Genomic DNA, 57,671 nt, shown 5'->3' on the forward strand with positions numbered 1-57,671 from the left:
AACTTACGGTATCGACATTGCAAGCTTTACAGAGTCTTCAACCGTATTTATTGATGAGCCTGATTCAGATGGTGTTCATCGTGGTCCTCATCCATTTACTGCGAACATTCAAGGTGTTGGTGGTGATGTATCAGGTTACGAAATCGGTGGTAAAGTTGCCCTTAGTGATTTCTTAGGTGAAGACAGTGTATTAGCTAACGTAGGTTTTGACTTAAACTATACGTATGCTGATAGCTCTCAAGAAGCTAAAGATGTACACGGTGATGACTTACCATTTGGCGGAATGTCAAAAGACACTTACAACGCGGTTGTTTGGTATGAAAACGATACTTTCTCAACGCGTTTAGCATGGAACTCTCGTAGCCCACGTTTACACACAGCGGGTAACGCAGGAACTGGTAATCAATCAATGTACCAAGATGATTACTCACAACTTGATTTCAATGCATCGTATAACTTCAGTGAAACAGTTAGCTTCTATGTTAACGGTTCAAACATCACTGAAGAATATCAACAAACTTACATTGGTTTTGAGAAGCAAAAAGCTTTCCAAAACATCTATGAAGCTCGTTGGACAGTGGGTGCTCGTGTAACTTTCTAATCACTTAGAAATTACATAAAGTACAATTCACAATATTAAAAACCGCCACATTATTTGTGGCGGTTTTTTATTAGTGGGAAATAAAATTTAAATTAGAGAGTTAACCTTATGTTGACTTGTTTTACATCATATAATTTACTGTGAAATTCGTTATCATTTCAGAGGATGGCGCGTAATAACTTTTTCGCAATATGATATGCTTGGATAAACATGAAAAAGGTATAACGACGCGATATAGTAAAATTTCTATCAAAAATAGTGTGTAAAAATTTATTGAATTTAAAGCGGGTTAATTTCATCGCGGTTATCGTGATGCAGAGTTAAGGTTAAATAATGAATAATAAGCATAAAAAAGTGAAATCAATTGTAATTGCCGGTGGTGGTACATCGGGATGGATGACTGCTGCAGCGCTCAGTAAACACTTTGATGATAAATCGGTGGATATTACCTTAGTTGAATCTTCACAAATTGGCACTATTGGCGTTGGTGAGGCGACTATCCCAACATTACGACGTTTTTACGGAAAATTAGGATTAACTGATCTCGATGTGATCAAAGCAACTGCGGCCACTTGCAAATTAGGGATAGAATTTAAAGATTGGTATAAAAAAGGAACGTCTTTTATACACCCTTTCGGTATTTACGGGCAAGGTACGCAAGAAGTACCGTTTCATCATTATTGGCTGAAAGATAAAGCGAGTGGCGGAACATCATCACTCGCAGATTACTCACTAGGTGTGAAACTTGCTCAGGAAAGTCGTTTTACGCTTCCGTCAGGAAAGCCTGAAAGCCAATTAGAGATTTTTGATTGGGCTTTGCACTTTGATGCTGCTTTATTTGCCGATTTAATGCGTGAATACTCACTTAATCATGGCGTTAGTATTATTGATAACAAGATCGCGAATGTTAAGTTATCTGATGACGGCAGTATTTCGTCTCTTATTTTTGAAGATGACACAGAGGTTGAAGCCGATTTATTTATTGATTGCACAGGTTTTAAAAGTTTATTAACTAAAAAGGCCTTAAAGGTAGCATTTGAAGATTGGAGTCAATGGCTCGTATGTGACAGAGCTGTTGCAGTGCAAAGTGAAACGGTTGGTGAGCCTTTAGCAAGAACCGTTTCTCAAGCCCATGAAGCCGGTTGGCAGTGGAAAATCCCCTTACAACATCGCATGGGAAATGGCATGGTTTATTCTAGTCAATATATTGATGATGAATCAGCAGAACAATGTTTGTTGACGAATCTTGAAGGCAAGCCTCTTCATGCTCCGCGAAAGTTTTCATTCACTCCAGGTAGAGTTAAGCAAGCATGGAATAAAAACTGTATTGCTGTTGGCCTGTCTTCAGGGTTTTTAGAGCCACTAGAAAGCACCAGTATAGCTTTGGTTGAAACGGCGATTGAAAAAATAATTATGTCGTTTAAGCAACCTGAATATAATCAGCAAACTATTGATAAGTTTAATGAAGTGACTGTTTTGGAATATGAAAGGGTGCGAGATTTTATCATTCTTCATTATAAAGCTAACCAACGTACAGATGCACCAATGTGGGAATTTTGCCGTAATATGGCATTACCCGAAAAATTAACTGAAAAGTTAGCAGCATATCAATCCCGTGGCGACATTTTGCAATATCCTTGGGAAATATTTGGTAAAGACAGTTGGTTGGCAATATTTGACGGTTTTAAAATCTATCCTGATAGTTACGACAAACGAGCTGATTCAATGGAATTAGCTTATTTACAAAAGAATTTAAACTACATGAAAGAACGTGTGAAAAGTTCAGTAGATGCAGCTCCAACTCATGGTGAGTTTTTAAGAAAGCATTGTCATTTTATTCCTAAAAGTTAATCGCGGTAGTTAATTTATGAACACAACTCAAGACCCTATTGAAAAAATAGTTATTGTTGGTGGCGGCACTTCCGGTTGGATCACGGCAGCAACAATAGGAAACACCTTTAAAAATACTAATTTACAAATCGAGCTTGTTGAATCAGAAGATATTGGCGTCATTGGGGTTGGTGAAGCGACCATCCCGTCTTTAATATCAATATTAAACAGCTTAGGAATTGATTTAGTTGATTTTATTAAAGAAACACAAGCAAGTTTTAAGCTAGGTATTCAATTTGAAGATTGGCACACCATAGGCGAAAAATATTTTCATCCTTTTGGTACCGTCGGTAAAAGTATTGATGGCTATGATTTTTTTCAGTGTTGGTTAAAAGCAAAAGCAGAAGGTGACAACACACCACTAATGGCACATTCGCCTCAATCAGTGCTTTCTGAAAGAGGAAAATTTTTCTTACCTTTTGCAGCTAAAGGCACCCCCTTAGAAAGAGCGTTTTATGCGTTACATATTGACTCGGCTCTTACGGGGAAATACTTACGAAATTATGCTGAAAAATTAGGCGTTGTTCGTACCGAGGGGAAAGTTGAGCAAGTAACACAATCATCAAATGGTGCAATAGAATCCGTTACCTTAGCGTCAGGCAAGACGATAGCCGGAGATTTCTTTATCGATTGTTCTGGTTTTAGAGGGCTACTTATCGAGCAAACGTTAAAAACTGGTTACGACAGCTGGGATAAATATTTACCTTGTAATAGAGCGGTTACTGTTCAAACGAAAAATGTCGGTGACACTAAACCATACACAGTTTCTAAAGCACAAGATGCGGGATGGATGTGGCGTATTCCATTACAGCATCGTACAGGCAATGGTTATGTTTTTTGTGATAAATATGTCACTGACGAACAAGCAACTCAAACCTTATTAGACAATATTGAAGGTGAAACAATTATCCAACCAAGAATTATTCCTTTTACTACCGGAATGAGGAAAAAGTCTTGGGATAAAAATTGTTTATCGCTTGGCTTGGCACAAGGTTTTATAGAACCATTAGAGTCAACGGCTATTCATTTAGTGTCTAAAACAATCGCTTACTTTATGCGCATGTTCCCAACTAAGAAAATTGATCAAACCTTGATTGATGAATATAACCGACGTGTTAGAGCCGATTATGAAGAAATAAGAGACTTTCTTGTGTTGCATTACTGTACTACAGAGCGAGAAGATACTGAGTTTTGGCGATGGTGTAAAGCTATGGAAATTCCGCCAACCTTACAGAAAAAAATTGATTTCTTTAAAGCTTCAGGGGGCATTATTCCAGGTGTTGAAGAGTTATTCCAACCAACCAGTTGGTATGCTGTTTTTGATGGTATGAAAATAGAGCCTGATAGCTATAATCCAACAACCGACTCTTGGGATTATCAAAAGTTAAAAGCGATATTAGATAAAGGCAAACAAGGCCTTATTGATATTGCTGAACAACAACCAAGTCATGATGAGTTTTTAAAACAATATTGTCCGGCACCGAAAATGTAGGACAAAATTGCTTGATAACGATAAAAAGGCGCTTTGGCGCCTTTTTAATATTCGTAAATTAATACTAAATTAATACTAAATTAAATTTTCTCTCATTACGCTCAATCTGAGGTTGCTTTACAGTGTGCATCAATAAAGGACTGATGAGAATTTACTTGTTGCGCTGCATTTTCAATAGATTGCTTCATTTGCGATAAATTTGTCTCCAAAATATTGAGTGGTACAGTATTCACGCGTTCATCAAAACGTAAGGGCTTAATACCAAACGCATTGTACATAGTTAACCAACTCGCTTTTTCAAATGACTCATTTTCACGAATAATGATATGACCACGACTTTCGAAAAGCGCCATTTTATGCGCTAATGAATCAGGTATTTCCATATTCTTACAGTGTTGCCAAAAGGGGCTATCTTCTCTTGATGTCGCTTTATAATGGAGGATGAGAAAATCTCTGATATGTTCTAATTCATCATTGTGCAATCGATTTACTTCATCAATGTCGTGTTGATTAAAGGACTTATCAGGGAAGAAAGTAAGGAGCTTGTCGATAGCGGACTGAATCAATGAAATACTCGTTGATTCAAGTGGTTCTAAAAATCCAGATGAAAGGCCAATGGCGACACAATTTTTATTCCATACCTGTTTACGACGACCTGGCTTAAATTTGAATTTTCGAACGTTATTGATCGCATTTCCTTCAATCGTTGAACGCAATTCTTTTTCTGCTTCTTCATCAGATTGGTATTGACTGGCAAAAATATAACCATTTCCCATTCTGTGTTGTAATGGAATACGCCATTGCCATCCGTATGGTTTGGCAATTGAACGTGTGTAAGGTGCAGGTTCGCCAACTAATTCAGTTTGTAAAGCTAACGCACTGTCACAAATTAACCACTGGCTCCAATCTTCGTAACCTGTTTTTAATGCTTCTTCAATTAATAACCCTTTAAATCCAGAGCAATCGATAAACAAATCACCTTCGATAATTTCTCCTGACGCTAAGGAAACGGAAGATATAAAACCGGTTTTGTCATCTAGGTTGACCTTATTGATCAATGCATCTATGTGTTTAACGCCTAAATTAACGGCGAACGATTTAAGAAAGTTAGCATATAAACCAGCATCAAAATGAAAAGCATATTGGTAGTCAGCCAAGGGAGTTGGCGGATTAGGATGAGGCTGAGCAAATTTACCGTATTTTGCAAGCACAGACGGAAAACAATAATCGTTAATATCTAAATTTAACCCTTCTTTATTGGCGCGATTAATATAATGATGAAAATCGATATTGTTGACTGGCATACCGTAATCAGAAAAAGGATGAAAAAAATTCTCACCGACTTTATGCCAATTTTCAAATTGAATGCCTAATTTGAAAGTGGCTTGTGTTGCTTTTATTAACTCAACTTCATCAAGTCCTAAATTTTTATTATAGCTAACGATGTTTGGAATGGTTGCCTCGCCAACTCCCACAGTCCCCATGGCTGTTGACTCGATAATGATAACTTCAGCGTTTTTTCCTGCTAAAAATTTTCCCAAACTTGAGGCGCTCATCCAGCCTGCGGTACCGCCACCAACAATAACTATTTTTTTAATCGCTTCTGACATGCTTTCTTCTCTTCTTGATAAAATTCAGATGTGTTTAGTAACAGCTGAAGAGGCTTAAATAGAAAATATTAATGTTATTGCTTCCTTTTAATACATCTATTTTACGTTTTTCATGGTGCGCCAATAGGGTTAAGCTAAAAATAAAAAAGAAAATTATTATCTCAATTTTTTTGCAAAACAGAGAAGTAAATTACTATATTTTTATAAACTATGTAAAGAAAGTTTTGACAGCGCTGTCAAAATAGGTGATGTTTACTATAACGCATTGTGAACCATTTAAATTTAAGAGTCGTTTTATATGAATAAAAAACTGTTATGTATTCTATTTTCCGCCGGTATATTTACTATTGGCTGTGAAAAAGCACCTCAGTCGCCTGTTACTTCAGCACAGTCGAAATCCGTCGAACAGGGGCTTCATAAGGTACGACAATCTGATATAGATGAATTAGCTCAAGAATTAGACATATCATTCACGCTAATTAGCAATGCAGTCACAGAAAAGTGCGATAAAAATAAAACCGATGGTTTATGTTTTGAGGCAAGTATTACCTTAACGCCACAAGAAACGATATTAGCGACTGACTGGCAAATTTATTTTAGTCAAATTGCGCCATTACATAATTTTGATAGCGAAGAATTTACTCTTACTCATATTAATGGTGATTTACATTCTTTAACCCCAACTGAAAAGTTTCAAGGCTTTATTAAAGGGGAAAGTAAAACTATTGTCTTTCGGGCTAGCTTTTGGTCACTTGCTGAGTCTGACATCATGCCAAATTATATTATTAATGGCGATAACTTAACTGCCAAAGTGATTGACAGCACACGCGCCAAAATTGATCCAGACACGCAAATGGAATATGTACCTTATGTAAATGACTATATCGATTACCAACATCACTTTAAACGCACCAAAGACGATAAAACGCCTTGGCTAGATAGTGTCGGGTTTTATCAAAGAAATAGTGAGTTGGGCGATACATTACTTGATGTCAGCCATGTCATTATCCCGACGCCAAAAGCAGTGAAATATCCAGAAAATAACGGGCAACTTGATTTATCACAGGGCGTAAATATTGATTTTGGCAATACCGATAAATCGTTAGTGATAGCAGCTATTGAACGATTAGCCATGTTTGGTATAAGCCAACATGACTCAGGCGCAGACCTTAAGCTTAGTGTAAAAGAAGATAAAACTAAGATGATCGGTAGTTATACTTTTGATATTGACTCAACCGGGATCACTATTGTTGGGGTTGATAATAATGGGATATTTAATGGCTTACAATCACTCGCTAGTTTAGTGTCATTAGCTAAAAAATCGGTGCCTTATATTCATGTGAATGATGAACCATTATACGAATTTCGAGGTATGTTGGTTGATACGGCACGAAACTTTCGCAGTAAAGCGTTTATTTTAAAACTGTTAGATCAAATGGCAGCATATAAGTTGAATAAATTGCATTTACATATGGGAGAAGATGAAGGGTGGCGTCTGGAAATACCAGGACTTCCTGAGTTAACCCAAGTGAGCAGTAAACGTTGTTTAGACTTCGAAGAGCAATCTTGCTTAATGCCGCAATTAGGTGCCGGTGTTGATAGTAATACAGAGGTGAATGGTTTTTATTCTGTTGCTGATTATACCGAAATTTTACAAGCTGCTACTGCCAGACATATTCAAGTATTACCTTCATTAGATATGCCGGGTCATTCAAGAGCAGCCATTAAAGCCATGGCCGCTCGTTACAATAAATACAGCAAACTAGAAGATAAAGAAAAAGCTGAACAATATTTATTGCACGATCCAAATGACACCACTAAATACTCATCGGTACAATTTTATAACGACAATACCATTAATGCTTGTCAAGAATCGTCTTATCGTTTTATCAAAAAAGTGATGACAGAAGTACAAAAAATTCATGCTGATGCAGGACAACCGTTAACTCGATATCATATCGGTGCTGATGAAACAGCCGGTGCTTGGTTAGAATCTGATATATGTAAAGCGTTTATTGCCAATAATGAGCATGGCGTTACTAAGATGTCTGAACTGGGTGCGTATTTTGTTGAACGCGTTTCAAATATGATTTCTGATATGGGGATTGAACCAGCGGCTTGGAGTGATGGCTTAGAGCATACTAAAAAAGAAAATATGCCTGCGGTTGTACAAGCGAATGCATGGGAACACTTACCTTGGGGTGGTCACACGAAAGTTAACAAACTTGCGAATAGAAATTGGCAAGTTGTCTTATCTATTCCAGATGTTACTTATTTCGACTTCCCTTACGAAGCCGATCCTAAAGAACATGGCTATTATTGGGCTTCACGTCGCACAAACACTGAAAAAGTGTTTCAATTTATGCCTCAAAATTTACCTGTTCATGCAGAATTTTGGTTAGATCGTCAAGATCAGCCATATTCTTCAGACGATACTGTACAAACCGATGAACAAGGGAAAGTTATTCATCAACCGCTTGATCAGGGTCGAGGGTTTTTAGGTATACAAGGGCAATTATGGGGCGAAAATGTTCGTACTGATAATATTGCAGAATACAAGATTTTCCCTCGTGTTATCGCATTAGCCGAGCGTGCATGGCATAAAGCATCTTGGGCTGTACCTTATAATTATATTGGTTATAAATATAGTCAAGATAGCCATGTGTTCACTCAAGCTATGCAAACTGAGCGAGACCAACAATGGCAGTTATTCGCTAATGCTTTGGGGCAAAAAGAGTTACCAAAGCTAGATGTTGCTGATGTGAAATATCGCTTGCCGACTGTTGGAGCTAAAATCGAAAATGACATATTAACGGCGAATTCTACATTTCCAGGTTTAGCTATCGAGTATCAAGAACAAGGTAAAAAATGGCAAAAATATAACAAGCCGGTAAAGGTTGAGTCAGCAGTTAAAATTAGAACGATGACAGTAGACCAAGTGAGAAAAGGTCGAACTGTCGTTGTTAATGCGAACTAATTAGATGATTAAGTACAGATTGGTTTTAAGTGATTTTCTTTAAAATCAATCTGTTAACTATATTTCGGTCTTGATTTAAAAAAAAACTGCAATTTTTATCAAAAAATAAATGACAACGCTGTCATTTGTGGTTAGTATGAAAGCAATTAAAATTTTGAAGCTTTGATTTTTATCAAATGACTTTGTAGATAAATGTAGTAGACATGAGGTCAACATGCCTAGTAGCAGTGACAACAAAGAATTCTTTTTAGGTATCGACGGTGGTGGCAGTAAATGTAAAGCCATACTGGTTGATGCTAACAATAATATTTTAGGTACCGGCATATCGGGTCCTGCCAATCCGCTTCATGGTTATGACCAAGCGGTACATTCAATTACTGAATCGGCAGAATTAGCGATAAAAGATGCAGGTATTGTTGGTCTAGAACTTAACAATATTGTTGCTGGCGTTGGTTTAGCGGGAGTTAATTTACCTGCTTTATTTGAACAAATGTCAAATTGGCAACATCCATTTAAGCAAATGTTTTTAGCTACTGACTTACTCATTGCTTGTTTAGGTGCACATAATGGCCAAGACGGGGCGGTAATGATTACTGGCACTGGTTCTTGTGGCTTTTCTTATGTGAATGGTCATCCATATACACTTGGCGGACATGGTTTTCCACATGGCGATAAAGGTAGTGGTGCTTGGTTTGGCTTTCAAGCAGCTAACCATGTATTGATGTCATTAGATGGCTTAAAAGCTAGTTCTATTATTAATCAAAAATTACTGTCGTTATTGAACGTTAACGATGGATTAGAAATGGTAGAAACCATTGCCGGTAAGCCTGCGGCCTTTTATGCAAAAATGGCTAATTTAGTCTTTGATGCTGCGGAAGAGGGTGATGAAGTCGCACTTGAGATTGTTAATGAAGGTGCCGGTTACATAAGTGGTATTGCGCGCCAACTGGCGAAACAAAATCCGCCGAGAATTTCACTGATAGGTGGATTAACTCCACGTATTTTGCCTTGGTTAGACCAAGATGTGAAAGATACATTAGCAGAGCCTTTATGTCCTCCTGAAGTTGGCTCAGTAATATATGCACAACAACAACTCGCTTTGTTGTAAATACGTAAGTTAATGGTTAATTCACTTAATCATTACATAGATTAAAAATTTAAGTAAGGTTTGAACATGACACAAACAATTATGGAAAAAGAGGCAAAACAAGCCCCATCAGTAGTTGAAGGCCAACTTTTAGCGAACAAAGCATTAGCTGAAAAAATTGGTGTTAAATTACGTGAAATTGCGCCGAAAATGGTAATGATTATCGGCCGTGGCTCTTCAGACCATGCCGGTGTTTTTGGTAAATATTTAATTGAAATTGAAGCAGGTATTCCAACGTTTGCAGCAGCACCTTCTGTTTCAAGTGTTTATGGTAAACAATTACAGTTAGAACAAGCATTAGTGATTGTTATTTCGCAATCGGGTCGTAGCCCAGACATTATTGCACAAGCAGAAATGGCGAAAAAAGCGGGTGCTTATTGTGTCGCGTTAGTAAATGATGAAACCTCGCCATTAAAAGATATTGTTGATGAAGTTTTACCACTGAAAGCCGGTGCTGAAATTTCAGTTGCTGCTACGAAAAGTTATTTAGCGACGTTATCTGCTTTATTGCAATTAACGGCTTACTGGACTGAAAATAATGAATTAATTTCAGCATTAGACACTTTACCTTCTGCAATGCAAACGATTATTGATTCAGCGCCTCAATTAACTTCACAATCTATCGACGGTGTTAAAAACATGGTCGTACTTGGTCGTGGTTTAGGTTATGCGATCACTAAAGAAATGGCATTAAAACTTAAAGAAGTGAGCTCTATTCACGCAGAAGCGTTTAGTAGTGCAGAATTTTTACACGGACCGGTAACGCTAGTTGAGCAAGGTTTAGCGATATTAAACTGTGAAGTGAACGATGAAAGCGCACAGTCACATCAAGAACAAATTAATGAAATGGCAGAGCGTGGTGCAGATCTAGTACATTTACGTCAAACAGATCCAAACGTTCATCCTCGATTAGCGCCATTAGTGGTTTTACAACGTTTCTATTTAGATGTTGCCGAAGTTTCAGTTTCTCGAGGCTTTAACCCTGATGAGCCAAAAGGCCTTAAAAAAGTAACGCGGACTTTATAATGACTCGTTTACGCATTCATGCCGATAAAATTTTTGATGGTCAAAAATATTATGATCATCAAGTATTAACTATTGAAGACGGAAAAGTGCTATCAATTGATGATGATACTACCTCTGTAGATGTGGTGGTTAAAGGCATGATTGCACCTGGCTATATAGATTTACAAGTCAATGGTGGTGGTGGTGTTCTCTTTAATGATTCTCCCTCATTAGACAGTTTGAGAACCATCATCACCGCTCATTCTCAGTTTGGTACTACAGGTATGCTACCAACACTGATCACCGATAAAGTTGAAGTAATGGCACAAGCGGCAGATGCCATGGCGTTGGCTATTGCCGAAGAAGTACCAGGAATTTTAGGTATTCATTTTGAAGGGCCGCATTTATCTGTGGCAAAAAAAGGTACGCATGTAGAAGAGTATATTCGTGCGATTTCAGACGATGAATGGCAAATTCTTTCGCGAAAAGATATCGGACAAATTTTAGTAACCTTAGCACCTGAAACGGTTTCACCAGAAGATATTCAACGTATGGTATCGTTAGGTATCAAGGTGTGTTTAGGTCATACCAATGCTGATTTTGATACGGCTCAAGCGGCAATGGATGTTGGGGCTGACGGCTATACTCATTTATTTAATGCTATGTCTCCCATTGTTAGCCGAGCACCGGGTGTTACCGGCTGTGCACTACTTAATGATCAAGCGAGTTGTGGCATTATTATTGATGGTCATCATGTTGATTATACTACCGCAAAACTTGCGCTTAAAACTAAGCCACAAGGTAAAGTATTTTTAGTGACCGATGCCATGTCAACGATTGGTACAGATCAAACAGAATTTTCATTTTTTGATCGAACAGTATATTTAGAAGATGGTCGATTAACATCTACTACTGGTGAACTTGCTGGCGCTGCATTAGATATGGCGACAGCGGTTAAAAATACCCATTTAGGCGTTGATGTTCCATTGGATGAAGCCATACGCATGGCAAGTCAATATCCAGCTGATTATATTAATCAGGGCAATATTCGCGGTAATCTAGCCGTAGGATCGCAAGCTGATTTTGTTATTTTAGATGAACAGCTTGATATCGAGTCAACATGGATAGGTGGACAAAAAGTTTATACAAAGTAAATAACTATAATAAAAAGGTTAAATTTGAGGAAACTATGGATATGACAATGTCACAAGAGAAACCGAGCATTTTGTTACCAATGACGCTCGCAGGCTCAATGTTTTTTATATTGGGTTGTATAACTTGGTTAAATGGTGCTATTACGCCATTTTTACAACAAATGCTTGAGCTGTCGCCCATTCAGGCTTCGTTTATCATTTCATCTTTTTATATTGCCGTGACCATAGCGGGTATACCATCAGCTATGTTGATCAAAAAAGTTGGTTATAAAAATGGTATGGCAATTGGTTGTGCGGTCATGGCTAGTTCTGCTTTATTGTATATCCCAGCAGCGAAACTCCAAATGATCGAAATATTTTTGTTTGCGCAATTACTGATTGGTGTTGGTCAAACAATCTTACAAACCGCAGTGAACCCTTATGTTGTTAAGATGGGTTCAGAAGAGTCGGCAGCGGTGCGTGTTTGTATTATGGGCTTGTTAAACAAATTTGCCGGCGTCATAGTGCCGATTATTTTTGCCATGGTTACCGTTGCTGCTGTAGCGGGTGAAGGTGCTTCATTAACTCAAGAGCAAAAAGATGCTATGGCTGACAGTCTTGTTCTTCCTTATATCGCTGTATCGTCACTTATCTTTATTTTTGCCGCTTTTGCAAAATTCTCACCTCTTCCAGATTTAGTTTTTGAAGATGAAAGTCCAAATGCTAAAGGTGAAGTCAGAGAAGCATTGAAACATCCACATTTAGTACTTGGTGTTATTGGTATTGCTTTATATGTAGCAGTAGAAGTAATCGCGGCTGATACTATTGGTTCGTACGCATTAGCGATTGGTGTTGCTGATTTCTCCATGATGACTTCGTATACCATGGCTTGTATGTTGATTGGTTATGCCATAGGTATCGCGCTTATTCCTAAATATATGTCACAACAAAATGCCTTAGTTATGTCGGGTGTTGCAGGTATTGTTACTGTTGCTGCAGTTGTGTTTGGTAGCAACGACTCTTTTGTTATCTCAAACCTTTTACTTGTACCTTTTGGTGGCCCTGAGCTGCCAGATCCATTGTTATGTATCGCTTTATTAGGTTTTGCCAATGCCATGGTGTGGCCTGCTATTTGGCCATTAGCTCTTAGTGGTTTAGGTCGTTTAACTGGGACGGCATCGGGATTACTTATTATGGGTATCGCCGGTGGTGCATTAGGTCCATTATTAATTGGATTAGGGAATGTTGCAGGCTTGGGTGCGCAAGGTGCTTATGCTCTTATGCTACCTAGTTATTTATTTATCATTTTCTATGCCTTAAAAGGTCATAAATTAAGAAAGAAAGACTAGAATCTTTGTTTCTATAAAAGCATTTACCCGCAAGGGTATCCGAGCTCACTAGTTGAGGGTGCGTTAAAAAAGATCGTATTTGATCGCCCTGAGTCTTGTACTCAGGGTTTTTTTTTACTTCTAATAATACCTCTCTATGACGATAAACTTATACCAAGGGCTTTAATCGTTTTCGTTAGCTCACGGATGATTGAAGATGTTTACGTGGCTAGTTTAATCATCTAATGATGAAGTCAGTTACCTACAATATTTCATAGATCGCATTATTATTAGCACAGACATAACAAGGCCCTTAATCACTCAATTAAGGGCCTTGTTATTGGACTCGTTGTTTTCAATTAAACGGGATTTATCCCTTTTCTTTTAATTGCTCTTTTGTATATTTTGGCGCTTCGTGACCTTCACCTAAAGAGTCGGCAATTTCTTTCGGAATATAGTTTTCATCATGTTTTGCCAATACTTCACTTGCTTCAAGTACGCGTGCTTGCGTTAACGTACCGTTAGCTATTATGCCTTGACCTTCTCTAAATAAGTCAGGCAAGATGCCGTCATATTTAATCGTGATCACTTCACCTTTATTGGTTAAATCAAATTGTACTTTTAAATTATCTGCGTCTCGTTTTACGCTTCCTACAACGACTAATCCACCTACTCTAATACGTTGGCCTACTTTAGGTTTTATTCCTGTATCATCTTTGCCGTGTACCACTTCGTGAGGAGTATAAAATAAGTCAATGTTTTGGCTTAATGCATATAACACTAAACCACTGATAATACCTATTCCAATTAATAAGGATAAAACGATAGTTAGGCGTTTTTTACGACGTGGATTCATGAGTTACCTCTTGGGAAAAATTATCTTTTTGGCGTTGTGCGGCTTGTTTAAATTTAGCTTCTCGTTGTTGACGACGTTGTATCTGGTGAATGATATCTTTATTCTTTTTGATGCTTAAAAAGACTAATAAGACTAATAATGTGATGCTTACACCGTAAGATAACCACACATAAAAACCATGGCCGCCCATAGCAATAAAGTCAGCGAAAGTTGAAAACTGCATTATTTAACCTCCGTATTATTGACAAGATCACGTACCCAAGCTCGCATGGCATTTCTGGCTAATATTTCATTACGAAAACGAAGGCAAATAATCCAAGTTACAAAGCAGATAAAGCCGATAAAGCATACCAAAAATGGCCAATACATACTTGAAGCCATCGAAGGCGCACCTAATTTAGAAACGGTTGAGCCTTGATGTAAGGTATTCCACCATTCAACCGAATATTTAATAATTGGTATATTTACTACGCCGACAAGGGCTAGAATTCCGGCAGCTTTACCTGACAATGTTTTATCTTCAAAGGCATTGTGCAAGGCAATAACGCCTAAATATAAAAATAATAAAATAAGTTCTGACGTTAAGCGAGCATCCCATATCCACCAGGTGCCCCAAGTAGGACGTCCCCAAGCAGCACCTGTAATAAGTGCTATCGCGGTAAAAACAGCGCCAACCGGTGCCATGGCTGCCGCGGAAGCATCGGCTAATTTGATTTGCCAAACAAGACTAGATAATGCCGCAATGGCCATAGCAACATAAATACTCATGGAAAGAATAGCTGCTGGTACATGCAAGTAAAAAATTCGAAAACTGTTACCTTGTTGATAATCTGCTGGGACAAATAAAAGCGCCCAAACAATACCAATAAAAAGCAAAATAAACGTTAATTTAGAAAACCACGGAATTAATCGTCCTGCGAAGTGATATGACACTTCTGGGTTAGCATAAGGATGAAGCCATTTCCACATTAGTTGGTACTCACTTTTAGTGCGGCACTAACCGCAAAAGGGGATAATGTAATTGAACCTATTAATAATGCGCCAATTATAGCAAGCTGCCCGCTATAGGGTAAGTTCATTGCCGCAGTATCAATGGCACTGGTCGCAAATATTAACACGGGAATATAAAGAGGAAGCACTAATAAACTCAGTAAAACTCCCCCTTTTTTAATGCCTACCGTAAGAGCAACACCAATGGCTCCTAGAAAGCTGAGAATAGGGGTTCCTATTAACAAGGTTAACATTAACGCTGAATAACTGTTTTCTTCTAAATGCAGTAATAAACCGAGTAATGGCGCAATAAAAATAATCGGCAAACCCGTTAAACACCAGTGGGCAATCACTTTGCCTAACACTATGATAAATAAAGGGTGAGGACTGAGTAACATTTGCTCTAAAGAGCCATCTAGATAATCAGATTTAAACAATCGGTCGAGGGATAATAAGGTGGACAATAATGCCGCCACCCAAATAATGCCCGGTGCAATCTTAGCTAAGGTATTTGATTCTGGCCCGATACCTAAAGGAAATAACGTAATGACGATAATAAAAAATAGTAACGGGTTTAAAATGTCGTCTTTATGTCGAAAAGCAATGGTTAAATCACGTTTAAAAATCAGCATAAAAGCTTCTTTATAAGAAAGGGAGGCTTTTATTTCGATGGCGATATCATTGCGTTTATTCATTGTTTTCTTCAATATTTTATTTAAAAGAAACGATATTCTAGCGTAACTTTTTTATATAAATTTTTGTCAATGGATAAGTCTTGATGAGTCGTTAAAATAACACATCCGCCATTTTTCGCATGATTGACCATTAACTGTTCTAGCTTTTTAACACCATTTTTATCAATTGCCGTAAATGGCTCATCTAATATCCAAACCGGTGCTTTACTTTGCCATAATTTTGCTAACGCAATACGTCGATGTTGGCCTGCGCTTAAGTGAGAAGCAAGTGCATCTTCAAAACCTAGTAAATCCACTTGGTTTAAAGTTTGTTCAGCAGTGAAGGCATCTAAACCGCTTAAACTCAAGGCAAATTCAAGGTTTTCTTGCGCGGTCATTTCGCCTTTAATACCGGCTAAATGTCCAATGTAAAGTAGATTTTGATTGTAAAATTCACGTTCATCATTAATCGCTATCTCATTAAAATGTACTTGACCTTCATAAGGCTGAGAAAGACCGGCGAGAATTCTAAGTAAGCTTGTTTTTCCTGCACCATTTGGTCCTTCAACTTGAATAATATCGCCGCAATTTATCGTTAAATTAAGGTGTTCAAATAGAATACGTTCTTCACGTATACACGTTAATTGATGGGCGCTAAGTAATGAAGGTGAGTGTGCTGGCATTTATTTAAATAATGATCTGATTTAATTACGTTATCTTAATTTTAATTTGAATCATTTTAGAGAAAAATAATTTAAATGGCTTGATCTAGATCCTACTATAGATAATGAATTTATCATACCATTACCGCAGTTTTACCACTTTGACCGTTTCAGGCAGTAATTTTGTAATAAGATGTCACTCTTTGATGAAGTTTACCCATAAACAGTGCTAACATTGCTGCAAATTTTTATCGACTTGAGAATAACTCCCTCGAGACGTAATTTACACTGACGATCATCTTTTAAATGATCAGTACCGATAACATTCGGAGATTTATATGATTCCTGAGTTAGGCCACTTTGCCTTAATCATAGGTTTGGCTTTTGCAATTTGTTTGAGTGTTTTTCCGCTTATTGGCGTTTATTCTGGACAAGAAAAATTAACCAGTTACGCTAAGCCTTTAACGTTTGGCATGTTTGCTTTTACAGCAATTAGTTTAATTATTTTAGCTTATTCCTTTGTTATCGACGACTTTTCGGTTAAATACATCGCTAGTCATTCTAATTCACATCTTCCCTTTTACTTCAAAATAAGTGCCGTGTGGGGCGGTCATGAAGGCTCACTTTTGTTATGGGTTTTCTCGCTAACCGCTTGGACCATGGCTGTAGCCCGATTTAGCAAAGGGATGGACGAAGCGTTTATCGCAAGAGTTTTAGCTGTGATGGGAATGATAGCCGTTGGCTTTATGCTCTTTACCTTATTAACCTCCAATCCTTTTGATCGTTTATGGCCGGTAGTGCCGGAGGAAGGGCGAGACTTAAATCCATTATTACAAGATATTGGTTTAATCATACACCCACCTATGTTGTATTTAGGTTATGTGGGCTTTGCTGTTAGCTTTGCCTTTGCGATTGCTGCTTTAATGGTGGGTAAGCTAGATGCCGCTTGGGCTCGATGGGCTCGTCCATGGGTAATAGCTGCTTGGATATTTTTAACATTAGGTATTGCGTTAGGAAGTTGGTGGGCGTATTACGAATTAGGCTGGGGCGGCTGGTGGTTTTGGGATCCGGTGGAAAATGCTTCGTTTATGCCTTGGTTAGTAGGTACCGCATTAATCCATTCATTAGCGGTAACCGAAAAACGAGGCACTTTTAGAAACTGGACGGTTTTATTAGCTATTTTTGCGTTTAGTTTAAGTTTATTAGGCACGTTTTTAGTACGATCGGGTGTGATCACTTCCGTGCATTCATTTGCTTCTGATCCGACACGAGGGGCATTTATCTTATTATTGCTCGCTATTGCGGTGGGTGGTTCTTTTACTTTATTTGCCTTTAGAGCATCGAATGTTGCTAGTTTTAGTCGTTTTTCATTGTATTCAAGAGAAACGGCATTGTTATTATGCAATATTATTTTAGTCGTTGCTTGTGTCACGGTTTTATTAGGTACTATTTACCCATTAATCGTGGATGCATTTGCGTTAGGGAAAATATCAGTAGGTCCTCCTTATTTTAACGCGGTATTTGTACCCATTATGAGTCTGTTGTTCATTATTATGGGGATTGGTCCGCTGATCCGTTGGAAAAAAGCCAAAAAAGGCGAACTGCGTAAACAAATCGCTAAACCATCAATAATTAGTATCGTTCTTGGTTTAATTTTCCCCTTTTTATATGGTGGCGAATTCAATTTATTAGCGAGCTTCGGTATTATTCTTGCGCTTTGGGTGTCGCTTGTTGTCATTAAAGATTTAAGAAATCAGGCAAAAACTAAGCAAGGTCAATACGCATTTAATAAAGTTACGTTAAGCCAATGGGGAATGACGATCGCCCATATGGGTATTGCCATAACAATTGTCGGTGTCACTATGGTTTCAAGCTACGAAAAAGAGCTTAGTGTTAAAATGTTTGCTAACGACACTATTAATGTCTCAGGTTATGACGTGACATTCAAAGGCGTTAAATCAGTAAAAGGACCAAATTACAGTGCGGTACAAGGGCAAATTGAAATCCATCAAGCAGATGATTTTGTTGCTTTATTAAAACCTGAACGTCGCACTTATTTAGTACAAACCATGGGCATGACAGAAGCAGGCATAGATCCTGGCTTATTTAGAGATGTTTATGTTGCGCTTGGTGATCCACTTGACGATGGCGCTTGGGCGATACGTGTTCATTATAAACCTTTTGTTAGGTGGATTTGGTTAGGCGCTATCTTTATGGGGTTAGGTGGTTTATTTGCTATGTTAGACAAGCGCTACCGTCGACGAAAAGAAGCTAAAACAGACACTGTGGTTGATAGCTCAGCCTCATCATCAAACACGGCAACTGAAGGTGCATGATAAATGAATAAAATAATCCGCTTTATACCGTTAATTTTATTTATATCGCTAGGGATCATTTTGTACCGTGGTTTAGCGTTAAATCCTCAAGCGTTACCTTCGGCATTAGTTGGCCAGAAAATGCCTGAGTTTGTTCTTACGCAATTGTTAAAACCAAAGGTTATGCTCACTGAAAAGGATTTAGTTGGTGACATTAAGCTATTGAATGTTTGGGGAACTTGGTGTGTTTACTGTAAATATGAACATCCGTATTTAGTTGATATCGCCCAAAGTGGTCGTGTCGCGTTATATGGTTTGAATTATAAAGATGATCGTGATGATGCAAGGCAATGGTTAAAAGATTATCAAGACCCTTATCTGTTTTCTATTTTTGATCCGCTTGGCAAATTAGGTATTGAGTTGGGCGTAACGGCAGCACCAGAAACCTTTGTTATTGACAGTAAAGGTATTATTAGAATGAAACATGTAGGACCAATTGACGGTAAAGTGTGGCAAGAAAAGTTTTTACCTTTAATTGAAAGTCTTGAAAAAGAATTAGTTGCAGGTACATCGTAATGAAATATCTTATTTTTACTTTACTGTTTTTCTTTGTGTTTTCAACTGAAGCTTGGGAAACTGATACCTACGTTTTTCCGGATGAAGTTACTGAAACAAGATATAAATCTCTTGTAAAAGAACTGCGATGTCCTAAGTGTCAAAATCAAAATTTAGCCGATTCTAATTCGCCCATTGCTGCTGACTTGCGCCGAGAAGTTTATAACCTGCTTGAACAAGGCAAATCTGACGGTGAGATTGTTGGCTTTATGGTACAACGATATGGTGAATTTGTTTTATATCGCCCTCAAGTATCAAGCCTAACTTATGTGCTTTGGTTTGGCCCTGCGTTTTTATTGTTGATTGGCGTAATGGTTGTTGTGCAAATATTACGTAAAAAGCCAGTGAAAAAAGAAACGATTGTCTTATCAGACGAACAAAAAGATAAATTAGCTCAAATTTTAAAAGATAAATAATTTATGTTAGAACTCCTTATTATTGTTGTTGCCTTTATACTCTTGTTGCTCATTATTGTTTGGGCTCATTACCTCAATCAAAATCGCCAGAAAGTGAAAATTGACAATAGCTTTCGCGACGAAACCAATGTGCGTTTATATCATGAACATAAAGCTGAAATTGAGAAAGACTTTCAACAAGGCAGTTTAGACGAAGAAAGCTATGAATATATAGTTGCCGAGCTTGAGCAGAGTTTATTACAAGATATTCAAGATAATGCTAGTGAAGCTAATCTTTCAGTAGACAAAAAATCTTCGCTTTCAATTATTTGGCCGGCGACTATTTCGTTATTTATTATTATTTTTAGTGTTGCATTATACAGCGAACGAGGCTCAATGGAGCTTATCGCTAATACACCAAAAGCTAATGGTGGTCATCAAGCACTTGATGAGCAACAACAGATGATCGTCGAGATTCAAAAATTAAAGAAAACCACAGAACAACAACCCAATAATTCAGATGCTTGGTATAGTTTAGGGCAAGCATTAGTCGGAATTGGTGAGTTTGATGATGCGTTAAACGCCTTTGATAAAGTAATTGAAATTGATGGTGAACAAGCCGATTTATTTGGTGCTAAAGCGCAAGCGAGTTATTACAAAAATGCCCAAAAAATAACGGAAGAAGTGCAATACTTTATTGATAAAGCATTGTCGTTAGACGCCAAAGATCCATCAACTAACATTTTGTTGGGCATGAATAACTTTATCAATAATAACTATCAACAGGCGATTAATTATTGGCAAACGGTTGTAGATGAAAATAGGCCAACCGTGAATAGTGATGCGTTAAAAAGTGCAATTGTCGAAGCAAAAAATCGATTAGCATTAACGGGGGGGAAAGTGGCTGACAACATCAGTAGTTCAGGTCCCCAATTATCTTTACATGTTCGCGTCAGTGAAGAAATATTAACGAAACTTAATCAAGGTGAAGATAAAGTTGTCTTTATTTATGCCATTCCCAGCGATGGTGGAAGAATGCCGTTAGCTGCTATAAAAGTACAAGCCAGTGATTTACCGATAGATGTGGTGTTAAATGATCAACGTGCCATGACACCGGCCGCAAAATTAAGTGACGCAGAAAATGTTAATGTTTATGCCATTATCTCTAAAAGTGGTGGCGTTGGAATCAAGCCTGGTGATTTTAAAGCTGAAATTACTGATGTCAGTGTCGATACCAAAGAAGTTATTGAATTAGTGATTGATAGCCTGGTTGAACAACTCGACAATTGATAGCTTAGCGTTCGTTTATTAGTGATAAATTAAGGAAGTTTATTGAAATCCCGTTACTTAGGTCGAGATAAGTCGATTCATGACAATCGCAAAAATGACCAAAAGAAAAAAACAGCGATACTGTTAACCAACTTAGGCACCCCAAGTGCTCCTACGGCTGCTTCTTTAAGAACATACCTTAGAGAGTTTTTGTCTGATCCGCGTGTCGTTGAAATTCCTCGAATAGTTTGGTTAATTATTTTACACGGCATCATTTTAAGATTGCGGCCCAAAAAGTCGGCAAAATTATATCAAAGTATTTGGACTGATGCCGGTTCACCTTTGATGGTGATCAGCGAGCAAATCACAGCAAAAGTGGCTAAAAGTCTACATGATAATAATGAAGACGTTGTTGTCGATTTAGCGATGCGTTACGGAGCTCCCTCTATTGGCGAGGCTTTAAATAACTTTCAACAGCAAGGCATTGATAATATCGTTGTCTTGCCACTTTATCCTCAGTATGCAGGACCAACTACTGGCTCAACATTTGATGCTGTGGTTAACGAGATAAAGCAATGGCGTTGGATCCCGTCATTACACTTTATTAGCGGTTATTATGATCATCCGTTATATATTAAGGCATTAGCTAATAGTATTAATGAGCATTTTCAAGCCGTAGGTAAGCCTGAAAAATTAGTGCTTTCTTATCATGGTATGCCAAAGTACTTTTTGGAGAAAGGCGATCCTTATTATTGTTTTTGTCATAAAACCACGCGTTTATTGGTTGATGAACTAGGACTTGCGAGTGATGAATATATCATGACCTTTCAATCAAGATTTGGCAAAGCAGAATGGCTGCAACCATATACTGATGCAACATTAGAGCATTTAGCAAAAGAGGGCTGTCAAAGTGTTGCTATCGTCAGCCCTGCATTTAGTGCTGATTGTCTCGAAACTCTCGAAGAGCTTGTCCACGAAAATAAAGCGGTGTTTATTGAAGCTGGCGGTAAAGAATATCATTATATTCCAGCACTGAACGATAGAGATGATCATTGCCAATTAATTACGGATATTGTTACCAAGCAACTTCAATAAAATATCAAACTCAGTAGATATATTTGAGTACATTTATTGGTTGTAGTTATGCAGATTCATAAACGAAGCGGCCAAATGAATGAGCGCTGCTGACTTTAAGTAAAACTAATAGCGCTAATGCCATAAGCAATAATTCTAACGCTGAGGGCTCTGACACAGTAACGTTATTCCTAGTTTTGATAATTTGCTGGCTATTAATGGCTCCTGAAGTATGTGTCATGGCTTGCCAGCTAAAATCTTGATAATGATATCCCGTCCCTGTCAGTTGCAATGAAAAATTGCTCGGTGTTGTACTGCTGCTTTCACTAATACCAATATCTGTGCTTGTTAAGCCTATTGCAGTACCAGATGTAGCGGTTATCGTGCCTTCATAAGACAAAAATTGTCTTACTACTCCTAAGTTATCTATCAGCGCCAAACCATCAGGCGCACCATTTTGAATATTGCTCGGTGAAAACGACGCAAAACCAAAACCATTATTGGTGTCTGAAATGATACCTGATAAATTAATCGCGTTGCCATAAGTTGCACCATTACTCCCATTGTACAGTTCTACTTGCCAACCAGTAAGATCAGTGCCAGCTTCCGCCATCAATTCGAAGAATTCATGTTGGTCGGTGCCAATATTATCGTAGTGAATTTCATTGATAAAAATGATACCTGCGAGCGAGTAAAGCGGGGTAGATAATGCGAAGAGTAAGACTAATTGTTTTAAAATTTTCATGACTAAATCCTTTTAGTTTTAATGTTAGTTTTTTACTTTAGATAATAAACATCACTTCATGTGAATGGTTAAATATTAGTCAATGAATGAGGTTTTGCGAATTTTTATTAATGATTTTGCCCGAAAGTAAAAGGAAAGCTAGCCTTAGCATTAGACTATATTCTAATAGGAGATAAAAATTATCGTGTTGAGTACGGGTTATTCTTGTGATTCAGTTAGTTAAGTCGTTAATTATCAGCATAAAAAAACGGAGCAATAAATTGCTCCGTTTTATAAATTTAAAACCGTTTAGCTTAAGATGCTACAACGTTTTCAGCTTCAGGACCTTTTTGGCCTTGTTTAACTGAGAAAGATACCGCTTGACCATCAGTCAAAGTACGGAAGCCGTCTCCAGAGATTGCGCTGAAGTGAACAAACACGTCAGGGCCATTTTCTTGCTCGATAAAACCGAAGCCTTTAGATTCATTAAAAAATTTTACTTTACCAGTTACTGTCTCAGACATACCAACATTTCTCGCAGGTTAGAAATTAAAAAAAGGCTAATTATTTAGCCAGATACGGAGTAAATGCCCTCTACCTAAAGTACAGACAGAGAAAGGTTTCCAATAACACAATTCTAAAGCGTCTAGGTAATTAATCTGTTCAAATATCACTATTTAAAAAAGATTAATATTTTCCTTCTCCCGAAACGCAAAAACTCAACGCGACAACATGCTAACACAATAGTTCCTCAAGATCTTGAAAAAATGTGAAATTTACTTGACTTTTTTATGACAGATAAAGCCAGTGTATACACTGGCTTTATCTTTATGGGTATCTGCGTTTACAGGGCAGCTATTTGAGCTTTCTGTTCACGCATTTTGGTTAATGTAGATTCAGCGTCAGCTAGTTTTGCTTGTTCTTTCTCTATAACCGCAGCTGGCGCTTTAGCAACAAAATTTTCATTACTTAATTTGCCACGAACTTTTTGACTATCTTTCTCTATTTTTTCAATCGCTTTGGTTAAACGGGCAAGCTCAGCTTCTTTGTCAATCAAGCCTGCCATTGGAATTAATAGAGATAAGTCACCAACAACAGCGGTTGCAGAAGCCGGACCTTCTTCGTTATCACTTAACACTTGAATAGATTCAAGTTTAGCAAGCGCAGACAAAAACTGTTCATTGTCTGTTAAACGGCGTTGATCGTTGTCATTCACATTTTTAAGTAATACTGGCAATGGTTTGCTTGGCGCTATATCCATCTCACCACGAATATTACGAATAGCAATAATAAACTGTTTTACCCACTCTAAATCTGCGCTTGCTTGATTATCAACAATCGTTTCGTCATATTGTGGGAAGCTTTGCAACATGATGCTGTCGCCACACTTTTCAAACTTAGTTAATGGCACGACGCGTTGCCAAATTGTTTCAGTGATAAACGGCATAATTGGGTGCATTAATCGTAAAAGCGTTTCTAGCGTTTCAACTAAGGTTTGGCGAGTTCCACGTTGTTGCGCTTCGCTGCCTTTAAATAAAACAGGCTTAGTTAACTCTAAATACCAGTCACAGAATTGGTTCCAAGTGAATTCATATAATGCTTGAGAAGCCAGATCAAATCTAAATGAATAAAAAGCTTCATGAACGGTTTTAATGGTTTGCTGTAATTGTGCTTTGATCCAACGATCAGCCAGCGAAAACTCAACGTCTTGATTGGCTAATCCGCAATCATGCTCTTCCGTATTCATTAATACGTAACGACTAGCGTTCCATAATTTATTACAGAAGTTTCGATAACCATCTAAACGTTTCATGTCCCAACTGATATCACGTCCAGTAGACGCGACAGAGGTTAAGGTGAAACGTAAAGCATCGGTGCCATGTGCTTCAATGCCGTCTGGATATTCTTTTTTCGTTAATTTGGTAATTTTCTTGGCAAGCTGAGGTTGCATCATGTTGCCAGTACGTTTCTCTAATAAGTCGTCTAAAGAAATCCCGTCAATCATGTCTAAAGGATCAACCACATTGCCTTTAGATTTACTCATTTTATCGCCATTTTCATCGCGAATAAGGCCTGTTACATACACTTTTTTAAATGGCACTTGCGGATTACCATTTTCATCTTTGATGAAATGCATGGTCATCATGATCATGCGAGCAACCCAGAAAAAGATAATATCAAAGCCTGTAACTAGTACATCGGTAGAGTGAAATTTCTTTAAGTCTTCAACATTATTTGGCCAGCCTAAGGTTGAGAAAGTCCATAAGGCCGATGAAAACCAAGTATCTAATACATCGTCATCTTGCTTAAGCACAACATCATCTGCTAAGTTATTGCTTTTGCGTACTGCTTCTTCGCTGCGACCAACGTATACTTTGCCACTTTCGTCATACCATGCCGGAATTCTATGTCCCCACCATAATTGACGAGAAATACACCAATCTTGAATATCACGCATCCAAGCGTTGTACATGTTTTCATATTGCTTTGGTACAAACTCAATGTCGCCATTTTCAACGGCGGCTACAGCAGGCTCAGCAAGTGGCGCTGCACGAACATACCATTGATCAGTTAACAATGGCTCGATAATAACGCCTGAACGATCGCCATACGGTGCAACTAAATCATGATCTTTTACGCTTTCTAAAAAGCCCAATTCATCGAATTTTTCAACAATCGCTTTTCGTGCCACAAAACGATCTAAACCAGCAAACTCAGCAGGTAGCTCAGGACTATAAGCATCACTTGGCTCGCCATTGTTTTGATACACTTCAGCAACCGCTAATATGGCGGCATTTTTATCTAATATATTAATGAGCGGTAAGTTATGACGTTTACCTACTTCATTATCGTTAAAATCGTGAGCAGGGGTTATTTTTACACACCCTGTACCTTTCTCCATATCGGCATGATCATCACCAACAATAGGGATAAGGCGATTGACTAAAGGCAATTGAATATGTTTACCAATTAAGTCTTTATAACGCTCATCTTTTGGATTTACCGCTACGCCCGTATCACCTAACATAGTTTCAGGACGAGTGGTCGCAACAATTAGGTAATCTTTACCTTCTGCGGTTTTTTCGCCATTGGCAAGAGGGTAGCGTAAGTGCCACATGTGGCCTTTTTTATCTTTGTTTTCTACTTCAAGATCTGAAATTGCGGTATGGAATTTTGGATCCCAATTCACTAAGCGTTTACCACGATAAATTAGATCATCTTCAAATAATCGAACAAATACTTCTTGAACGGCTTCTGACATGCCGTCATCCATGGTAAAACGTTCACGTGACCAATCAATTGAATTACCTAAGCGGCGCATTTGTTGACCGATTGTACCGCCAGACTCTTCTTTCCACTGCCACACTTTATCGATAAAGGCTTCGCGACCATAATCGTGACGTGTTTTTTCCTCTTCAGCAGCTATTTTGCGTTCAACAACCATTTGCGTAGCAATACCGGCATGATCACAGCCTGATTGCCACAACGTGCTTTTGCCTTGCATGCGTTGATAACGAATTAAGGTGTCCATAATGGTTTGTTGAAACGCATGCCCCATGTGCAAGCTACCCGTAACATTCGGTGGTGGAATAGCGATACAGTAACCATCACCTGTTCCGGTAGGGCTAAAATAACCTTGCTCTTCCCAGCTTTGGTAGAGTGATTGTTCGATGTCAGCGGGATTAAATGTTTTTTCCATCAGGGTAACTACTTTATTCTTAAATGTATCAAGACGTTGCTTGGCTTGAGCTTGCAGGCTGATTACCTACCTGAAAGCCTAATTGGCGATATGCTTTAAAACGTTCACGTGCGTTTTGTTTTAAATGTTCATCGCTTGGGACAAAGTCTACGATTTGTGAAAATTGATGAGCAAAGTTTGGCACTGTGCTCGTTAAATTAATTAAAACAGGGCGACGATTGGTTGGTACTTGCCAACTAATTTCAACTGCCGCGCCGTTTTTTTGTCCTTCATTCACTAAATTATGAGGGACAAAGCTGTCAGGTTCAAATGACCATAATAGCTCATCAACTTGATGGGCTTGTGCTTGGTCTTGACAATAAATGAAAACGCGTTGGTTTTGACGATAAAAATGTGCCGCTTGAAAACAGCTATGCAACAAAGATAAATAGTGTTTATCTGGGTTGTTATTTGCTTGTGCTGCATTTTCATCGTGTTCTAAAAGATAGAACATTACCTGAGTATTCATCATTTAATACTTGTTAACTCTTTTATTCGCCTTGCTCTGCGCCTGAACGGTTGAGTAAAAACTGAGTTAGCATACTTACTGGGCGACCTGTTGAACCTTTATCTTTTCCGCCACTTCGCCATGCAGTACCAGCAATATCAAGATGAGCCCAGTGATATTTTTTAGTAAAGCGACTTAGGAAACAAGCGGCGGTAATAGTTCCACCAGCGCGACCACCTAAGTTGGTAAAATCGGCGAATGGACTTTCCAATTGATCTTGATACTCTTCCCATAACGGTAAGCGCCAAGCTCTATCACCACTTTGTTCAGAAGCATTTAATAATTCATGCGCTAAAGGATTATGAGTACTTAATAAGCCGGTAGCATGTTTACCTAGTGCCACGACACAAGCGCCGGTTAAGGTTGCTACATCTACTACTAATTCTGGTTCAAAACGCTCTACATAAGTTAAAGCATCACATAGTACCAGTCGACCTTCTGCATCCGTGTTTAATACTTCAACGGTTTGGCCTGACATTGTGGTAAGTACATCACCAGGGCGGTAAGCATTGCTACTTGGCATGTTTTCACAGCCGGCTAATACACCAATAACATTGATGGGTAAATTAAGCTCAGCTAAGGCGTGCATGGCACCTAAAACTCCAGCGGCTCCACCCATGTCGTATTTCATTTCATCCATTGCTTCACTAGGTTTGATAGAAATACCACCACTATCAAAAGTTAAGCCTTTACCCACTAATACAATTGGGTTTGAATCATCTTTTGCACCGTTATATTTTATAACACTCATCATAGATTCATTTACCGAACCACGACCAACGGCTAGATATGAGCCCATACCTAATTCTGTCATTTGTTTTTCATCAACAATATCAGTAGAGACATTGTCGTAATCATTTTCAAGAATTTTAGCTTGTTCAGCCAAATAAGCCGGGTTACAGATGTTTGGTGGCATATTTGCGACATTTTTACAGGTGTTAATACCTTCTGAAATGGCAAGACCGTGGGCAATAGCACGTTCACCTAACGGTAATTCACGGCGAGTCGGCACATTAAAAACAATTTTACGTAATGGGCGACGAGGCTCTTCTTTACGAGTTTTTAAGCTATCAAAGCTATATAAACAATCTTGAGTTGCCTCTACTGCTTGACGAACTTTCCAATAATTATCACGGCCTTTTACATGTAATTCTGATAGGAAACAAACCGCTTCCATCGAACCGGTTTCATTTAAGGTGTTAATCGTTTTACTGATAATTTGACGATATTGACGTTCGTCTAATTCACGCTCTTTACCACAACCGACTAATAAAACACGTTCACTTAAAATATTAGGTACATGATGTAATAACAGCATTTGCCCTGATTTGCCTTCAAGATCTCCACGACGTAAAAGGTTACTAATGTAACCTTCACTGATCTCGTCCAGTTGCTCTGCGATTGTTGATAAACGTCTCGGCTCAAATACACCAACAACTATACAGGCACTGCGTTGTTTTTCTGGGCTGCCACTTTTTACACTAAATTCCATGGGCTCTCCTAATTTTTAGGTAAAACTGAATGATTTCTAAAAAAAATGCAGTTTAACTTGCTTAAATCTACACTTAATAGATAAGCTTACTGTAATACTTTTTCAAATAATTAATCAACTGACTTTCTATTTTATCAAGCTAAAGGCTATAATTATAGGCGGACTCAGCAATTTTACCTTAAGGCGATTAAATTATTTTACTTATGAAAACGACAAGTTTACTCAAAAATTGTCTATATGTCAGAAAAAAACTAAGTTTTTGTAGGATCTCTTTGTGATTATTTTTCGTTATTTATTAAAAGAAGTCGCTAAAACGCAATTCGCCGTATTTATAGTTTTAATGACCATCTTTATTAGTAATAAATTTGTTCGGGTATTAGACGATGCATCCGAAGGCGGCATTCCCGGTCAAATGGTGATGGTATTTATCGGTTTGAAAATTCCTGATTTAGCAGGGATGATTTTACCGTTAAGTTTTTTCTTAGGTATTTTGCTCGCTTATGGCCGAATCTATGCCGATAACGAAATGTCGATTCTTCATGCTTGTGGTGTGAGTGAATGGTACGTGGTGCGGGTGACTTTAATACTGGCTTTTTTAACGGCTATGTTCACTGGCCTTTTTACGCTTTATTTATCCCCAATGGCGGCCGAGTATGAATATCAAGTGAAAGAGCAGTTAGCGGCAGACTCTGGCTTAAGTTCATTGATTGCTGGGCGCTTTCAAACCACAGGTAATGAGAAAGCGGTGGTTTTCATTCATGATAAAAGTCGTGAAGATAATAGCTTACGAAAAGTATTTGTTGCACAACTACCCGATAATGACAAAAAACATAACAGTATTATCGATTCAAGTTTAGTGTATGCCGCTAAAGGTGAAGTGATAGAAGATGTTACTGGCTCGCAAAAGTTAATTCTTTCTAATGGTACTCGTTATCAAAATGACGTGAAAAATGACGAGTTTCGTCAAGTGTCTTTTGGTAAATATTACATCCAAATACAAGATCAAAAAGTCGAGCATAAAAGCCGTAAACTTAAAGCGATTCCTACGGCAGATTTATTCAAAGCAACTCATGCTGAATATAAAGCAGAAATTCATTGGCGTATTGCTTTTCCGTTGGCATGTATCATTTTAACTTTTGTCGCGGTTCCTTTAAGTGTGGTGAATCCTCGCCAAGGTAAATTTGCGAAAATGCTGCCAGCCTTATTACTCTTTTTAAGTTACTTTTTATTATTAACAGCGGTAAAACGAGGCTTAGAAAGCGAGTCGTTACCGAGCCATATTGGTTTATGGCCAGTGCATTTTATGGCGTTATTATTAGGTGCAAGCCTGTTAATGAAAGGGCGAAGTTTTGGTTTAAAATTAAAAGCAAAATTGCCGCAATTCCCTCGTAAAGGAGTTGCTTAACCGTGAAAATTTTAGATCTTTATATTGGCCGAATCATCGCTTCAACCACGTTTTTAACGCTAGCAGTATTCGTAAGTTTAAGCGGCATCATTAAATTTGTAGAAGAAATGAAAGCCGTTGGTCGAGGGAGTTATGATCTTTCTCATGCGGCGTTATATGTCCTTTATTTTATCCCCCGTGATGTTGAAATGTTTTTTCCAATGGCAGCCCTAATTGGTGGTTTAATTGGCATTGGAATGTTGGCGAGTAATTCAGAACTTGTCGTGATGCAAGCATCAGGATTATCGCGATTAGACATTATTAAATCTGTGATGAAATCGGCAGCGATATTAATTGTGATCAGTATGACGGTAGGTGAATGGATTGCGCCGGTTGGCGAGGCATCGGCAAGGCAAGTGAAAGCACAAGCTATATCTGGTGGTAGTTTAATTTCTGCCTCAGGCGGTACCTGGGCAAAAGATGGCGACCTTTTTGTGCATATTCATGAAGTGGAAGATACTGGCTCCTTAAAAGGGGTACAGATATATCGCTTTAATGATCAGCTAAAATTAACAAGTTGGCTTGCTGCTGATAGTGCCACTTACCATAATGATGCCTGGTTGTTGTCTACTGTGGTTGAAACTCAGATAAAGAATGGTGAAATTAACAGTCAAAATTTGCAAAGTACCACATGGCAGTCGTCTTTAACGCCTGATAAATTAGGGGTTGTGACCGTAAAACCTGAATCACTTTCTGTAAGAGATTTACTCGAATATTTAGATTACTTAAAAGAAAATGATCAAGATCCGAGTCGTTATCAGTTAGCATTTTGGCGAAAAGTAGTGCAACCAATCACAGTGGCTGTCATGATTTTAGTCGCGCTTTCGTTTATTTTTGGCCCATTGCGTTCGGTATCTATGGGCGCTCGTATCATGATGGGAGTTGCAACTGGGATCTTATTTTTTATTACCAACCAAGTGTTGGGCTCGTTAAGCTTGGTGTATCAACTACCCGCTATTTTTGGTGCTTTAATGCCGAGTGTCATTTTTACCGGTGTTGCGTTGTTTTTCATGAAAAGAAAAACAACCTAGTCTAGCTTTAAAAGTAAGTTAACGTTGAGAGGGTTATAAACGCCCTCTATTGGCTTCCAGTGTTAATAAAACAACCTCAGTATTCGTTAGTTTATCTTGTAAACTCAATTTATTTTTCCAATCAACTAACAGCCACAAATTCCCTAAGCCAAGCAGAGTTGGTAGTAAACGTCTGATCCCCGTAGCTTTGCTTATTAACGTGCCATCTTGATTTTGCACTCTTAAACGCCAAGCTTTCATCCCTAATGTTTGGCCACTCTTTGCCCAAAAGAAAATAAAAAAATAACTCACCCAACCAATATTCCATGAATAGATCAAAGTACTATAAAGTAATGAGGAACGTTGAGCATCAATCAAATGCTGATGACCATTCATATCTACTAAGCCAAAGTAAGCAAACACTGCAAAGATAAGAAAGCCCATAGCGCCGGCAACCATATACACGGCAATCGCGAGTAATAGATCATAAATCCAAGAAGCAAAGCGGCGAATCAAGCCCGCACGCGGGAAACTGGTAAAATCGAAAGTAGACATAAAAAACTCATCAAAAATTTTCGCTAGTGTAGCAGACTCGGCTAAAAGAAAAAGTGGTTTGATCTTCCGGTAAAGTGACTTCTTATTGAAACTGACACAGATAGTTTAAGTTCAATATATCATTTAACTTAAACTAAAACTTTTACAACAACAAAAACAAAGCAAGTTAATTAAATATGAAAAAAGCCAGATCATAATCGATCTGGCTTGGTCTTCCGTGGTAATTCAACACCACACTAAAATCGTTGTTTTAGCTAACTATCCGCTAATAAAACGATAGTTTTTCATAGAATAGGAACGTGTGTGCAAACCTATTTTATAAAAAGTGACTAATGTCCTTTTGCTATTAAAACTTAATGCTAGCGCCAAGGTAGTAGCGAGCGCCAAACTCGTCGATACTATGGATTACATTGCCAAAGTCAGGTTGGCGTAATACTAAGGCTTCATTGGTTAAGTTTACGGCTTCTAATGAAATATCGACATTTTCCATCGCGTGCCAGACAAGTGACGCATCTATTTGGCTATAGGCGTCGTTTACACTTGCACTGCCACTTCCATTGTATTCGCGCATCCAATCATCGCGATAGTTATATGCTACTCGAGCGCTGAAACTATCATCTTCATAATAAGCTGATACATTGAAAGAGTTTTTAGATACTTCATTTAGTGGCACAGTTTTTCCGGCTGAATTAGTTACTTCACTGTCGGTATAAGTATAGTTACCTTGTACACCAAACCCATTTCCGAAGTCATGTTGTGCTTGAAGTTCTATCCCAGTTACATCTGCAGTTCCTACGTTACGAGAACGCGTTACTAAGCAGGTTTCAGAACATCCAGCATATGACTCAACAGCCGAGGTTGTTTCAATATAGTCACTGATATTTTTAATAAATAAAGTAGCGCCAAAAATTGAAGCTTGATCAAAATACCATTCTAAGCCGATATCGTATTGGTCTGCCTTATATGGGTCTAAATCTGGGCTACCCACAGTAGCTGTCGCAAAACTAACAGAAATTGTTTCCGCCATTTGCATATCATCGTAATCAGGACGTGCCACCGTTGAACCTGCAGCGAAACGGAAGATAAGGTCGTCCGAGATATCAGCCGCAATGTTTACGCTTGGAAGAAAGTTTGTGTAATTCTTTTTACCTTGAGACGGTTGACCATCAACACTACCTTTTGAGATAACGTCTGTGTCTACGTAACGTAAACCAATGTTACCTCTAAAGCCTTCACCTTGAAAATTAGCTTTTACATAGGCGGCGGTCATATCTTCTTCAATAGAAAATTGACTTAAAGTTGTCGTTGTTGTCGCTTGGTTTTGCTCTGCGTAATCCCATATTCCACGACTAGCGACAGGGAATGCCGATAAACTACCTGAACGTCCTTCTTTACTATGCAAACCGGAAACAAATCCGCCGTTGTAATCAGCCAACGTTAAGCCGTCTGCGATAGCGACATTAACATCAACATCACGATAATCGCCACGAGAGGCAAATGTTTGGTTTTGGAATTTTAAACCTGTTTCAATGGTTGAAAAAATGCCTTTATCTAGCTGAAAAGTAAAATCAGATTGAAGGTAATCAATATCATTATCTCGTACATAATTGATATAAGTAAATTCTTGGAAAATCATGAAATTACTATGACTACTCATATAGTCTGCGTTTGTCGGAATAATTTCTAGTGCTCCGTCAACAGAGTAGGTATAACCAGCATTAGCGGTATTTTCTGTGTCACCCCACCACGTACTGCTTTGTTTTGTTCTACCTTCAGCACTTGAACTACCTGCGACGATATTTACCGACCAATCATCCGAATCGTATTCCACGGTAAAGTTTAAGGCATCAGTTTGCATTTCTGGTGTTCGTAAAACTGTATTATTAAATAATGGTGCTAAACCTGCACCACCTGCGCCGTTTGTCGTGGCGCGAGTAATTACACCAGCATTATTTTTGGTAATAGAGTTACTATCAAGTGAACCAAAACCCACGATTCCGAATAACGCCGAGTTATTGTGATCATTGTTTAATTCAAAGAGGTTGTAATTTAAGCTTAACAATAAATCGTCTGAAGGCGCATATTGCATTGTCACTTGGCTACTCGAACGCTCACGATCTTCATCAAATAAGATAGATGACATCGCACCATAGGTACTATGTGTATTACCCATATTATCAGTTAAACTAGCACCGCCTGGTGAACCAAAGTTTGATAATGTTTCGCGGTATACTTTTGATTCTTCATTAGAATATGCGACTAAAATACCAAATTTTTCATCATCTGTTTTCCAACTCCCTAAGGCAGAATAAGCTGGATCCCATTCTTCGACACTTGAATGATAAGCGCCCTCAACAGAGGCAAACACAGTACCTGCGTCTAACTCTAAAGGTTTGCGGGTTTTTAAATTAACCGTACCACCAATAGCGCCTTCGTTAACGTTCGCCTCGGCTGATTTGTATAAGTCCATACCTGAAATTTGTTCAGAGGCTAGCATTTCAAAATTGAAACTACGGTTAATACCGCCTAAGTCGAACCAACCAACACTCGCTACGTTTTGACCATTGAGCAGCACCATACTATGTTCTGGCGCGGTACCGCGAACGGTTACACCGTTAACTTCGCCATAAGTTCTGACAACAGTTACACCAGGAATGCGTTGCATAGCATCACCAATGTTTTTATCAGGAAATTTACCAATATCTTCGGCAGAAATTGAATCTAATACTGAGTTACTGAATCGTTTAGTGTTTAACGCTTTTGTTAAACTGCCACGAATACCTTTTACCTCAATAACTTCGATAGCTTTTTTTTCTGCTTCTTCAGCCATTACACTGCCAGAAGCGGTTAATAAAGCGGTTGAACTAAAAGACATACAACATAAAACTGCTGTGCGTATCTTAGAGAGTTTAAATCGTTTAGTAGACATGTTTTTCCCTTTTATTATTGTTAAATTGGCTGATCAATTATTTTGTCAATTGGTTTTACTAATTAATAATCAATCATTTTGACTAAATGTCAATCACTTTTTTATAATTTCATTGGGGTTTTCGCTAATTAATCTAGCAAGTTATTATTTTTGCTAGTGATTTTGCACTTACAGAACGGCTGGAAAAAGCGCATACATAGGTGTTTATATCGTTAAAATTAACGAGTTCGTAATCAGATCTGAGGGATAAAACAATGACGCGATCACCAAACAATTGCTGTGTATTGATCACACGGTTAACTTGTTCGTCACTGTAAAAATCTTCGCCAGGAAGAGGATAATCTTCTGTGACGATCACAATAGGTTGGTCATTTGATAAGTGTTTTTGACCAGCAAGTACCTCTGAAAATTGAAAATAGGGTATTGTGGTAAACGTCGCATCAATTTCGCGAAGTGACTCGGTGAACACTTCACTTGCCGGAATAGGATCGTTTGGACCTATGCCGCGGCTATTGATTAATTTTTCATACAAAGCCGGATTTGCAGCGAAGGTTAAGTAAAAAGGTTCGTTCATTAAAGGGAGTAAGTTTTTTGTATTTCGAATGACTTTTACCGCTTTGTCTGCCGCTGATTGAGCGATTAACTTACAAGTATTGGTATCTAAGGTTTCAGTGAGCCAGTGTGTTTCTAAATCCCGATACTTAAAGCATAAAACATGTTGCAGCGTTTCATCGAGTAATTGCTCGTCAAGGTCGCCAGTTTTAACAGCGTTAATAACTCCTTGAATGGTTTCTTGCTGTATTTGCTTATAGGGAGTTGCTTCATTTTCGTAGTGTTCTTCACTTAACATCACTAAATGAGCACCGGCTTTTATGGCCATTATCGCCGCTTGTGCAGGTGAGTAATGTTTACGCATTGCCCACATGTTCATACTATCGGTAATGATCAAACCATTGAAATTCATTTGGTTTTTAAGAATGTCCGTTAAAATTTTTCGTGATAAAGTCGCCGGATGTTCACTATCAATTTGTGGGTATCGAATATGCGCGGTCATCACCAAAGATACCCCAGCATCTATCGCTTTTTGAAAGGGCAGCAAGTCTTCGGTAATGAGTGAGGCTAAGCTTTTATCCACATGAGAGAGCGTTCTATGGCTATCGATGGCGGTATCGCCATGTCCAGGGAAATGTTTAGCGCAGGCGAGATTGCCCGTTTTTATAATGCCTTTTACGGCAGATTCAGTGTGACTGGCAACCAATTCAGCTGTTTCGCCAAATGAGCGTTGGCCGATGATAGGGTTTTTCGGGTTTGAATTAACATCAACGCAAGGAGATAACAGGGTGTTGTAACCAATTGACTGCATTTGTTGGGCAAATACTTGGTACATACTTTCGGTTAATGCCAAATCATTCGCTTTACCTAGCGCTAAGTTTCCGGGGCCTAAGTCCGTTTCATGAGTTAATATTCCCCACGCCCCTTCTTGATCTACCGCGAGCAATAATGGCGCATCGCAACTTCTTAATGCCGCTTGTTCTTGTAGTTTAGTCGATAACTTTTTAGCGTCAGTTAATGACCTTGCATTGTCGTCGGTGATGTAGAAGCCACCAACATGAAAATCTTTCACTAGCTGCAATGCATACTCAGTGTCTTCACCGGCAAAGGCTAGTACGAATAATTGCCCAACTTTTTCTTCAATTGTTAGCGTTGATATGAGTTGAGAAACCTTTTTTGCATGACTCATGTTATCTTCCTTTAGGGACTAAAATTCCTACCCCTATTTTTAAAATGAATAGGGGGTAATGAATGTGTTACAGTTTTTGGGACTTAGTATGTTACTTTTGTGACTAATGTTTACGTTTAACAATTGGCCACTTTCACCAGAGCATATTCCTGAATTAAATTATGCTGCGGCGGTTGTCGCCCCAGTAATTAAGGCAACTAAATCTTCTTTAGTGACATCAGCTACGGCAACATCTGCAACAGAATGTCCTTGATAAAGTACAACGGCTCGGTCACAGGTTTCTTTTACGTGTTGCATGTTATGGCTAATTAATAATACCGCTACGCCTTGCGAGCTGATCACTTTAATCAGCTCATTAACTTGGGCACTTTGTTCAACTCCAAGTGCCGCTGTAGGTTCATCCATAATCACAATGTCAGCTCCCCAATTTACGGCGCGAGCAATAGCAATAGCTTGGCGTTGCCCGCCTGATAAGTTGTGAATTTGTTCATCGTATGACGGAATTCGTGTGTTTAATCGATTTAACGATTTCTTTGCTCGCTTCATCATGGCTTTTGTGTCAAGCCAGCCTAGCCAACGTAAAATAGGGTTTTTATGTTTTATCTCACGATTTAAGAATAAGTTCTGAACGATATTAAATTCAGGGATCATCGCTAAATCTTGAAAGACAGTTTCTATGCCCACTGCTCGAGCCTCTTCAGGGGAAGTGATGGTTACTGCTTCTCCGTTAACTTTCACTTCACCCTCGTCTGGTGCATGTATGCCAGAAATACACTTTACTAAGGTCGATTTACCTGCGCCGTTATCACCAAGTAAGCCGACAACTTCACCTTTATTAATTTTAAAGGTGACATTTTTTAAGGCATGTACACCGCCAAAGCTTTTTTTAATCGACTGTAATTCTAATGCAGGTTGATCTAATGCTGTTCTAACCATTTCTAAGCTCCTTAACACCAATTGCCACGGCGATGATCAAAATTACTCCACGCGCGATCATTTGTTCGTTGGTTGAAAATCCTGACAAGATCAATCCATTATTAATCATGCCCATTAACCATGAACCTAATATAGCGCCAATAATGCAAGCTCTACCGCCGAATAAGCTGGTACCACCAATTGCTACTGCGGCAATTACGGTTAATAAGTCAGCTTCACCTAAGGTGTATCGAGCACCATGTAGTCGGCCAGCATATAATAGCCCTGCTAACGATGCGGCAACTGACGATGTTAATAGCGCATAAATTCTAATTTTCGTCACTTGTAACCCCATGGCTCTTGCCGCAGAAGGGTTGCCACCTACCGCAAGAATGTGACGACCTTTGGCTAATTTATTCAAAACAATATACGCGATGGCACCTATAGCTATGGTCCAAATGAGTAATACTGGGATACCTAGTAGGTTACCGGCACCAAAAATAAAGGTAAAATCTTGATTAATAATTGGCACTGATTCTAAGTTAGTCAGTTGTCTTGCGATTCCTGTAACTACTCCCATCGTACCTAAGGTGATCAAAAGAGATGAAACTTGTAAGCGTTCAATAAGCAAACCGTTAATTAAACCAATAATTAAGCCTATTGTTAATGCGCCAAGTACAGCTAATGGTATACCGGTATGTTGTAATAATAATGCGCCTACCAAAGCACTTAATGCCACTGTTGAACCAATAGATAAATCAATATGGCCTACCGCTAAAGCAAAAGTTAACCCAACCGCCATAATGGTTAATGGTGCAGTTTGTTTCACAATATTCATAAAATTTGACACCGTTAAAAAGGCGGTATCGTGTAACACAACTGCGAAAAACAACATCACAAAAAGAAAAATATAATAGATATAAGCTTCTCGTTTAAACGCGAGTTGTTTAACGTAATTGAATGACAGGCTTTGAGCATTCATTAGTGGTCCTTTTCATTTTGTTGCAAAACTTTAGTTAATAACGAAGGTAAACTGGTTTTATAGGCTTGCTGCCAAATGGCAGAAATATCTTTTTTGATGACTTTATCAAATGGCACAATAGTAACAGGAGCCGCTTTTTCACCTATTAAAGAAGCCGCGCCTAATTTAGCCATAGTTGCGCCAATATCATATGGGCGATCTGAAACCGTGCCGTATAAATTACCGTTTGTCGCCATGTCGAGTAAATTATTCACGCCTAAATCATGGGTAATGACTTTTATATCTCGTCTATCTAATGACCTTAGTGCCTCAATAACCCCTTCTGCGGCGGTATCCCACGACACATAAATAGCCTCAATATCTGGATTTTGAAGTACCATTGCCGCGGCAATATTGCTGGTTTCATGCTCTTTAATAAAGCCGCGCTCGGTGATAACGTTTATATTTGGATATTGCTTTAATGCTTTTTGAAAAGCTTGATCGCGGTTATTGGTGATGAAATACTTTGCGTCGTGGTAAATAACGCCAACTTTTCCTTGATTATTAAGTGAAGAAGCCACTAACTCTGCAGCAGCAATGCCCATACCAAACATATCATCAGTGACGATGCCGACATAATCTTCGCCATGTACAAAACCTGCAATGGGGTTACTTAGCAGCACTAATTTAGCGCCATTTTTAATCGCGTTTTTATAGCTAGCGCTAGTACTGATACTATCAACTGACAATGACAAAATAATGTCTGGAGATAGCGCGCTAATATTTTCTAGATCGGCTACTTGCTTTGCGGGATCAAATTGAGCGTCAGTCACGGCAACAATTTCTACACCCATAGCATTAAAGGTTTCTGTAGCACCTTTTGTTAGTGCGCTTACCCAAGAACTTGACCCATGCCATACTAATGCCGCGGTTAAGTGTTTTTGCTTAATCGCATTTATTTGACTGCTGTTTAAATTAATGTCGGTTGATTTAGCTGCCGTTTTAATACTATTTATATCGACAGCATATGAGTGCAAGCTGAAAAATATATGAAAAATAGCCGTGAGTAATACTGTTACTTTAGCTTTATTCATTATATCGTGGCGAAAGTGTGCCATGAAATGTCCCATTTATGTTCTTTGATGACACTATATTAGTGACAATAAATATTATGTCAATCATTTTGACTTAATATTTATTGTTTAAATTTCATCCGTAATAGTTTTATTATTAACACTACTTTTTCTTAAAATATCAGTACAATAACAACTGTAATTATTAAACAGAGGTATTTTTTCACTTGAAAGGCTCCAATTCAAAACAAAATAAAGCGTTAAATTTACGTTTAGTTTTATCTGAAATTGTTACGCAAGGACCAATATCCAGAGTAGAAATATCTCGACAAACTCATTTAACAAAACAAACGATTACTAATATGGTCGAAGAGTTATTAGCGATTGGATTAGTGGAAGAAATAGGTATAAAAAAAGAAGGCGCTGTTGGCAAACCTTCCAAAATGTTAAACCTAACAGACACAGGTGCGTATAGCGTCGCATTGCGAATTTTTCCTGAAAAAATTGAAGCTGGGCTTTTTTCATTAAAAGGTGAGGCGGTTTTACTAAATAATGTTGAATACCAAACCGCAGATTTAATACCTACTATTAATCAGTTACTCGAGACTTTAATTGAACAGGCTAATATTCAAAAAGCACAAATTCTTGGTGTAGGCGTAACTTTTGTAAATGAAACACATAATAGCTTAGCGACATATCAAGAAGGGTTAGCATTTAAGCAAGCGCTTGCAGATGCGTTATCATTACCAGTTGCAACTGAGTCAACGGCTTCAGCATGTGCCGCATATCAAATGCTTTACGGTGAAGCCAAACAATTACATAGCTTTATTTGTATCCACTTATCTGATGTTGTTGAAGCGGCTGTGGTATATGACAGAAAAATTTTGTTAGGAAAAAATGGCTTGACCGGTGCAATTGGCGAACTATTTGTTACCCCTGAAACCGATGAAAAAACTGTTGAGCTAGGTCGTTTGAATGATTTTGCATCGCTGAAATCGTTAAAAAAATTCTTAGGGGTTAACGCGATCAGTCATGAAGCATTGGCAGAGCTGTGTTTTGAGCAGAAAAAAACAATGGAAACGTGGTTTGAACAAGCGGCAGAGCCAATGCGTATTGCTATTCATTCATTAGAAACGCTGCTCAATTGCCAAACCATTATTATTGGCGGTGATGTGAGCTCTTGGTTTTTAGATAAATTTATTACCAAACTTCGACCTTATATACCGTCAATTGCACAATATGGTGAGCTTGATGTGGTGAGATTAATCAAAACTCCTCATGTTGAAGAAGTGGCTTTAAAAGGCTCGGCAACCTTGCCATTACATGCCGCATTATCGGTGGATAATATGCAAACACTTTGTTTACCGTCATCGGCAATTTTAGCGCCTGTTCATAGCTTAATTTATTTAGGCGATTAATACGTTTATTTAGGATAAATTTACATGGAACAACTATGCTCCTTAACTCACGCCTTGAATAAATGACTTTTATTTTGAACAATATATAACCTAGAAAGATCAACACGCCCTAATATTCCTCATAAAAAACGAATTAACCTAAATTCACTCGAATGAGCGCGAACTAACGTACTTTAGCCGCGCTTATATTCATTATTAATCTACTTCTTAATTTACTTTTTTACTTTATAAAACGACGCATATAAAACAGGTACAACCGCTAAGGTTAATATCGTGCCGATAGCTAAACCAAATGCGATGGCGTTTGCCATCCCGTAAAAAAGAGGGTCTTTATTAAGTATTAAAGGCAATAAACCCATCACAGTAGTAATTGTGGTCATTGCAATCGGGCGTAATCGGGTTAAACAGGCATCGACTAACGCTTGGTATTGAGTTTTACCGCTGTCAATTTCAATCTTGATGCGATCAATAAGCACAATGGCATTGTTAATGATAATTCCTGCCAAACTGTATAAACCTAGCGTCACCATAAAACCAAACGGCGCTTGCATGACTAATAGACCAATCACTGCACCAATAAAAGATAACGGCATAGTAAGCGTGATAATGGCGGCTTTTCTAAACGAATTAAATTGGGCAACTAGCAAGATTAAAATAAAACCTATGACCATTGGCATACTAGCACTTAATGCTTTTTGGGCGGCTTTAGACTCTTTAATCGCGCCACCATAAGTAATGTGATGATTAATAGGTAAATCAGCCGCTAAAGCTTGAATTTGATCATCAATGATCAATTGTAAATCTTCTGCGGCCATTTTGTTATTACGGGCTTCAATACTGATTGTTCTAAACATATCCTCATGATATATCACTGAAAATTGATTTACTGGCGCAAACGTGGCTACTTGAAATAGCGGTACCGCTTTGCCGGTTTTTTCAGAATAAACATTAAGCGTGCGTAATCGGTCTAAGTTGTGACGTTCGGCTTCTTGCGCCCTTAAAACGATAGGAATGATCTCATCTTCTTCCCTAAATTCTGTAATTTGCGCACCTGAAAAATAAGTTTGTAACGCATCAGCAATTTCAGTTGAAGTTAAGCCGGCTCTTTTCGCTCTGTGTTGATCAACTTGCACGTCAATTTTAACAATTAAATTTTCCCAATCATTGCGAATATTGATGGTGTCAGGAATTTGATGAAGCAAATCCATAATTTGTTGAGCTTTATGATAAATCACATTTTTATCAGGGCCTTTCACTTGTATTTTAATGGTTTTAGCATCGGAAGGACCTAAAAACATTTTCTTCACGCGTGCTGAAACATTTGGAAACGTTGCTTCAAGTTGGGTATCTAATTGCATTACTTTTTCGGCGACGTTTGTTCCCTCAACAACATTTAAAACAATAAACCCTTTATTTTTTGCTGGATCTTCTGGGTTAAGGGATAAGACAAAACGCGGTCCGTTAAAGCCAACATAACCTGAATAATTTTCGATAAAAGCAAACTGCTCTTTGTTATCTAACCATTTGAAAATCTCTTGCATTTGGCGATTGGTTTCACGCGAAGAAGTACCGTTAGGTAAATCGATATACATAAGAATTTGTGTACGATCAGACTCAGGAAAAAATTGCTTAGCCACGAATTTCATCGCCCCTATCGAGGCAATAAAGGTGACTAATATGATGCTGATAAATAAAATTTTGTGTCTCAAAACCCAATGTAAAAAAGCTTCATAGCCAGCATACATTTTAGCTAAAAAAGAAGTGTTTTCTTCAACGGTGTTTGTAGGTTTAATAAAGTAATAACAAAGAATAGGCGTCACACAAAGCGCCAAAATCCAACTCGTCATTAACGTAATAAGAATAACGAGTGAGATTGAACGCGTAAATTCTCCGGCAACGTGTTCAGCTAGCATCAGCGGTAAAAAGAATAAAATGGTGGTGATGGAAGAGCTTAATAACGGTATGGCAAGCTCTTTACAGCCTTGTAACATGGCATCGTATCGGCTAATGCCATCTTCAATTCTACGTTTGAAATCTTCTGCGATAACAATGCCATTATCCACTAATAAACCTAATGAAATGATTAACGTTGCTAAGCTCATTCGCTCTAGTTTCATATCAAAAAAGAGCATAATTGAAAGTGTGGCTAACATCACAAATGGCACGATGGCGCCAACAATTAAACCGGTGCGAACCCCTAAAAATAGAACAACGACCACTAAGACGATGGCTAATGTTTGCAAAACATTGATTGAAACCCCTTGCACGGTTTTTTCGACTTGCTCTGCTTGATAAGTCGCAATATCGAGTTGGTAGCCAATAGGCAAGGATTGAATAATTTCTTCAAATTTAGTTTTTACCTGAGGTGCATATTTTAAAATGTTGTATTGAGGCAACATCGAAATAGCAAAAAAGATAGCCGGTTTTCCATTGAAATATGCAATTTTATTAGGGGGATCAATATAGTCACGTTTGATGGTTACCACGTCTTTTAACGCGATAAAGTCTTCTGTGTTAGGGATATTAATATAAGTATTGGCAATATCAGACACACTGTTAAAGTTACCTGAAGGCTCAACAATAAAACTTTTCGCCCCGGTATCTATTTCTCCGCCAGAGCGAATGATATTTTGATTTTGCAATTCATTAATTAGCGCCCGTGGTGAAATGCCTAATTGCGATAAGGTAGCGTTAGATGCTTCAAGAAATATTCGTTCTTCTAAATGGCCTAAAATTTCAATTTTTTTAGTACCTTCTACGGCATAAAGCGTATCACGAATATGCTGAGCAATATCGTACATCGCACTCATATCAAAACCGTCGGCAGTTAACGCAAGAGTAACGACAGAAACATCGCCAAATTCAGTATTAACATAAGGGGCTTGAGTACCAGAGGGCATATTGGCGTGGGCTGCTTGTGCCTTATTTCTTACGTCTTGCCAAATATCATCAAGGTTAAAGTATCTGTCATGAATTTTTACATGGATCGTTGAGCTGCCGGTTGTTGATAATGACTTAATTTCTTTTACTTGAGGTATTTTTCGTACTTCTTCTTCTAGCTTTTTCGTAATTAATTGTTCAACGCGTTCAGGTGCCATACCAGGAAAAGATGTTGAAATTACCGCCTCGCGGATTGTGATCGTTGGATCTTCTTGGGCGGGTAATGTGAAATAAGCAAAAACTCCATTTACCAAGAGCAACGCGACAATTAAAAAGACTGTTTTTCGATATTGAAAGGCGATTTGAGTAATGTTCATTGGCCTTCCTTTAATTAAAACGCTGAATATTTTTATCGAACAAGGTTACTTTTTGACCGTCTCGCAAGAAGGCGACACCAGCGGTGGCAATGATTTCACCATCTTTTAATCCAGATGAAATAAATGCAATATTATTCAGAATGTTTTCAGTTTGTACTTGTCTTTGGTTGACCACTTGCTGCTCAGGATCATAAACAAAAACATAGCTTTTTTGATTCACCCCCGCTTTTAATGCCGAAAATGGCACACTAATGGTGATGCCCTGATAGCCTGTTTGGCCTATTCCTTCAAAGGTAAAATCAACTTCTGCGGTCATACCTGCTCTTAAAAGTGGGTTATCTTCCTGTAACACGACGGTTACGGGAAACGCATTGGCGGTTTCTGCTCGGGTACCTATTTCAGTGATACGACCTTGCATTGTAGTTTGCGTTAATACTGGAAATCTAACGGGTAAAATTGTATCTTGTCGTAATTCTCTTATTAGGGTTTCAGGCACCATGACATTCACTTCTAAACCATGTGTTCCTTCTATCTGAAACGCTGATTGTCCGGCTGAAATTTGTTGTGAAGGTTCAATTAATCGTTTAGTGATGATGCCTTTATATGGCGCTAGTAAAGTACTGTCTTGCAAGTTCTTTTCAACAATATCTAATTGTGCTTGCGCCACACCTACGGCACTTTTACTTGACTCGTAATTGGCTTTGGCATTATCGAAACCAGACTGTGACACTAAACCTTGTTTTATTAATTGACTAAACCGTGTAAAGCTATTTTCAGCTTCAATCATCGCTGAAGTTGCTTTGTCTAACTGAGCTTGTGCAGACTTTAGCGCCAACTCAAAACTACGATGATTAAGCTGAGCCAGTACTTGGCCTTTTTCGACGGGATCTCCCAAATTTACATCGACGGTTTCAACTTTTCCCATTACTTCAAAGCTTAAACTGGTTGCTTCAACAGGCGCAACAATCCCTGAAAGGGTACGTAATTGCTGTAGATTTGTTTCTGCAACTTTGATCCAAGCGATAGGTCTTATGGCTTTTTCAGTCGTAATTGCTTGATCACTACAACTTATCAGTAAAAGAGAAGTAAAGATTATTAGTAAAAAACGCATATTCATTCCAATGATAAAAACTCACCTTTAGTTAAGGTGCTTTATGATAAAAAGTAAATTGGTACTGCCTAGTACCGTATATTTTGGTACTATGCAGTACCGAAGTCAACTCATTATTCGAAAAGTGTGATAAAAATATGCTCAGTTGTGAAAAACTAGAAAAGCAACAACTTAGCCCTCGTGGCCAATTAATACTCGATGCAGCACAAAAATTATTTTTAAAACATGGCTTTGATAAAACTTCATTAGAAATGATCATTACAGAGTCTGGTGGCTCACGTCGTTCTATCTATAATGAATTTGGAAATAAGCAAGGTTTACTGATGTCGGTGCTTCATCAACAAATTTCATTACAAACACAAACCATCGCCTCGATCACTACCACCAAGCTAGGGTATCAAGAAGCGTTAAAAGAAATGTGCTTTCGTTTTGTAAAAGGGATGGTGTCAGACACTTTAGTGTCATTATTTCGTTTAGTTATCCAAGTTGTGCCTAAATTGCCTGAAGTTGGTAGCCTAATTTATGAGAAAGGCCCTTTAAAAGGGATGCAGCCATTAACTGAATATTTAATGCAGCTTAATGATAAGAAAATTCTAGCGATTGACGATCCTGCCTATGCAACTCAAATGTTAATTGAAATGGTGAAAGGGCGTTTACATTTAAAAGTGATTTTACTCCCTAACAATAAAATTACCGATGCAGAAATACATCAACATGTTGATACTGCGGTAGATTTATTCCTAAAAGCTTATCAAGTTGAAAATTAATTGCATAAAATATCAGCAAATAGTAAAGCTACCACGAAAAACTATTGCACAAGCAAAGATATCTCGTATAATGCCAACCACTTCAAACGCTAGGTTTGTAGTCACTGTGTCGCCGGAGTGGTGGAATTGGTAGACACGACGGATTCAAAATTGAAGATGCTTAGCTTGATTTTGGATTACGATACTTGATTTAATTGCCCTGCATTGAAAGTGAGTGTTTGCATTTCGCTTGCAAAGATTTGCAAAGTTTTTACGAGATTATAAAAATTACTGACCTAGTTTTTAGGTTGGATTAGTTTATAAAGAGTTCGATTTTTAGATACAAGAATTGATTTCTTTGCAAACTTAAAAGTTAGCTACAAGCCTTTGCCGGTGTGGTGAAATTGGTATACACGACGGATTCAAAATCCGTTGCAGCAATGCGTGGCGGTTCGAGTCCGCCCACCGGTACCATTATATGAAAGCCCTGTCCTTAATCGGATGGGGTTTTTTTATTTTCTATGAATGAAATATTATACGGCAGCTATGAGCGAAAACCAGTCATTGTAGTTCGAGCAATTTTACTTCGTATTGATATACTAATGTCATGATTAAAGTTGATTTTATGGTTGGACGATGAAAACAATAGGCAAGTTGGCTAAAGAACTTGATATAGGCGTAGAAACTATACGGTTTTATGAACGGGAAGGCTTGATAAAACAGCCTCAAAAACCTCAAAATGGTTATCGTGTCTATGACGACTCAATCACCAAACAATTACAATTCATCTGTAAGGCCAAAGCACTTGGCTTTACTCTAAAAGAAGTGGCTTCATTGATGTCAATGGATGGCGATTGTGCCAAAGTAGAATCCCTAGGCTTGCTGAAATTGAACGTAATTCAAAATAAGATAGCTGACCTTCAACGCTTAGAAGTCGTCATAAAAGAAATGACTAATTCATGCCGCAACAATAACGATCAATCCCACTGCCCAATAATCGATTCGCTAAAATAGTATTGACTCCGTACCTACCTACGGAGTTCATACTCAAATCATTCAAATAATGTTAGACGTTAAAAATGATTAATAAGATTTTAGATAAAGTTAGCTCAGGTGGTGTTTGGCTTGCGGCTCTTAGTTGTACGGGGTGCTTCCCCGCACTCGGCTCGTTAGCATCAGCATTAGGATTAGGCTTTCTCTCTCACTTTGAGGGAATTGCTGTAAATACCTTGTTACCTATATTTGCAACTCTGGCATTGTTGGTAAATTTGTATAACTGGTATAAAAACCAAAATCATGCGAGAGGTATTCTTGGGGTTATTGGCCCTATAGCGGTTTTGTTAACCCTCTATCCACTATGGCAATACGAATGGAGCACTTATTTGTTTTATGTAGGTATTTGTTTGATGATTGTAATGTCCGTATTAGACATTGTTAAACCTTTGAAGGAGCAAACATGCAAAGTATAGAGTTAAATTCTACCATTACTTGCCCTGAGTGTGGCTTCAGTAAAACTGAAGAAATGCCAACCAACGCTTGCCAGTGGTATTATGAATGTGAATCTTGCAAAGTTCTCCTAAAGCCTTTGAAAGGCGATTGTTGCGTATATTGCTCTTATGGAACAGTGAAATGCCCGCCAATTCAAGAAGGTCAAAGTTGTTGCGATAGCTAAATGACAGTCTATTAATGGCAATGAGAAGGCATAAAAAGAAATAGTGAAATGTCAGCAATCGTATCATTGCAGCCTTTATCACTAAGTCACTCAAGGGCTGCTTTTGGCACAAAACAGACCTCCTATTTGTTATAAATTCAAACTAATATAATGCCTTAGTCGAGTTTGAAAAGTACTATTTGATTCATGTGGCGCTAAGTAGGGCCACATGAATAATTTGATTTTAACCTAAGGTGAATGTTTTCTTGAACACCTTCGAAACCATTGCATAATAAACAAAGTTAGTCTCCCAAATTTGGAACATCTCTATAGCCTGTTCAATGGGGAATGTACCAAATAGGTTTTGAAACACGCCAGCATCGAAATCAAAATCCAAGTCTTTAGCTAGCTCAGCCATGTAGCCGCTGCCGATATAACAGAAGTCCGTAATATATGAGAAACGCCAGCCGTCACCTTCGTTCTCTAATCGAATTTCAACGGGGTGATAACCACCATCATCGGCACTATAGTTTGGGTCACGAAAATTAATAGTAACGGCTTTTTCGTTTTCATATGGCGCAAGTAAATCGGCAATATAGAGTGTGAACATTGGGCTCATTGGTACAGCGAGTCCTTCGTGTTTAATTCGAATCATGTTTAATCCTTGGATATTTAATAGTTGAAAATTTAATGAAGCCCCTAAGGCTAGGGGCATATGTAAATTGGAAGGTGGTATTACTTCTTCTTAGTTAAGTTAGTGGTTACGTTCTCAAGTAACGTATCGATTTCGCCTGCAACAACACAATCAATTACTGTTTTGATCGTTTTGGCAAGGTTATCTAATTCTCCCACTTCAATAGCATGATTTCCTTTGCTTAGCTCAAGGGCTTTGTTGGCATAACGTACCTCGAAGAAGTATTGGTTGTTACGCTTGTAAAACCATTTGGCAACATTCTTAGGTATTTGGACTTTTTCTTGCTGCCCAGTCTCTGGGTTCTTTTGCCACTTTTCACGATAAGCCGTATAGGTCTCACCATTGGAAAGTGCATTAGCCATTGCAAGTTGTATATCTAATTTGGATAACAGCTTTTCTCTTTTTTTAAGTAGCGGATTGTCAGAAGTTTTTTCAGGGCGAGCTGATAGCGTCAGAGATTTTAAAATACTCATAGTTTTTTCCTTTTAAAGGTTTAGGTTGTTGTTAAAGCAAAATGCTTTGGTTAAAAAATTTGGTTGGTTTAATTTACAAAACCGATGGTTTTACTTGGTATTTTGCGGTTGTTCTCTTGGGTTAGTATTTCTAAGTTCTTACTATCACTTAACGGATTTTTGCTCATGCAATTCCTCCTGACAGCAATAGCAAAATCACCTGAGCTTAAGTAGTAAAGCTTGGTTAGTTTCTCTTTAATACTTGTTGAAAAATGCCCAAAGCTTTCTTCGTATAATGTGAGTACTTGCTTCGTTGTTAAGTATTCAAAATTCAATTTAAAATCAAAACGGCGTAGGATCGCGTTATCGAGATTTTTAGAGTAGTTTGTTGCCGCGAATACTGTTTGCTCAGTTCGGTCTAATTCAATGAGGATTTGATTTACGATCTGCTTCTGATGCAACTCAGAAGTGATATCTCTAGAAGTTAAAACACTATCAACTTCATCTAAGAAAATAATCGCATCACATTCACTTGCTTGCTTAAAAAGTTGCGCAATGTTTTGCTCGGCTTCACCGACATACTTCGATAGTACATCACTCGGTTTGATGGTGATTAATTCCTTTTCTAAGGTTTCGGCAATATGATGGACTAAGGCGCTTTTACCTGTACCAGCAGCACCAAGTAATAAACACCTAGCGCCTGTGAAGTTAGTTACTGTATCAATCACATGTTCAATTTTGGTATGTGAGCCGCTTAAGTTAATAAAGCGTGAGTCAAAATCCATTTCTGGTTTGTAGCTAGTTACCGAAGTCTGTAAACCACAAGCCGATAAACACTGGTCAATATGATGTTCAATACATTCTTCAGCTTTTTTTCCTTTTAAGTTTAACGCTCTAGCAATGCTGCTGGCGTTAACCACATGCGCTGGTGTTAAATCAGGAATAGTGGCTAATTGGTTTTTAAAGAGAGTTGAGACTCTCAACCCTTTGAGTGACGTTGATAATATCTCCGCTTTTATGTGTTTAGGTGGCGTTGGAATTTCAAGAACATAGCTCATTCTGCGAATAACCGAATCAGGTAACATTTCTACATTATTAGTTATCCAGAAACTTACGCAGGTATTGCTACCTAATAAAGAATGTAGCTTTTCTTTTGAAACTTTTACACCATCTAAATATTCGGTAAAAACATCATCGACCTCATCTATTAAAAAGCAACAGTTACTATCTGACTCAAATAGGCCATTCATCAATCCGTAATGCTGAAGGCGCAAATGAGCTGTGTTTCTACCATCGGTGAGTTCGTCTGCTGGGCGAAACTTATTACCACCAGATGCCTTCACGGCAACTAAGTTAGCTTTGGCATATTTACTCAGTACTTTCGTTAACTCAGTTTTTCCAGTGCCGCTTTCCCCATAAAGTAATATATTGACTCCAACAGCATTGGCTCTTACTGCATGTTTTAAAAATTCACTCACATATTGAAGCTCAATATGTGGGTAGTCATTAAGACTGAGTTTTGTTGGTGTTGGCTTGTAATATAGGCCTTCTAAAAAGTCAGAATAAATTTTAGCTGGTTTCTCAATTAAGTTAACCGCAAGCGCATAGGGCATAACGAGTAAATAAAATAAGTTTGGCTCACTTTGCTTAAACAATGATGTGGTAGCTACTAATTGAATTGCATCGAGTAATTCATCTACTGAGATATTCAGCGATTCTGCAACCAAAACTTCAACATCACTTACCCAGTGTTGAATATGTTCGTCGAATAACTTGTAAAGCCCTTCATTTAACGTAGTTAATACGCATAGCTTGAGCAGTGGAATACAGTGTTTAGGCAAATCTAGAGAAGAAGCTAGAAGATTTAGGTTATCGTCTAATGGTAAATCTGATATTGGTTTATTTTGCTGTAAAGTTAGTGCGCATCTTAAGCTTCTTAGCTTCTTTTTAGGGCAGTTACCATAGAGTTTCTTAAATGGTTTGCCTGTTATTTTACTGATGATGTCTCGAGGTAGTTCTTGAATAAAGTCGTCGTCATATATTTCAACTTCAAGTAACTGTGATGCAATATCTGATGCTAATTGTCGTGCAGTAGATTGGGCTGTTTGCATGGTTTTCCTTCGTATCTGCTTTGGTACCAAGTTAACAGGCTAAATATCGGTTGAGAATGGTGCTTTCTGACAATGTTATTACGGTTGATTTACGCTTGTGATTTGTAATTTTTAATTAGAAAACATTCAGTTATTAGGAAGACGTTATGACCATTAAAAACACAATCACTACTAAAACTATTGATACCTCCAATCTTGGGTTTCAACTAGCACAACCGATAAAAAAAGTATTTGAAGACGAAACTGACGCTGAAAATGATTCGTTAATACAGATATTCATTCCACCTATCATTAAGCCTAAATCGTTCATGTCTTTTGTTACGGTAGAAAGGAAAGCAAAGGTATGGCAACTAGTTGCACTCGAAGTCTATGAAGTGTTGGGCGATAGAAAAACGGTAGGAGAACTAGGTTATTTAAGATTCGCGAACTCTGATTGGGATGAATTAAAATCAGGACTTTCTAAAAATAGGCTTATTCAAATGTGGCAAACCGACTTTGTTAATCAATTAGAAAGGCACGGAGGGGTAATGCCAAACTCAAATTTCACACGTGAACACATAGCGTTAATCAGTCAGGCAAATACTTTTTATGCGCAATTGGTAGAAGAGAAGCTGTCTGTTCTGATTTAAGAATGTATTAGTTTAGGTGAGGCTAGCTAGTTGAAAGTTCCAACTAGCTAGCTCTAGTTTAAGCTATTATGCAGTGTAGGTAGCTGATTTATAACTTTATTTTTTAAAGTAAGTAAAAATAAACTCATTTCTTAACAAATCGTATTTACGAGCTGTATATTTTGCACAAGGTCTCATGCGTTTTACTTTTTTTAAATATTTCTCCCATAATGGTTTAGCTAAACTAAAATCAATAGTAGGCTCTAAGTGCGGCTTTATTTGCTTTCTAATTTTTTCTCTACGGTATTTTGATATTTTTCTCAAATAAGGTACTAAGCCAGCGGATTGAAGAGCAATAATCTGATCTTCATCTAGGTCACTTTGAGTTACTATCTTTTCTAAGTTGTATACTCTACTTCTTTTAAATGCATTAGGTAAAAAGTCTAATGTATTGAAAAAGTCATCAAGTGCTATTTTTCTTCTTCCAAATCGTAGTTCAATTCTAGAAGGAGAAGTTATTTTTTTTAAAACGCCTCTATTCCGTACCTTGGCTTTCCGATTATAAATACAAACCTCAATGCTTTTGTTATGAGGCTGTATGTAAATTGTTTCGAGTTGACCAGATGGCGCAGTAAACCATCCAGCCTTTTGTCCCCAAACGAAATCAAATAAGTAGTTTTCAATAGATATGTCCACGCCTATTGCAATATCAAAACTAGTTATATATATATTGTTTTGATGCTTCTTTAGCAGTTTATAGCCTAAAATTCTTTCGAGCCATAACCTTACTAGATACCACTCCTTTGAACTATATGGGTGACCCTTACATTCAATTAACAAAAAGTTACGGCTACCGTGCATATATGAACACTTTATGACTAAGTGTGGAGTTTCCTCATTTCTTTTGGCATAGTTGAAATCGCTTAATAGTGGAACACGGCAATAAATTTCGTAGCCATTTCTACTGTGCAATATTTGGTTGTAATGTGTATCAATAGCTATCCCAAGCTCTTTAGCCATGTTGCGAATGTTTTCTTTAATTAATGATTGTTCTTTTGTTTTTTTTACAGGTATAGCAAAGCGAATATAGTCAAGTTCAACTGATTGTAGGTACATCATAAATACTCCTAAAGGAGAGGGGACTAGCCCCTCATAAACTAAAGCTCTTCTAAAACAGACTCGATATATTTAATAGCTTTGTCGACATTGCTGCCTTCAAACTCTTTTAAAACGTCCCGACATAGTCTTATTTGTTGTTTAGAAGTAAAGGTTTCATCAATCGCCAAACGTAAGCTTTTTACTACCGAATTTGATTTGTGATTGTTTAATGACAAGATCAGTTTATTTTGAGTTTTGGATTTTTTTGAGGAACCTGTATCGTGATTTTGGTTTGTTACCAAGCCTAATCTTTCAACTATAGATTTTACTTTCTTATTGGTTAACTTCATTTCCGATGGATCTTCGGTCTTAAATTCTTCGAGAGTTTTCTCACTAATCAAGTCGAGTTGTTCTTCTGTCAGTGGAAAAAGGGGTTTTAAAACAAATGGCGGAATCGTCCCTATATGTTCCTCACCAAATAAATAATGTGTGACTCGAGCTGTATGATGATAACTAAGCATAGAGTCATAGCTAATTCCAACTTCCTGTTCATTTTCTTTTGCCCATGACTTGAAGGTCTCAAAACCTAGAACTTTAAAGCTTTCAGATTGAATGAATTCATACATATGGGTTTGCATTGTGGTTGATGATTTCTTGATTTGGGTTATAAGCTTTTTAGCTCGTTTCTTTTGTTCTGATGTGTATTTGCTCATTTTAAATGCCTCTTAAGTTTAGTAATTAAAAGCCGTTGCAATAAACCTAAGTAACTGGTTGTATTGCGTTGACAGGGGTATTATTAGGTATTCGAGGTGATAAATGAGTGCTGCCCGAAACTTTGTACGACTTTTAGTAGTTCTCTTTAAGGCCTGTAAAATAAGGAGGTACAGCTAATGTATGATATGAGAGATATTCGAGAAGTTTTAATTCATAGTGCTAACTTTAAATTTTCTTTTATGAAAGTTAAAAGCTTATTGGCCTATAAAATATTTTTATACGTCATACTTACTGCGAATAGGAAAAAGCTATGTAATTCGAATGAACTGTTACTTGAATTCGAATCTTTTGCTGATTTGGCTTCTAAATTGAAATTATTTTATGGAGCAAGTAAAGAGCACGGTAGAACGTCTATAAATGCAGCTCTTAAGTACTTAGAAGAGGCAAGTATAATAATGTCGATATCGACAAAGCCAACTAATGAAGAAATTAAAATACTAGAGTTGAAGAAGAAGCCATACTTATTTCTATACTTCGATATTGCAGAGTTGAGAGATGGTTATGAACTAGAGTTTTTTGACAATAATTATCGCTATAAAATATTTGAACGTTATTTTCTGCCTCAAATAACAGCGTTGAATGAAATCATCCACCGACACAATATTTCCTTGATTGCTTATCAATTGGCACTTTATTTAATTTTTCAATTAGAGCCTAGTCATTTTGAAGATACATTCGAAACTGAGGATGGAGAGTTGATGGGTTATCATGAGTTTGTTGTTACGACTTATTCAGAGTTCTCAGAATATTTTTCAACATTTGTAGGCTTTCATGAGCTTTATAAGCCTGAATCTATGGAAGGTGACGAAGACCTTCAAGAAATTAGTTATAAGTTAGTACCTGAGAGTACTGTTTCTGATAGCTTAGATTTGCTAAAAAACATAGGCTTTATACATCTAGAGTTTGATAATCCTAACAATCATTTAGAGTTTGAAGGCGTGGGCTACCCTGACAGGGATCATTTATTTATTACTTTGCCTTTAGTTTTGCCACAATGACAGTTGAAACTTCCAACTCGTATATAATATTCAAGCTATTATGCAGTGTAGGTAGCTTTTTTTAAATGTTTGCTAAAGCCTTATATACAGTAGCTCTTACACACCCTAGTTGTTTAGCTATTTGAGTTTTATTAACACCTTGAGCATACAGTTCACGAATTTGGTTATGGAGTTGTTGGTTAATCCTCTTTCCACGATATTTTCCTTTGGCTTTAGCAATCTCAATTCCTTCTCGCTGGCGCTCTAAAATCATTGCTCTTTCGAATTGATAGATCCCAGATAGAATGGTCATCATCAACTGTTGGAGAGGATTGTTAGAGCCATCAAAGGTTAAGTTTTCTTTGTGAAATTTTAAGGTGATATTTTTAGCGGTAAACTCTTTGATTAAGCGAAGCAAGTCTTCGGTTGAACGAGCCATTCGGCTGATGTCATGACAATGAATAACGTCGCCTTCACGAGAGAATTCGATTAGCTGAGTTAGTGCTGGTCGATTTGTATCTTTGCCGCTGCATTTGTCCGTAAAAACTTTATCTAATTTTAAATTTAACAATTGGCGTGCTGTATTCTGCTCTACTGTACTTACTCTGATATATCCAATTTGTGCGCTCATAATCTCACCGTTTATTTTAGATCTAGAGCTCCAAACTAATTGGATATTTTAAAAGCCACAATACTTAAAACTGACAAAGTAATTACGGAAAATGAACGTTCATTTTTAGTACACTCAAAATAGCCGTTTATTGAATTTTTCCTAATATTTTCGGCTATTTAAAATCACCTAAAACCAATTGGTAAGTGTATGGTTTAAGCCTACTTCAAGTGGACACTGACCATAACCCTATGTGGTTTCTAGTTAAAATCAAACCAAGGCACTGACCTGTTCCAGACCTAATTACTGTTAAGGATGACCAGTAAAAGGACACTCTAAATAGTCGTTTAACAGATTGAAAACTGTTTAAAGTACTGGCAAGCTGAAGTTCAAATATAGTTTGGGACATTATTTTATATGGACGAATATCACTACAATGAAAAGCAGGCCAAACGCGAAAAAATGGCTGAGATTAGGAAATATAAAAAGCCAACAGAGTCCTTGGTTAATAAGAAAAAACGTTGCTCTGAAAATACAGCATTGGTGGAAGAAACCGAGAGGGAAATAAGCAATATCAATGAAGCAGTTGATACTATTCTACATTCAATAGGTAAGCTTAATAAAGAGGAGGCATGGTCAATTGGATGTGATAACACAAAGCAGCTATTTACCGAGCGCCTTCATTTACTCCCAAGTATTGCTAATAAATTAAAGGAACTGAGCAAGCTAAAAACTACATTTGAACCACAGGGGGTTATTAATGATTTAGTCGTGTTAGATTTTTTCAAACAATTAAATTGTGAAGATCTAGCAAAAACCACTTTAAAGATTATTAAACAAAAGAACAGATCTATTGATTTGGATACAGTTATTAAAACAATAAAGAGGATTCATGTTGAACATCTCAAAAATTTTTATATTCCTGAAGATGTGCTGGTTCGCTTCTGTAAAAACCGTTATGTAAAGCCAACTAGACCCGAAGAAGACAGCTCTTACCAAACAAGTAATATCCATTTCGAATTTGAAGTAAAGGTTAATCCAACTTTTTCTAGCATTAATAAATCTAAAAGTAGAAGTAGTATAAAACAAAAAATGGGGGTTAATCTCAAGTTGTAATTTTAAACTCATTAATGTTTTTAATCGATAGTGTGAGCGTTATGACTGTACTCAAAATTGATATTTACTTTGAGATGATGATTGTTGTTCTAGAAATGCGGAGTGCAGAATTTGACAAGAGTTTAGTAAATGTTCAACAAATAACGCTGCATCAAAGCTATGGCGAGTAAACTCCTTTGGATTTACATACTTTCCGTTATATTGATATTTTGCACCTTTTTTATTTAGGTTTACTTTAATTTCACTTGCTTGTCTTTCTATAGTAGGCATCCATTTTTGAGGAAAAGTAACTGCATCCATTACCCCTAAAACACACCCTGTTGCTTCGTGACTAAAGCAGGCAGTAACAGACATTGAATTGTAAACAGATCGCCCTTTAGGTGTTAGTGAAACCCAGAGAACTGAAGGTAGATTAGATTTACCCGTAGAAATGTGTACTGAATAATTTTCCTTTATATCACTAGGAAGTGATATGAACATTAACTTTGCCAATACCTTTAGCTTTTTTATGATATTTAACCCTGCAGGCTGGCTAGATCGTACAGGGCCTTCTCGGTCTTTTTGTATCCATTTGCAAATACCTTCATGGGCAATTTCTATTTTGGACATTTGGCTATCAATTCACTTTTCAAATATTATTAGGGCACTGTATTTACAACCAGTGTTTTTCGTGTATTATTCTAACACTATAGCGTTTTGAAAATACACAAAGATGATCGATTACTCAAAATTACTTTATGAATTTCGTATTCAACAACAAATGTCACAGGAAGACTTTGCTAAAGAACTTGGTATGTCATTTACCACTATTAACCGTTGGGAAAAAGGACATGCTACCCCTCGTAATTCGATCCTACAAAAAATTAGAGAAAGATATCAGATGTTTAGTGAATTAGAAAAGAAATTCAATAAAGATAAGTTCAATGTATATGCACTATTTGCTGGTGCTGGTGGATTCCATTTGGGTATTGAGCAATCTGACTTTGAGGTTTTAGTGGCTTCAGATATTGAGCCTGTAGCTGCTAAAACCCATGAAGTAAATTGGCCAAACACTCCATTCATTAATAAAGATATCAGGGAGTTATCATCTTATGAATTACTTGAAGCAGCAAATGGTGTGAAACCCGACTTAATAATAGGTGGTCCCCCTTGCCAAGGTTTTTCTACATTAGGTGCAAAAATATCAGCAGATCCTAGGAATGAATTATTTGATCATTATGCGCGGATTGTATCTGATTTACAGCCAAAAGCTTTTCTTTTTGAAAATGTTAAATCAATGGGAACTCTATACAAGGGAGCATTTAAGGATAAAGTTATTCAACGTTTTTCTGCATTAGGGTATCGCATTTACGAAAAGGTCATTAATGTAGCTGAGTATGGTGTACCTCAATTTAGAGAAAGGTTATTTCTTTTCGGCACAAAAGAGGAATCGAACTTTGCATTTCCTAAGAAAACTCATGGAGACTCATTAGGTCTACTTCCGTATACGACTACGGGGTCTGCAATTAATGATTTGGTTAATAAAGATGAAAGTTATATGCAAGGTCATATAGCTTTAAATCATTCTGATACAGTAATTGAACGATATAAGTACATACCAGAAGGTGGAAGGCTACCTCCTCCTGAAGAACTACCTGAAGCTATCAGAAGAAAAAATTTTGGTAATACTTACAAGAGACTTCATAGAGACAAGCCTGCTTTGACAATGGTACCTGGCAATAATGCATTTCCCGTTCATCCTACTCTTCATAGAAGTCTAACACCTAGAGAAGCGGCAAGAATTCAAACTTTTCCGGATAGTCATATTTTTTCAGGAGATAGAAGAAGACAATGTATTCTTGTAGGGAATGCTGTTCCACCGCTAATGGCTAAAAATCTAGCGAACTCTATATCTGAGCACTTTAAAGGGAAAACGGAAAAGGAT

At 37.8% G+C, this 57,671-nt stretch carries 50 protein-coding genes and 1 tRNA gene (1 of these 51 running past the window's edge); 25 read left to right on the forward strand and 26 right to left on the reverse strand.

Going from position 1 to position 57,671, the window contains the following annotated elements; all coding sequences use genetic code 11:
- The 3 genes from Q4493_RS15160 to Q4493_RS15170 all read left to right on the forward strand — a co-directional run.
- Nucleotides 1-601, forward strand: a 601-nt coding sequence (locus tag Q4493_RS15160) for a TonB-dependent receptor (RefSeq protein WP_303454383.1), incomplete at its 5' end; no start/stop codon positions are given.
- Nucleotides 602-934: 333 nt separating this feature from the next.
- Complete coding sequence (locus Q4493_RS15165) at nucleotides 935-2,452, forward strand: tryptophan halogenase family protein (RefSeq protein ID WP_303454385.1); 1,518 nt, start codon at nucleotides 935-937, stop codon at nucleotides 2,450-2,452.
- A gap of 16 nt (nucleotides 2,453-2,468) precedes the next feature.
- Nucleotides 2,469-3,983 (forward strand): tryptophan halogenase family protein, encoded by a 1,515-nt coding sequence (locus Q4493_RS15170; protein WP_303454387.1) that lies wholly within the window; start codon nucleotides 2,469-2,471, stop codon nucleotides 3,981-3,983.
- Nucleotides 3,984-4,084: 101 nt separating this feature from the next.
- Here Q4493_RS15170 and Q4493_RS15175 read toward each other — a convergent pair whose 3' ends face one another.
- On the reverse strand, nucleotides 4,085-5,593 hold the full coding sequence (locus Q4493_RS15175; RefSeq protein ID WP_303454389.1) for a tryptophan halogenase family protein: 1,509 nt from the start codon (nucleotides 5,591-5,593) through the stop codon (nucleotides 4,085-4,087).
- Between the two features lie 298 nt (nucleotides 5,594-5,891).
- On the opposite strand from Q4493_RS15175, the gene Q4493_RS15180 reads away from it, so the two are divergent.
- From Q4493_RS15180 to nagP, 5 genes are all read left to right on the forward strand, one after another.
- On the forward strand, nucleotides 5,892-8,570 hold the full coding sequence (locus Q4493_RS15180) for a family 20 glycosylhydrolase (RefSeq protein ID WP_303454392.1): 2,679 nt from the start codon (nucleotides 5,892-5,894) through the stop codon (nucleotides 8,568-8,570).
- Between the two features lie 214 nt (nucleotides 8,571-8,784).
- Nucleotides 8,785-9,678, forward strand: a complete 894-nt coding sequence (gene nagK, locus Q4493_RS15185) for an N-acetylglucosamine kinase (RefSeq protein ID WP_303454394.1) — start codon at nucleotides 8,785-8,787, stop codon at nucleotides 9,676-9,678.
- A gap of 66 nt (nucleotides 9,679-9,744) precedes the next feature.
- The gene (gene nagB-II, locus Q4493_RS15190) at nucleotides 9,745-10,743 is read left to right on the forward strand and encodes a glucosamine-6-phosphate deaminase NagB-II (RefSeq protein WP_303454398.1); all 999 of its coding nucleotides are present in this window, start codon (nucleotides 9,745-9,747) and stop codon (nucleotides 10,741-10,743) included.
- On the forward strand, nucleotides 10,743-11,876 hold the full coding sequence (gene nagA, locus Q4493_RS15195; protein ID WP_303454400.1) for an N-acetylglucosamine-6-phosphate deacetylase: 1,134 nt from the start codon (nucleotides 10,743-10,745) through the stop codon (nucleotides 11,874-11,876). Before nagB-II ends, nagA begins: the two co-directional genes overlap by 1 nt.
- Nucleotides 11,877-11,911: 35 nt before the next feature.
- A complete protein-coding gene (nagP, locus tag Q4493_RS15200; RefSeq protein ID WP_303454401.1) occupies nucleotides 11,912-13,204 on the forward strand; it encodes an N-acetylglucosamine MFS transporter NagP in 1,293 nt (430 codons plus the stop codon).
- Nucleotides 13,205-13,553: 349 nt separating this feature from the next.
- On the opposite strand, the gene ccmE is transcribed toward nagP, so the two are convergent.
- Genes ccmE through ccmA form a run of 5 tightly spaced genes read right to left on the reverse strand, consistent with a single transcriptional unit; the run spans nucleotide 13,554 to nucleotide 16,386 of the window.
- Nucleotides 13,554-14,039, reverse strand: coding sequence for a cytochrome c maturation protein CcmE (gene ccmE, locus Q4493_RS15205; RefSeq protein WP_303454404.1), 486 nt, complete (start codon nucleotides 14,037-14,039; stop codon nucleotides 13,554-13,556).
- Nucleotides 14,023-14,262, reverse strand: a complete 240-nt coding sequence (gene ccmD / locus Q4493_RS15210; protein WP_303454407.1) for a heme exporter protein CcmD — start codon at nucleotides 14,260-14,262, stop codon at nucleotides 14,023-14,025. Before ccmD ends, ccmE begins: the two co-directional genes overlap by 17 nt.
- Nucleotides 14,262-15,008 carry a heme ABC transporter permease gene (locus Q4493_RS15215; RefSeq protein ID WP_303454409.1) on the reverse strand — a complete coding sequence of 249 codons (747 nt, stop codon included), beginning with the start codon at nucleotides 15,006-15,008 and terminating at the stop codon, nucleotides 14,262-14,264. Before Q4493_RS15215 ends, ccmD begins: the two co-directional genes overlap by 1 nt.
- The gene (ccmB, locus tag Q4493_RS15220; RefSeq protein WP_303454604.1) at nucleotides 15,008-15,694 is read right to left on the reverse strand and encodes a heme exporter protein CcmB; all 687 of its coding nucleotides are present in this window, start codon (nucleotides 15,692-15,694) and stop codon (nucleotides 15,008-15,010) included. The genes Q4493_RS15215 and ccmB overlap by 1 nt, the downstream gene beginning before the upstream one ends.
- Before the next feature lie 50 nt (nucleotides 15,695-15,744).
- On the reverse strand, nucleotides 15,745-16,386 hold the full coding sequence (ccmA, locus tag Q4493_RS15225; protein WP_303454412.1) for a cytochrome c biogenesis heme-transporting ATPase CcmA: 642 nt from the start codon (nucleotides 16,384-16,386) through the stop codon (nucleotides 15,745-15,747).
- A gap of 317 nt (nucleotides 16,387-16,703) precedes the next feature.
- Here ccmA and Q4493_RS15230 point away from each other — a divergent pair, with 317 nt between their 5' ends.
- The 5 genes from Q4493_RS15230 to hemH all read left to right on the forward strand — a co-directional run bounded on the left by Q4493_RS15230 (nucleotide 16,704) and on the right by hemH (nucleotide 22,054).
- Entirely contained in the window at nucleotides 16,704-18,701 is a 1,998-nt protein-coding gene (locus Q4493_RS15230; RefSeq protein ID WP_303454414.1) for a heme lyase CcmF/NrfE family subunit, read from the forward strand.
- Nucleotides 18,702-18,704: 3 nt separating this feature from the next.
- The gene (locus Q4493_RS15235) at nucleotides 18,705-19,256 is read left to right on the forward strand and encodes a DsbE family thiol:disulfide interchange protein (protein WP_303454416.1); all 552 of its coding nucleotides are present in this window, start codon (nucleotides 18,705-18,707) and stop codon (nucleotides 19,254-19,256) included.
- A complete protein-coding gene (locus Q4493_RS15240) occupies nucleotides 19,256-19,711 on the forward strand; it encodes a cytochrome c-type biogenesis protein (protein WP_303454418.1) in 456 nt (151 codons plus the stop codon). Before Q4493_RS15235 ends, Q4493_RS15240 begins: the two co-directional genes overlap by 1 nt.
- A 3-nt stretch (nucleotides 19,712-19,714) precedes the next feature.
- Complete coding sequence (ccmI, locus tag Q4493_RS15245; protein ID WP_303454421.1) at nucleotides 19,715-20,980, forward strand: c-type cytochrome biogenesis protein CcmI; 1,266 nt, start codon at nucleotides 19,715-19,717, stop codon at nucleotides 20,978-20,980.
- Between the two features lie 75 nt (nucleotides 20,981-21,055).
- Nucleotides 21,056-22,054 carry a ferrochelatase gene (hemH, locus tag Q4493_RS15250; RefSeq protein ID WP_303454606.1) on the forward strand — a complete coding sequence of 333 codons (999 nt, stop codon included), beginning with the start codon at nucleotides 21,056-21,058 and terminating at the stop codon, nucleotides 22,052-22,054.
- A 46-nt stretch (nucleotides 22,055-22,100) separates the two neighbouring features.
- On the opposite strand, the gene Q4493_RS15255 is transcribed toward hemH, so the two are convergent.
- The 5 genes from Q4493_RS15255 to pepA all read right to left on the reverse strand — a co-directional run bounded on the left by Q4493_RS15255 (nucleotide 22,101) and on the right by pepA (nucleotide 28,496).
- Nucleotides 22,101-22,778, reverse strand: coding sequence for a hypothetical protein (locus Q4493_RS15255; protein WP_303454424.1), 678 nt, complete (start codon nucleotides 22,776-22,778; stop codon nucleotides 22,101-22,103).
- 293 nt (nucleotides 22,779-23,071) lie between these two features.
- Nucleotides 23,072-23,281: a cold-shock protein gene (locus Q4493_RS15260; protein WP_303454427.1), complete on the reverse strand. Its 210-nt coding sequence runs from the start codon at nucleotides 23,279-23,281 to the stop codon at nucleotides 23,072-23,074.
- Nucleotides 23,282-23,601: 320 nt separating this feature from the next.
- Complete coding sequence (locus tag Q4493_RS15265) at nucleotides 23,602-26,457, reverse strand: valine--tRNA ligase (protein ID WP_303454429.1); 2,856 nt, start codon at nucleotides 26,455-26,457, stop codon at nucleotides 23,602-23,604.
- Nucleotides 26,458-26,485: 28 nt separating this feature from the next.
- Nucleotides 26,486-26,968 carry a DNA polymerase III subunit chi gene (locus Q4493_RS15270; protein WP_303454432.1) on the reverse strand — a complete coding sequence of 161 codons (483 nt, stop codon included), beginning with the start codon at nucleotides 26,966-26,968 and terminating at the stop codon, nucleotides 26,486-26,488.
- A gap of 19 nt (nucleotides 26,969-26,987) precedes the next feature.
- Nucleotides 26,988-28,496 carry a leucyl aminopeptidase gene (gene pepA / locus Q4493_RS15275; RefSeq protein WP_303454435.1) on the reverse strand — a complete coding sequence of 503 codons (1,509 nt, stop codon included), beginning with the start codon at nucleotides 28,494-28,496 and terminating at the stop codon, nucleotides 26,988-26,990.
- Nucleotides 28,497-28,770: 274 nt separating this feature from the next.
- On the opposite strand from pepA, the gene lptF reads away from it, so the two are divergent.
- Nucleotides 28,771-29,901 (forward strand): LPS export ABC transporter permease LptF, encoded by a 1,131-nt coding sequence (gene lptF / locus Q4493_RS15280; protein ID WP_303454439.1) that lies wholly within the window; start codon nucleotides 28,771-28,773, stop codon nucleotides 29,899-29,901.
- Between the two features lie 2 nt (nucleotides 29,902-29,903).
- A complete protein-coding gene (gene lptG, locus Q4493_RS15285) occupies nucleotides 29,904-30,971 on the forward strand; it encodes an LPS export ABC transporter permease LptG (RefSeq protein ID WP_303454441.1) in 1,068 nt (355 codons plus the stop codon).
- 33 nt (nucleotides 30,972-31,004) lie between these two features.
- Here the strand turns inward: lptG and Q4493_RS15290 are convergent, their stop codons facing one another.
- The 6 genes from Q4493_RS15290 to Q4493_RS15315 form a co-directional block, all read right to left on the reverse strand.
- Entirely contained in the window at nucleotides 31,005-31,505 is a 501-nt protein-coding gene (locus Q4493_RS15290; RefSeq protein ID WP_303454444.1) for an RDD family protein, read from the reverse strand.
- A gap of 346 nt (nucleotides 31,506-31,851) precedes the next feature.
- The gene (locus Q4493_RS15295) at nucleotides 31,852-34,434 is read right to left on the reverse strand and encodes a TonB-dependent receptor (RefSeq protein WP_303454446.1); all 2,583 of its coding nucleotides are present in this window, start codon (nucleotides 34,432-34,434) and stop codon (nucleotides 31,852-31,854) included.
- 133 nt (nucleotides 34,435-34,567) lie between these two features.
- Nucleotides 34,568-36,175, reverse strand: a complete 1,608-nt coding sequence (locus tag Q4493_RS15300; RefSeq protein ID WP_303454449.1) for a glycoside hydrolase family 3 protein — start codon at nucleotides 36,173-36,175, stop codon at nucleotides 34,568-34,570.
- 159 nt (nucleotides 36,176-36,334) lie between these two features.
- Nucleotides 36,335-37,111, reverse strand: a complete 777-nt coding sequence (locus Q4493_RS15305) for an ATP-binding cassette domain-containing protein (RefSeq protein ID WP_303454450.1) — start codon at nucleotides 37,109-37,111, stop codon at nucleotides 36,335-36,337.
- On the reverse strand, nucleotides 37,104-38,072 hold the full coding sequence (locus Q4493_RS15310) for an ABC transporter permease (protein ID WP_303454452.1): 969 nt from the start codon (nucleotides 38,070-38,072) through the stop codon (nucleotides 37,104-37,106). The genes Q4493_RS15305 and Q4493_RS15310 overlap by 8 nt, the downstream gene beginning before the upstream one ends.
- Nucleotides 38,072-39,169, reverse strand: a complete 1,098-nt coding sequence (locus Q4493_RS15315; protein ID WP_303454454.1) for a substrate-binding domain-containing protein — start codon at nucleotides 39,167-39,169, stop codon at nucleotides 38,072-38,074. The genes Q4493_RS15310 and Q4493_RS15315 overlap by 1 nt, the downstream gene beginning before the upstream one ends.
- A gap of 182 nt (nucleotides 39,170-39,351) precedes the next feature.
- Here Q4493_RS15315 and Q4493_RS15320 point away from each other — a divergent pair, with 182 nt between their 5' ends.
- Nucleotides 39,352-40,542: an ROK family transcriptional regulator gene (locus Q4493_RS15320; RefSeq protein WP_303454457.1), complete on the forward strand. Its 1,191-nt coding sequence runs from the start codon at nucleotides 39,352-39,354 to the stop codon at nucleotides 40,540-40,542.
- 212 nt (nucleotides 40,543-40,754) lie between these two features.
- Here Q4493_RS15320 and Q4493_RS15325 read toward each other — a convergent pair whose 3' ends face one another.
- Nucleotides 40,755-43,799 (reverse strand): efflux RND transporter permease subunit, encoded by a 3,045-nt coding sequence (locus tag Q4493_RS15325; protein WP_303454459.1) that lies wholly within the window; start codon nucleotides 43,797-43,799, stop codon nucleotides 40,755-40,757.
- A 10-nt stretch (nucleotides 43,800-43,809) separates the two neighbouring features.
- Nucleotides 43,810-44,910: an efflux RND transporter periplasmic adaptor subunit gene (locus Q4493_RS15330; RefSeq protein WP_303454461.1), complete on the reverse strand. Its 1,101-nt coding sequence runs from the start codon at nucleotides 44,908-44,910 to the stop codon at nucleotides 43,810-43,812.
- A gap of 137 nt (nucleotides 44,911-45,047) precedes the next feature.
- Between Q4493_RS15330 and Q4493_RS15335 the strand changes: the two genes are divergently transcribed.
- From Q4493_RS15335 to Q4493_RS15355, 5 genes are all read left to right on the forward strand, one after another.
- Nucleotides 45,048-45,677 carry a TetR/AcrR family transcriptional regulator gene (locus Q4493_RS15335; protein WP_303454463.1) on the forward strand — a complete coding sequence of 210 codons (630 nt, stop codon included), beginning with the start codon at nucleotides 45,048-45,050 and terminating at the stop codon, nucleotides 45,675-45,677.
- Between the two features lie 368 nt (nucleotides 45,678-46,045).
- A tRNA-Leu gene (locus Q4493_RS15340) sits at nucleotides 46,046-46,130 on the forward strand.
- Nucleotides 46,131-46,292: 162 nt separating this feature from the next.
- Nucleotides 46,293-46,670, forward strand: a complete 378-nt coding sequence (locus Q4493_RS15345; RefSeq protein WP_010557530.1) for a MerR family transcriptional regulator — start codon at nucleotides 46,293-46,295, stop codon at nucleotides 46,668-46,670.
- 65 nt (nucleotides 46,671-46,735) lie between these two features.
- Nucleotides 46,736-47,125: an organomercurial transporter MerC gene (gene merC / locus Q4493_RS15350; RefSeq protein WP_024601094.1), complete on the forward strand. Its 390-nt coding sequence runs from the start codon at nucleotides 46,736-46,738 to the stop codon at nucleotides 47,123-47,125.
- Complete coding sequence (locus Q4493_RS15355; RefSeq protein WP_076916053.1) at nucleotides 47,113-47,328, forward strand: GDCCVxC domain-containing (seleno)protein; 216 nt, start codon at nucleotides 47,113-47,115, stop codon at nucleotides 47,326-47,328. Before merC ends, Q4493_RS15355 begins: the two co-directional genes overlap by 13 nt.
- Before the next feature lie 223 nt (nucleotides 47,329-47,551).
- Here the strand turns inward: Q4493_RS15355 and Q4493_RS15360 are convergent, their stop codons facing one another.
- The 3 genes from Q4493_RS15360 to Q4493_RS15370 form a co-directional block, all read right to left on the reverse strand.
- The gene (locus Q4493_RS15360; RefSeq protein WP_303454470.1) at nucleotides 47,552-47,917 is read right to left on the reverse strand and encodes a DUF2787 family protein; all 366 of its coding nucleotides are present in this window, start codon (nucleotides 47,915-47,917) and stop codon (nucleotides 47,552-47,554) included.
- 125 nt (nucleotides 47,918-48,042) lie between these two features.
- Nucleotides 48,043-48,474 (reverse strand): DUF6641 family protein, encoded by a 432-nt coding sequence (locus Q4493_RS15365; protein ID WP_303454473.1) that lies wholly within the window; start codon nucleotides 48,472-48,474, stop codon nucleotides 48,043-48,045.
- Between the two features lie 68 nt (nucleotides 48,475-48,542).
- Entirely contained in the window at nucleotides 48,543-50,564 is a 2,022-nt protein-coding gene (locus Q4493_RS15370; RefSeq protein ID WP_303454475.1) for an AAA family ATPase, read from the reverse strand.
- A 146-nt stretch (nucleotides 50,565-50,710) separates the two neighbouring features.
- Between Q4493_RS15370 and Q4493_RS15375 the strand changes: the two genes are divergently transcribed.
- On the forward strand, nucleotides 50,711-51,193 hold the full coding sequence (locus tag Q4493_RS15375) for a hypothetical protein (RefSeq protein WP_303454477.1): 483 nt from the start codon (nucleotides 50,711-50,713) through the stop codon (nucleotides 51,191-51,193).
- A gap of 96 nt (nucleotides 51,194-51,289) precedes the next feature.
- Here the strand turns inward: Q4493_RS15375 and Q4493_RS15380 are convergent, their stop codons facing one another.
- Entirely contained in the window at nucleotides 51,290-52,291 is a 1,002-nt protein-coding gene (locus tag Q4493_RS15380) for a hypothetical protein (RefSeq protein ID WP_303454479.1), read from the reverse strand.
- Between the two features lie 38 nt (nucleotides 52,292-52,329).
- A complete protein-coding gene (locus Q4493_RS15385) occupies nucleotides 52,330-52,983 on the reverse strand; it encodes a hypothetical protein (protein ID WP_303454481.1) in 654 nt (217 codons plus the stop codon).
- Between the two features lie 177 nt (nucleotides 52,984-53,160).
- On the opposite strand from Q4493_RS15385, the gene Q4493_RS15390 reads away from it, so the two are divergent.
- Nucleotides 53,161-54,042: a hypothetical protein gene (locus Q4493_RS15390; protein ID WP_303454483.1), complete on the forward strand. Its 882-nt coding sequence runs from the start codon at nucleotides 53,161-53,163 to the stop codon at nucleotides 54,040-54,042.
- A 61-nt stretch (nucleotides 54,043-54,103) separates the two neighbouring features.
- Here Q4493_RS15390 and Q4493_RS15395 read toward each other — a convergent pair whose 3' ends face one another.
- On the reverse strand, nucleotides 54,104-54,652 hold the full coding sequence (locus tag Q4493_RS15395; RefSeq protein ID WP_303454485.1) for a recombinase family protein: 549 nt from the start codon (nucleotides 54,650-54,652) through the stop codon (nucleotides 54,104-54,106).
- Between the two features lie 396 nt (nucleotides 54,653-55,048).
- Here Q4493_RS15395 and Q4493_RS15400 point away from each other — a divergent pair, with 396 nt between their 5' ends.
- Nucleotides 55,049-55,747: a hypothetical protein gene (locus Q4493_RS15400; protein WP_303454488.1), complete on the forward strand. Its 699-nt coding sequence runs from the start codon at nucleotides 55,049-55,051 to the stop codon at nucleotides 55,745-55,747.
- 51 nt (nucleotides 55,748-55,798) lie between these two features.
- Here Q4493_RS15400 and Q4493_RS15405 read toward each other — a convergent pair whose 3' ends face one another.
- Nucleotides 55,799-56,356, reverse strand: a complete 558-nt coding sequence (locus Q4493_RS15405; RefSeq protein WP_303454491.1) for a hypothetical protein — start codon at nucleotides 56,354-56,356, stop codon at nucleotides 55,799-55,801.
- A gap of 103 nt (nucleotides 56,357-56,459) precedes the next feature.
- Here Q4493_RS15405 and dcm point away from each other — a divergent pair, with 103 nt between their 5' ends.
- A protein-coding gene (gene dcm, locus Q4493_RS15410; RefSeq protein WP_303454494.1) for a DNA (cytosine-5-)-methyltransferase crosses the window boundary here: on the forward strand, nucleotides 56,460-57,671 show its start. 1,257 nt of this gene lie beyond the right edge of the window; only the first 1,212 of its 2,469 coding nucleotides appear in the window; it begins with the start codon at nucleotides 56,460-56,462; its stop codon lies beyond the right edge, outside the window.

The organism is Colwellia sp. 1_MG-2023, assembly GCF_030546755.1.
Taxonomy (GTDB): domain Bacteria; phylum Pseudomonadota; class Gammaproteobacteria; order Enterobacterales; family Alteromonadaceae; genus Thalassotalea_H.

What these genes read in the sequence shown, in the direction of transcription:
- Q4493_RS15165 (WP_303454385.1), top strand. Translation starts at nt 935, where the DNA reads ATGAATAATAAGCATAAAAAAGTGAAATCAATTGTAATTGCCGGTGGT.
- Q4493_RS15170 (WP_303454387.1), top strand. Translation starts at nt 2,469, where the DNA reads ATGAACACAACTCAAGACCCTATTGAAAAAATAGTTATTGTTGGTGGC.
- Q4493_RS15175 (WP_303454389.1), bottom strand. Translation starts at nt 5,593, where the DNA reads ATGTCAGAAGCGATTAAAAAAATAGTTATTGTTGGTGGCGGTACCGCA.
- Q4493_RS15180 (WP_303454392.1), top strand. Translation starts at nt 5,892, where the DNA reads ATGAATAAAAAACTGTTATGTATTCTATTTTCCGCCGGTATATTTACT.
- nagK (WP_303454394.1), top strand. Translation starts at nt 8,785, where the DNA reads ATGCCTAGTAGCAGTGACAACAAAGAATTCTTTTTAGGTATCGACGGT.
- nagB-II (WP_303454398.1), top strand. Translation starts at nt 9,745, where the DNA reads ATGACACAAACAATTATGGAAAAAGAGGCAAAACAAGCCCCATCAGTA.
- nagA (WP_303454400.1), top strand. Translation starts at nt 10,743, where the DNA reads ATGACTCGTTTACGCATTCATGCCGATAAAATTTTTGATGGTCAAAAA.
- nagP (WP_303454401.1), top strand. Translation starts at nt 11,912, where the DNA reads ATGGATATGACAATGTCACAAGAGAAACCGAGCATTTTGTTACCAATG.
- ccmE (WP_303454404.1), bottom strand. Translation starts at nt 14,039, where the DNA reads ATGAATCCACGTCGTAAAAAACGCCTAACTATCGTTTTATCCTTATTA.
- ccmD (WP_303454407.1), bottom strand. Translation starts at nt 14,262, where the DNA reads ATGCAGTTTTCAACTTTCGCTGACTTTATTGCTATGGGCGGCCATGGT.
- Q4493_RS15215 (WP_303454409.1), bottom strand. Translation starts at nt 15,008, where the DNA reads ATGTGGAAATGGCTTCATCCTTATGCTAACCCAGAAGTGTCATATCAC.
- ccmA (WP_303454412.1), bottom strand. Translation starts at nt 16,386, where the DNA reads ATGCCAGCACACTCACCTTCATTACTTAGCGCCCATCAATTAACGTGT.
- Q4493_RS15230 (WP_303454414.1), top strand. Translation starts at nt 16,704, where the DNA reads ATGATTCCTGAGTTAGGCCACTTTGCCTTAATCATAGGTTTGGCTTTT.
- Q4493_RS15235 (WP_303454416.1), top strand. Translation starts at nt 18,705, where the DNA reads ATGAATAAAATAATCCGCTTTATACCGTTAATTTTATTTATATCGCTA.
- Q4493_RS15240 (WP_303454418.1), top strand. Translation starts at nt 19,256, where the DNA reads ATGAAATATCTTATTTTTACTTTACTGTTTTTCTTTGTGTTTTCAACT.
- ccmI (WP_303454421.1), top strand. Translation starts at nt 19,715, where the DNA reads ATGTTAGAACTCCTTATTATTGTTGTTGCCTTTATACTCTTGTTGCTC.
- Q4493_RS15255 (WP_303454424.1), bottom strand. Translation starts at nt 22,778, where the DNA reads ATGAAAATTTTAAAACAATTAGTCTTACTCTTCGCATTATCTACCCCG.
- Q4493_RS15260 (WP_303454427.1), bottom strand. Translation starts at nt 23,281, where the DNA reads ATGTCTGAGACAGTAACTGGTAAAGTAAAATTTTTTAATGAATCTAAA.
- Q4493_RS15265 (WP_303454429.1), bottom strand. Translation starts at nt 26,457, where the DNA reads ATGGAAAAAACATTTAATCCCGCTGACATCGAACAATCACTCTACCAA.
- Q4493_RS15270 (WP_303454432.1), bottom strand. Translation starts at nt 26,968, where the DNA reads ATGATGAATACTCAGGTAATGTTCTATCTTTTAGAACACGATGAAAAT.
- pepA (WP_303454435.1), bottom strand. Translation starts at nt 28,496, where the DNA reads ATGGAATTTAGTGTAAAAAGTGGCAGCCCAGAAAAACAACGCAGTGCC.
- Q4493_RS15290 (WP_303454444.1), bottom strand. Translation starts at nt 31,505, where the DNA reads ATGTCTACTTTCGATTTTACCAGTTTCCCGCGTGCGGGCTTGATTCGC.
- Q4493_RS15295 (WP_303454446.1), bottom strand. Translation starts at nt 34,434, where the DNA reads ATGTCTACTAAACGATTTAAACTCTCTAAGATACGCACAGCAGTTTTA.
- Q4493_RS15300 (WP_303454449.1), bottom strand. Translation starts at nt 36,175, where the DNA reads ATGAGTCATGCAAAAAAGGTTTCTCAACTCATATCAACGCTAACAATT.
- Q4493_RS15305 (WP_303454450.1), bottom strand. Translation starts at nt 37,111, where the DNA reads ATGGTTAGAACAGCATTAGATCAACCTGCATTAGAATTACAGTCGATT.
- Q4493_RS15310 (WP_303454452.1), bottom strand. Translation starts at nt 38,072, where the DNA reads ATGAATGCTCAAAGCCTGTCATTCAATTACGTTAAACAACTCGCGTTT.
- Q4493_RS15315 (WP_303454454.1), bottom strand. Translation starts at nt 39,169, where the DNA reads ATGGCACACTTTCGCCACGATATAATGAATAAAGCTAAAGTAACAGTA.
- Q4493_RS15325 (WP_303454459.1), bottom strand. Translation starts at nt 43,799, where the DNA reads ATGAACATTACTCAAATCGCCTTTCAATATCGAAAAACAGTCTTTTTA.
- Q4493_RS15330 (WP_303454461.1), bottom strand. Translation starts at nt 44,910, where the DNA reads ATGCGTTTTTTACTAATAATCTTTACTTCTCTTTTACTGATAAGTTGT.
- Q4493_RS15335 (WP_303454463.1), top strand. Translation starts at nt 45,048, where the DNA reads ATGCTCAGTTGTGAAAAACTAGAAAAGCAACAACTTAGCCCTCGTGGC.
- Q4493_RS15345 (WP_010557530.1), top strand. Translation starts at nt 46,293, where the DNA reads ATGAAAACAATAGGCAAGTTGGCTAAAGAACTTGATATAGGCGTAGAA.
- merC (WP_024601094.1), top strand. Translation starts at nt 46,736, where the DNA reads ATGATTAATAAGATTTTAGATAAAGTTAGCTCAGGTGGTGTTTGGCTT.
- Q4493_RS15355 (WP_076916053.1), top strand. Translation starts at nt 47,113, where the DNA reads ATGCAAAGTATAGAGTTAAATTCTACCATTACTTGCCCTGAGTGTGGC.
- Q4493_RS15360 (WP_303454470.1), bottom strand. Translation starts at nt 47,917, where the DNA reads ATGTTCACACTCTATATTGCCGATTTACTTGCGCCATATGAAAACGAA.
- Q4493_RS15365 (WP_303454473.1), bottom strand. Translation starts at nt 48,474, where the DNA reads ATGAGTATTTTAAAATCTCTGACGCTATCAGCTCGCCCTGAAAAAACT.
- Q4493_RS15370 (WP_303454475.1), bottom strand. Translation starts at nt 50,564, where the DNA reads ATGCAAACAGCCCAATCTACTGCACGACAATTAGCATCAGATATTGCA.
- Q4493_RS15375 (WP_303454477.1), top strand. Translation starts at nt 50,711, where the DNA reads ATGACCATTAAAAACACAATCACTACTAAAACTATTGATACCTCCAAT.
- Q4493_RS15380 (WP_303454479.1), bottom strand. Translation starts at nt 52,291, where the DNA reads ATGATGTACCTACAATCAGTTGAACTTGACTATATTCGCTTTGCTATA.
- Q4493_RS15385 (WP_303454481.1), bottom strand. Translation starts at nt 52,983, where the DNA reads ATGAGCAAATACACATCAGAACAAAAGAAACGAGCTAAAAAGCTTATA.
- Q4493_RS15390 (WP_303454483.1), top strand. Translation starts at nt 53,161, where the DNA reads ATGTATGATATGAGAGATATTCGAGAAGTTTTAATTCATAGTGCTAAC.
- Q4493_RS15395 (WP_303454485.1), bottom strand. Translation starts at nt 54,652, where the DNA reads ATGAGCGCACAAATTGGATATATCAGAGTAAGTACAGTAGAGCAGAAT.
- Q4493_RS15400 (WP_303454488.1), top strand. Translation starts at nt 55,049, where the DNA reads ATGGACGAATATCACTACAATGAAAAGCAGGCCAAACGCGAAAAAATG.
- Q4493_RS15405 (WP_303454491.1), bottom strand. Translation starts at nt 56,356, where the DNA reads ATGTCCAAAATAGAAATTGCCCATGAAGGTATTTGCAAATGGATACAA.